At 59.7% G+C, this 57,671-nt stretch carries 52 protein-coding genes (2 of these 52 only partly in view); 31 read left to right on the top strand and 21 right to left on the bottom strand.

The window, feature by feature from the left end; all coding sequences use genetic code 11:
• Both AB4N74_RS29200 and yejK read right to left on the bottom strand, forming a co-directional pair.
• Positions 1-108, bottom strand: partial view of a glutaredoxin family protein gene (locus AB4N74_RS29200; protein WP_093436950.1) — the 5' end (the start) only. Its footprint begins 243 nt before the window's first position; only the first 108 of its 351 coding nucleotides appear in the window; its start codon is at positions 106-108; its stop codon lies beyond the left edge, outside the window.
• The gene (gene yejK, locus AB4N74_RS29205; protein ID WP_095050956.1) at positions 108-1,112 is read right to left on the bottom strand and encodes a nucleoid-associated protein YejK; all 1,005 of its coding nucleotides are present in this window, start codon (positions 1,110-1,112) and stop codon (positions 108-110) included. Before yejK ends, AB4N74_RS29200 begins: the two co-directional genes overlap by 1 nt.
• Positions 1,113-1,507: 395 nt before the next feature.
• Between yejK and AB4N74_RS29210 the strand changes: the two genes are divergently transcribed.
• On the top strand, positions 1,508-1,789 hold the full coding sequence (locus AB4N74_RS29210; protein ID WP_003221909.1) for an HU family DNA-binding protein: 282 nt from the start codon (positions 1,508-1,510) through the stop codon (positions 1,787-1,789).
• Positions 1,790-1,988: 199 nt separating this feature from the next.
• On the opposite strand, the gene rlmF is transcribed toward AB4N74_RS29210, so the two are convergent.
• The 5 genes from rlmF to AB4N74_RS29235 all read right to left on the bottom strand — a co-directional run bounded on the left by rlmF (position 1,989) and on the right by AB4N74_RS29235 (position 8,707).
• The gene (gene rlmF / locus AB4N74_RS29215) at positions 1,989-3,008 is read right to left on the bottom strand and encodes a 23S rRNA (adenine(1618)-N(6))-methyltransferase RlmF (protein WP_095119373.1); all 1,020 of its coding nucleotides are present in this window, start codon (positions 3,006-3,008) and stop codon (positions 1,989-1,991) included.
• A 268-nt stretch (positions 3,009-3,276) separates the two neighbouring features.
• Positions 3,277-6,123 carry a valine--tRNA ligase gene (locus AB4N74_RS29220; protein ID WP_460097942.1) on the bottom strand — a complete coding sequence of 949 codons (2,847 nt, stop codon included), beginning with the start codon at positions 6,121-6,123 and terminating at the stop codon, positions 3,277-3,279.
• Between the two features lie 198 nt (positions 6,124-6,321).
• Positions 6,322-6,723, bottom strand: a complete 402-nt coding sequence (locus AB4N74_RS29225) for a DNA polymerase III subunit chi (protein WP_099758071.1) — start codon at positions 6,721-6,723, stop codon at positions 6,322-6,324.
• Positions 6,724-6,731: 8 nt separating this feature from the next.
• Positions 6,732-7,160: a DNA polymerase III subunit chi gene (locus AB4N74_RS29230; protein ID WP_007909049.1), complete on the bottom strand. Its 429-nt coding sequence runs from the start codon at positions 7,158-7,160 to the stop codon at positions 6,732-6,734.
• Between the two features lie 56 nt (positions 7,161-7,216).
• A complete protein-coding gene (locus AB4N74_RS29235; RefSeq protein ID WP_257357055.1) occupies positions 7,217-8,707 on the bottom strand; it encodes a leucyl aminopeptidase in 1,491 nt (496 codons plus the stop codon).
• 576 nt (positions 8,708-9,283) lie between these two features.
• Between AB4N74_RS29235 and lptF the strand changes: the two genes are divergently transcribed.
• The 8 genes from lptF (at position 9,284) to pdxJ (ending at position 17,854) form a co-directional block, all read left to right on the top strand.
• Complete coding sequence (gene lptF, locus AB4N74_RS29240; protein WP_093436918.1) at positions 9,284-10,405, top strand: LPS export ABC transporter permease LptF; 1,122 nt, start codon at positions 9,284-9,286, stop codon at positions 10,403-10,405.
• Positions 10,398-11,459, top strand: a complete 1,062-nt coding sequence (lptG, locus tag AB4N74_RS29245; protein ID WP_093436914.1) for an LPS export ABC transporter permease LptG — start codon at positions 10,398-10,400, stop codon at positions 11,457-11,459. Before lptF ends, lptG begins: the two co-directional genes overlap by 8 nt.
• A 173-nt stretch (positions 11,460-11,632) precedes the next feature.
• A complete protein-coding gene (gene lepA / locus AB4N74_RS29250; RefSeq protein WP_008083639.1) occupies positions 11,633-13,432 on the top strand; it encodes a translation elongation factor 4 in 1,800 nt (599 codons plus the stop codon).
• 5 nt (positions 13,433-13,437) lie between these two features.
• On the top strand, positions 13,438-14,292 hold the full coding sequence (gene lepB, locus AB4N74_RS29255; protein ID WP_093436909.1) for a signal peptidase I: 855 nt from the start codon (positions 13,438-13,440) through the stop codon (positions 14,290-14,292).
• Positions 14,293-14,461: 169 nt separating this feature from the next.
• The gene (rnc, locus tag AB4N74_RS29260; RefSeq protein ID WP_093436904.1) at positions 14,462-15,151 is read left to right on the top strand and encodes a ribonuclease III; all 690 of its coding nucleotides are present in this window, start codon (positions 14,462-14,464) and stop codon (positions 15,149-15,151) included.
• Positions 15,144-16,046 carry a GTPase Era gene (gene era, locus AB4N74_RS29265; protein WP_008056597.1) on the top strand — a complete coding sequence of 301 codons (903 nt, stop codon included), beginning with the start codon at positions 15,144-15,146 and terminating at the stop codon, positions 16,044-16,046. Before rnc ends, era begins: the two co-directional genes overlap by 8 nt.
• 167 nt (positions 16,047-16,213) lie before the next feature.
• Positions 16,214-16,903: a DNA repair protein RecO gene (recO, locus tag AB4N74_RS29270; RefSeq protein WP_093436899.1), complete on the top strand. Its 690-nt coding sequence runs from the start codon at positions 16,214-16,216 to the stop codon at positions 16,901-16,903.
• A 207-nt stretch (positions 16,904-17,110) separates the two neighbouring features.
• The gene (pdxJ, locus tag AB4N74_RS29275; protein ID WP_093436895.1) at positions 17,111-17,854 is read left to right on the top strand and encodes a pyridoxine 5'-phosphate synthase; all 744 of its coding nucleotides are present in this window, start codon (positions 17,111-17,113) and stop codon (positions 17,852-17,854) included.
• A 124-nt stretch (positions 17,855-17,978) separates the two neighbouring features.
• On the opposite strand, the gene mltF is transcribed toward pdxJ, so the two are convergent.
• Positions 17,979-19,439, bottom strand: coding sequence for a membrane-bound lytic murein transglycosylase MltF (gene mltF / locus AB4N74_RS29280; protein ID WP_093436891.1), 1,461 nt, complete (start codon positions 19,437-19,439; stop codon positions 17,979-17,981).
• A gap of 285 nt (positions 19,440-19,724) precedes the next feature.
• Between mltF and purL the strand changes: the two genes are divergently transcribed.
• Both purL and AB4N74_RS29290 read left to right on the top strand, forming a co-directional pair.
• Entirely contained in the window at positions 19,725-23,621 is a 3,897-nt protein-coding gene (purL, locus tag AB4N74_RS29285) for a phosphoribosylformylglycinamidine synthase (protein ID WP_320335738.1), read from the top strand.
• Positions 23,622-23,626: 5 nt separating this feature from the next.
• Positions 23,627-23,938, top strand: coding sequence for a YqfO family protein (locus tag AB4N74_RS29290; RefSeq protein WP_042607740.1), 312 nt, complete (start codon positions 23,627-23,629; stop codon positions 23,936-23,938).
• Between the two features lie 546 nt (positions 23,939-24,484).
• Here the strand turns inward: AB4N74_RS29290 and AB4N74_RS29295 are convergent.
• On the bottom strand, positions 24,485-24,715 hold the full coding sequence (locus tag AB4N74_RS29295) for an EF-hand domain-containing protein (protein ID WP_099758074.1): 231 nt from the start codon (positions 24,713-24,715) through the stop codon (positions 24,485-24,487).
• Between the two features lie 705 nt (positions 24,716-25,420).
• Between AB4N74_RS29295 and AB4N74_RS29300 the strand changes: the two genes are divergently transcribed.
• Together AB4N74_RS29300 and AB4N74_RS29305 are read left to right on the top strand one after the other, a co-directional pair.
• On the top strand, positions 25,421-25,783 hold the full coding sequence (locus tag AB4N74_RS29300; RefSeq protein WP_460097944.1) for a DUF6124 family protein: 363 nt from the start codon (positions 25,421-25,423) through the stop codon (positions 25,781-25,783).
• A gap of 989 nt (positions 25,784-26,772) precedes the next feature.
• A complete protein-coding gene (locus AB4N74_RS29305) occupies positions 26,773-27,132 on the top strand; it encodes a DUF6124 family protein (protein ID WP_460097945.1) in 360 nt (119 codons plus the stop codon).
• A 105-nt stretch (positions 27,133-27,237) separates the two neighbouring features.
• On the opposite strand, the gene nagE is transcribed toward AB4N74_RS29305, so the two are convergent.
• From nagE to AB4N74_RS29340, 7 genes are all read right to left on the bottom strand, one after another.
• The gene (nagE, locus tag AB4N74_RS29310; protein WP_460097946.1) at positions 27,238-28,953 is read right to left on the bottom strand and encodes an N-acetylglucosamine-specific PTS transporter subunit IIBC; all 1,716 of its coding nucleotides are present in this window, start codon (positions 28,951-28,953) and stop codon (positions 27,238-27,240) included.
• A 35-nt stretch (positions 28,954-28,988) separates the two neighbouring features.
• The gene (ptsP, locus tag AB4N74_RS29315) at positions 28,989-31,502 is read right to left on the bottom strand and encodes a phosphoenolpyruvate--protein phosphotransferase (protein ID WP_460097947.1); all 2,514 of its coding nucleotides are present in this window, start codon (positions 31,500-31,502) and stop codon (positions 28,989-28,991) included.
• 80 nt (positions 31,503-31,582) lie between these two features.
• A complete protein-coding gene (locus AB4N74_RS29320; RefSeq protein WP_093436869.1) occupies positions 31,583-32,605 on the bottom strand; it encodes an SIS domain-containing protein in 1,023 nt (340 codons plus the stop codon).
• Positions 32,586-33,692, bottom strand: coding sequence for an N-acetylglucosamine-6-phosphate deacetylase (gene nagA / locus AB4N74_RS29325; protein WP_460097948.1), 1,107 nt, complete (start codon positions 33,690-33,692; stop codon positions 32,586-32,588). The genes AB4N74_RS29320 and nagA overlap by 20 nt, the downstream gene beginning before the upstream one ends.
• 40 nt (positions 33,693-33,732) lie before the next feature.
• Positions 33,733-34,464, bottom strand: coding sequence for a GntR family transcriptional regulator (locus tag AB4N74_RS29330; RefSeq protein WP_116254598.1), 732 nt, complete (start codon positions 34,462-34,464; stop codon positions 33,733-33,735).
• A 283-nt stretch (positions 34,465-34,747) separates the two neighbouring features.
• Positions 34,748-35,263 (bottom strand): L,D-transpeptidase family protein, encoded by a 516-nt coding sequence (locus AB4N74_RS29335; RefSeq protein WP_007909004.1) that lies wholly within the window; start codon positions 35,261-35,263, stop codon positions 34,748-34,750.
• A gap of 113 nt (positions 35,264-35,376) precedes the next feature.
• Positions 35,377-35,928: an NUDIX hydrolase gene (locus AB4N74_RS29340; protein WP_007909002.1), complete on the bottom strand. Its 552-nt coding sequence runs from the start codon at positions 35,926-35,928 to the stop codon at positions 35,377-35,379.
• A gap of 147 nt (positions 35,929-36,075) precedes the next feature.
• On the opposite strand from AB4N74_RS29340, the gene AB4N74_RS29345 reads away from it, so the two are divergent.
• From AB4N74_RS29345 to purT, 5 genes are all read left to right on the top strand, one after another.
• On the top strand, positions 36,076-36,675 hold the full coding sequence (locus tag AB4N74_RS29345) for a CoA pyrophosphatase (protein ID WP_099758082.1): 600 nt from the start codon (positions 36,076-36,078) through the stop codon (positions 36,673-36,675).
• Positions 36,676-36,737: 62 nt separating this feature from the next.
• Positions 36,738-37,262 carry a gamma carbonic anhydrase family protein gene (locus AB4N74_RS29350; protein ID WP_460097949.1) on the top strand — a complete coding sequence of 175 codons (525 nt, stop codon included), beginning with the start codon at positions 36,738-36,740 and terminating at the stop codon, positions 37,260-37,262.
• Positions 37,259-37,468, top strand: coding sequence for a DUF1289 domain-containing protein (locus AB4N74_RS29355; protein WP_093436849.1), 210 nt, complete (start codon positions 37,259-37,261; stop codon positions 37,466-37,468). The genes AB4N74_RS29350 and AB4N74_RS29355 overlap by 4 nt, the downstream gene beginning before the upstream one ends.
• A 322-nt stretch (positions 37,469-37,790) precedes the next feature.
• Positions 37,791-38,258 (top strand): VUT family protein, encoded by a 468-nt coding sequence (locus AB4N74_RS29360; protein WP_016986366.1) that lies wholly within the window; start codon positions 37,791-37,793, stop codon positions 38,256-38,258.
• A 100-nt stretch (positions 38,259-38,358) separates the two neighbouring features.
• On the top strand, positions 38,359-39,540 hold the full coding sequence (gene purT, locus AB4N74_RS29365) for a formate-dependent phosphoribosylglycinamide formyltransferase (RefSeq protein ID WP_003221968.1): 1,182 nt from the start codon (positions 38,359-38,361) through the stop codon (positions 39,538-39,540).
• Positions 39,541-39,660: 120 nt separating this feature from the next.
• Here purT and AB4N74_RS29370 read toward each other — a convergent pair whose 3' ends face one another.
• The 3 genes from AB4N74_RS29370 to AB4N74_RS29380 form a co-directional block, all read right to left on the bottom strand.
• Positions 39,661-40,977 (bottom strand): MFS transporter, encoded by a 1,317-nt coding sequence (locus tag AB4N74_RS29370; protein WP_093436835.1) that lies wholly within the window; start codon positions 40,975-40,977, stop codon positions 39,661-39,663.
• Positions 40,978-41,233: 256 nt separating this feature from the next.
• Positions 41,234-42,475, bottom strand: a complete 1,242-nt coding sequence (locus tag AB4N74_RS29375) for a transporter associated domain-containing protein (protein WP_460097950.1) — start codon at positions 42,473-42,475, stop codon at positions 41,234-41,236.
• A 12-nt stretch (positions 42,476-42,487) separates the two neighbouring features.
• On the bottom strand, positions 42,488-43,300 hold the full coding sequence (locus AB4N74_RS29380) for a cytochrome C assembly family protein (RefSeq protein WP_034154823.1): 813 nt from the start codon (positions 43,298-43,300) through the stop codon (positions 42,488-42,490).
• Between the two features lie 210 nt (positions 43,301-43,510).
• Between AB4N74_RS29380 and ffh the strand changes: the two genes are divergently transcribed.
• From ffh to AB4N74_RS29410, 6 genes are all read left to right on the top strand, one after another.
• Complete coding sequence (gene ffh, locus AB4N74_RS29385) at positions 43,511-44,887, top strand: signal recognition particle protein (protein WP_093436823.1); 1,377 nt, start codon at positions 43,511-43,513, stop codon at positions 44,885-44,887.
• 311 nt (positions 44,888-45,198) lie between these two features.
• Positions 45,199-45,450: a 30S ribosomal protein S16 gene (gene rpsP / locus AB4N74_RS29390; RefSeq protein ID WP_016986371.1), complete on the top strand. Its 252-nt coding sequence runs from the start codon at positions 45,199-45,201 to the stop codon at positions 45,448-45,450.
• Between the two features lie 5 nt (positions 45,451-45,455).
• On the top strand, positions 45,456-45,992 hold the full coding sequence (rimM, locus tag AB4N74_RS29395; protein ID WP_460097951.1) for a ribosome maturation factor RimM: 537 nt from the start codon (positions 45,456-45,458) through the stop codon (positions 45,990-45,992).
• A gap of 44 nt (positions 45,993-46,036) precedes the next feature.
• On the top strand, positions 46,037-46,747 hold the full coding sequence (gene trmD, locus AB4N74_RS29400) for a tRNA (guanosine(37)-N1)-methyltransferase TrmD (protein WP_230669539.1): 711 nt from the start codon (positions 46,037-46,039) through the stop codon (positions 46,745-46,747).
• Between the two features lie 45 nt (positions 46,748-46,792).
• The gene (rplS, locus tag AB4N74_RS29405; protein ID WP_003175895.1) at positions 46,793-47,143 is read left to right on the top strand and encodes a 50S ribosomal protein L19; all 351 of its coding nucleotides are present in this window, start codon (positions 46,793-46,795) and stop codon (positions 47,141-47,143) included.
• 91 nt (positions 47,144-47,234) lie between these two features.
• Positions 47,235-47,648, top strand: coding sequence for an acyl-CoA thioesterase (locus AB4N74_RS29410; RefSeq protein ID WP_093436815.1), 414 nt, complete (start codon positions 47,235-47,237; stop codon positions 47,646-47,648).
• 118 nt (positions 47,649-47,766) lie between these two features.
• Here the strand turns inward: AB4N74_RS29410 and AB4N74_RS29415 are convergent, their stop codons facing one another.
• Complete coding sequence (locus AB4N74_RS29415) at positions 47,767-49,575, bottom strand: cation:proton antiporter (protein WP_099758085.1); 1,809 nt, start codon at positions 49,573-49,575, stop codon at positions 47,767-47,769.
• A 107-nt stretch (positions 49,576-49,682) separates the two neighbouring features.
• Between AB4N74_RS29415 and xerD the strand changes: the two genes are divergently transcribed.
• The 7 genes from xerD (at position 49,683) to AB4N74_RS29450 (ending at position 56,942) form a co-directional block, all read left to right on the top strand.
• Positions 49,683-50,579, top strand: coding sequence for a site-specific tyrosine recombinase XerD (gene xerD, locus AB4N74_RS29420; protein ID WP_116254596.1), 897 nt, complete (start codon positions 49,683-49,685; stop codon positions 50,577-50,579).
• Positions 50,580-50,834: 255 nt separating this feature from the next.
• The gene (dsbC, locus tag AB4N74_RS29425; protein WP_007908974.1) at positions 50,835-51,566 is read left to right on the top strand and encodes a bifunctional protein-disulfide isomerase/oxidoreductase DsbC; all 732 of its coding nucleotides are present in this window, start codon (positions 50,835-50,837) and stop codon (positions 51,564-51,566) included.
• A gap of 130 nt (positions 51,567-51,696) precedes the next feature.
• The gene (locus AB4N74_RS29430; RefSeq protein ID WP_093436800.1) at positions 51,697-53,001 is read left to right on the top strand and encodes a homoserine dehydrogenase; all 1,305 of its coding nucleotides are present in this window, start codon (positions 51,697-51,699) and stop codon (positions 52,999-53,001) included.
• A 66-nt stretch (positions 53,002-53,067) separates the two neighbouring features.
• Positions 53,068-54,477, top strand: coding sequence for a threonine synthase (gene thrC / locus AB4N74_RS29435; protein WP_093436796.1), 1,410 nt, complete (start codon positions 53,068-53,070; stop codon positions 54,475-54,477).
• 120 nt (positions 54,478-54,597) lie between these two features.
• Positions 54,598-55,971: a transporter substrate-binding domain-containing protein gene (locus tag AB4N74_RS29440; RefSeq protein ID WP_093436791.1), complete on the top strand. Its 1,374-nt coding sequence runs from the start codon at positions 54,598-54,600 to the stop codon at positions 55,969-55,971.
• A gap of 117 nt (positions 55,972-56,088) precedes the next feature.
• Positions 56,089-56,496: a response regulator gene (locus tag AB4N74_RS29445; RefSeq protein WP_093436788.1), complete on the top strand. Its 408-nt coding sequence runs from the start codon at positions 56,089-56,091 to the stop codon at positions 56,494-56,496.
• A 164-nt stretch (positions 56,497-56,660) separates the two neighbouring features.
• Positions 56,661-56,942, top strand: coding sequence for a DUF3509 domain-containing protein (locus tag AB4N74_RS29450; RefSeq protein WP_093436783.1), 282 nt, complete (start codon positions 56,661-56,663; stop codon positions 56,940-56,942).
• Between the two features lie 176 nt (positions 56,943-57,118).
• Here AB4N74_RS29450 and AB4N74_RS29455 read toward each other — a convergent pair whose 3' ends face one another.
• Positions 57,119-57,671, bottom strand: partial view of a TIGR02285 family protein gene (locus tag AB4N74_RS29455; RefSeq protein WP_460097952.1) — the 3' portion only. The gene runs 428 nt beyond the window's last position; 553 of the gene's 981 nt are visible here — the last part of the coding sequence; its start codon lies off the right edge, out of view — the gene reads right to left on this strand; the stop codon is at positions 57,119-57,121.

Raw genomic sequence — 57,671 nt, forward strand, 5'->3', positions numbered from 1 at the left:
CGAGACCATCTGCGACGGGTTGAACAGCCGCTCGATCTTGCCCCAGTTCTGATAGACGACCACCACCAGCAGAACCAGTGCAACCTTCTTCAGCACATTGCCGAGCATCAGTTGCGGCGCTTCAACTGATCGGTGAGCGAGGTTGGCAGGCCCTTGATCACCAGGGTGCCAGCCTCTTCGTCGTATTCGATCTTCGAACCCAGCAGGTGTGCTTCAAAGCTGATCGACAGGCCTTCGGCGCGGCCGGTGAAGCGGCGGAATTGGTTCAGGGTGCGTTTGTCCGCCGGGATCTCCGGCGACAGGCCGTAGTCCTTGTTGCGAATGTGATCATAGAAGGCTTTCGGACGCTCTTCGTCGATCAGCTCCGAGAGTTCTTCCAGGCCCATCGGTTCGCCGAGTTTGGCTTGGCTGCTGGCGTAATCGACCAGGGTCTTGGTCTTCTCGCGGGCGGAGTCTTCCGGCAGGTCTTCGCTTTCGACGAAGTCGCTGAACGCCTTGAGCAGCGTGCGGGTCTCGCCCGGGCCGTCGACGCCTTCCTGGCAACCGATGAAGTCGCGGAAGTACTCGGAGACCTTTTTGCCGTTCTTGCCTTTGATGAACGAGATGTATTGCTTGGACTGCTTGTTGTTCTGCCACTCGGAAACGTTGATCCGCGCCGCCAGGTGTAACTGGCCGAGGTCGAGGTGGCGCGAAGGGGTCACGTCCAGCTCATCGGTCACCGCCACGCCTTCGCTGTGGTGGAGCAGGGCGATGGCCAGGTAATCGGTCATGCCTTGCTGATAGTGGGCGAACAACACGTGACCGCCGACCGACAGGTTCGACTCTTCCATCAGCTTCTGCAGGTGCTCGACCGCGACTTTGCTGAACGCGGTGAAGTCCTTGCTGCCTTCCATGTATTCCTTCAGCCAGCCGCTGAACGGGAACGCGCCGGACTCCGGATGGAACAGGCCCCAGGCTTTGCCCTGTTTGGCGTTATAGCTCTCGTTGAGGTCGGCGAGCATGTTCTCGATGGCTGCAGACTCGGCCAGTTCCGTGTCACGGGCGTGCAGAACTGCGGGCGTGCCGTCGGGTTTTTTGTCGATCAGGTGGACGATGCAATGACGGATCGGCATGGGCTTCTCGGCTGTAGGAAGGGAGGAGGGCAGGCTCCCCCGAAAAAGCGCCCAGTGTACCGCAACCACTGGTTTTGGCGCGGGTTGTAGGGCAAAACCGGGGCGCGCACTGACGCATATGCAGTTTTTTACCGATTTAGCGCAATAAAGCTGACCAAATGGGTAGCTAGAGGCGGATATTTCCCCGTCTCTGTGCTAGTTTTGCCCGGTCTTACGCGAAGTCACTGCGTTAAGCGTGCAATCAGCATTTGTCAGGTCGAACCAAACCCTGATTTCGGTATCTATAACCCGACTCGTCGTGGTTATCGCCGAGGGTGCCAGATCCAGAAGATCGGGCTCGATGGCTGACACTGCACTCTGCAATCCATATGAATTTGATAGGGAAGGAACACTACATGGCTCTTACTAAAGACCAACTGATCGCCGACATCGCTGAAGCTATCGACGCGCCGAAAACCACCGCGCGTAACGCTCTGGACCAACTGGGCCAAATCGTTGCCGATCAGCTGGAAAACGGCGGCGAAATCACCTTGCCAGGTATCGGCAAGCTGAAAGTGACCGAGCGTCCTGCCCGCACTGGCCGTAACCCTTCGACTGGCGCTGCCATCGAAATCCCTGCTAAGAAAGTGATCAAGCTGGTTGTGGCCAAAGGCCTGACCGACGCTGTGAACAAGTAAGACGCAGCAATAAAAAACCGTGCACCGGAGTGATCCGGGCACGGTTTTTTTGTGCCTGCGATTTGGCAAGCACTTAGATCCCATGTGGGAGCGAGCTTGCTCGCGAAGGCAGTGTGTCAGTCAGAGTTGAATTGACTGATGCTCCCCATTCGCGAGCAAGCTCGCTCCCACAATTGATTTGTGTCCGGTGATGCGGTGTTTAGCGAACCCAGCGCTCGCGGCGCCAGATCTGCTGCTCGGACTTGGTCTGGAAGGTCCAGGCCACAAAGCGGCTCTGCTTCTGGCCCTGAGACATCTCGACGACCTGGCTTTCCAGCACGCCGGCTTTTTTCAGTGCGGTTTCGATGGCCGGCAAGTTAGAAGCTTTCGACACCAGCGTGCTGAACCACAACACTTTATGCTGGAAGTTGGCGCTCTCGGCGATCAGTTGCGTCACGAAACGCGCCTCGCCACCTTCACACCACAACTCCGCCGACTGACCGCCGAAGTTCAGCACCGGCAGTTTGCGTTTCGGGTCAGCCTTGCCCAATGCGCGCCATTTGCGCTCGCTGCCCTTGGTCGCTTCGTCCATTGAGGCGTGGAACGGCGGGTTGCACATGGTCAGGTCAAAGCGCTCGCCCGGCTCCAGCAAGCCAATCAGGATGTGCTTGCGGTTTTCCTGCTGGCGCAACTGGATGACTTTGTTCAGGTCGTTGGACTGAACGATGGCTCTGGCGGCAGCCACTGCGGTCGGATCAATCTCCGAGCCAAGGAAGTGCCAGCGGTATTCGCTGTTGCCGATCAGCGGATACACGCAGTTGGCGCCCATGCCGATGTCCAGCACGTTGACGATCGCGCCGCGCGGGACCTTGCCGTCGTTCATGCTCGCCAGCAAATCGGCGAGGAAGTGCACGTAATCGGCACGGCCCGGAACTGGCGGGCAGAGGTAGTCTGCCGGGATGTCCCAATGCTGGATGCCATAGAACGACTTGAGCAGCGCCCGGTTGAACACGCGCACCGCATCGGGGCTGGCGAAGTCGATGCTTTCCTTGCCGTACGGGTTGGTGATCACAAACTTCGCCAGTTCCGGCGTGGTCTTGATCAGCGCCGGGAAGTCGTAACGACCCTGATGGCGATTGCGCGGGTGCAGGCTGGCCTTTTCACGCGGCTCGACGGTCTTGGCCGGGGTCGCGGAATCAGGCTTCTTGCGCGCAGGTTTGGGTGTGCGGGGGGCGTTCATGGGCGTGGTCGATTCGGGTATGGCTGAAAGTGGCGGGTATTGTCCCACATCCAGCCGCTGCGAACTCAATATCAGCAACACCACCGATCTCTGTGGGAGCGAGCTTGCTCGCGAAAGCGTCCTCTCAGTCAACATCACTTTCGCCTGACACGGCCTCTTCGCGAGCAAGCTCGCTCCCACAGGGATTGGCAGTGGATGAAGGAAAGTAGGCAATAAAAAAGGCGCGTCACCCGATCGGGTGGCGCGCCTTTTTAATGCGATTTACCAGTTACAGACTGGCAATCCGCGCGTGCTGCTCGGCCAGTTTGCCCAAGGCTTGTTCAGCCTCGGCCAGTTTGGCGCGTTCCTTCTCGATGACTTCGGCCGGGGCCTTGTCGACGAAACCGGCGTTGGACAGTTTGCCGCCAACGCGCTGGACTTCGCCCTGCAAGCGCAGGATTTCCTTGTCCAGACGCGCCAGTTCAGCGCCCTTGTCGATCAGGCCGGCCATCGGCACCAGCACTTCCATCTCGCCAACCAGAGCGGTGGCGGACAGCGGTGCTTCTTCGCCGGCCTGCAGAACAGTGATCGACTCCAGCCGCGCCAGTTTCTTCAGCAGCGCTTCGTTCTCGGTCAGACGGCGCTGGTCTTCAGCGCTGACGTTCTTCAGGTAGATCGGCAGTGGCTTGCCCGGGCCGATGTTCATTTCGCCACGGATGTTACGCGTGCCGAGCATCAGTTCCTTGAGCCATTCGATGTCGTCTTCGGCAGCCGGATCGATGCGCTCTTCGTTGGCCACTGGCCACGCTTGCAGCATGATCGTTTTGCCCTGAATGCCGGCCAGCGGCGCGATGCGCTGCCAGATTTCTTCAGTGATGAACGGCATGAACGGATGCGCCAGACGCAACGCCACTTCCAGTACGCGAACCAGCGTACGGCGAGTGCCGCGCTGACGTTCAACCGGTGCGTTCTCGTCCCACAGCACAGGCTTGGACAGCTCCAGGTACCAGTCGCAGTACTGGTTCCAGATGAACTCGTACAGCGCTTGTGCTGCCAGGTCGAAACGGAATTGATCCAGCTGACGGGTCACTTCGGCTTCAGTGCGTTGCAGTTGCGAGATGATCCAGCGATCTGCCAGCGACAGCTCGTAGGCTTCGCCGTTCTGGCCGCAGTCTTCGCCCTTGTCCAGAACATAACGCGCGGCGTTCCAGATCTTGTTGCAGAAGTTGCGATAGCCTTCGACGCGGCCCATGTCGAACTTGATGTCGCGACCGGTCGAGGCCAGCGAGCAGAAGGTGAAGCGCAGGGCGTCGGTGCCGTAGCTGGCGATGCCATCGGCGAATTCGTCGCGGGTCTGCTTCTCGATCTTCTTCGCCAGTTTCGGCTGCATCAGGCCGGAGGTGCGCTTCTGCACCAGTTCTTCCAGCTCGATACCGTCGATGATGTCCAGCGGGTCCAGAACGTTGCCCTTGGACTTGGACATCTTCTGGCCCTGGCCATCGCGCACCAGACCGTGCACATAAACGGTCTTGAACGGCACCTGCGGAGTGCCGTCCTCGTTCTTGATCAGGTGCATGGTCAGCATGATCATCCGGGCAACCCAGAAGAAAATGATGTCGAAGCCCGTCACCAGCACGTCGGTGGAGTGGAATTTCTTCAGGAATTCGGTCTGCTCAGGCCAGCCCAGGGTGGAGAAGGTCCACAGGCCAGAACTGAACCAGGTGTCGAGGACGTCGTTGTCCTGTTGCAGCGCCACGTCCGGGCCGAGGTTGTGCTTGGCACGCACTTCGGCTTCGTCGCGACCAACGTAGACCTTGCCCGACTCGTCGTACCAGGCCGGAATCCGGTGGCCCCACCACAGCTGACGGCTGATGCACCAGTCCTGGATGTCGCGCATCCACGAGAAGTACATGTTTTCGTACTGCTTCGGCACGAACTGGATGCGGCCATCTTCAACGGCAGCAATCGCAGGCTCTGCCAGCGGTTTGGTCGACACGTACCACTGGTCGGTCAGCCACGGCTCGATGATGGTGCCGGAGCGGTCGCCTTTCGGCACTTTCAGGCCGTGGTCGTTGACGCTGACCAGCAGGCCGGCGGCATCGAACGCAGCTACGATTTGCTTGCGCGCTTCGAAACGCTCAAGGCCGGCGTATTCAGCCGGAATCGCGCCATCGATGCTGTCGTTCAGCGTACCGTCGAGGTTGAACACCTGGGCGGCTGGCAGCACGTTGGCGTTCTTGTCGAAGATGTTCAGCAGCGGCAGGTTGTGGCGCTTGCCGACTTCGTAGTCGTTGAAATCGTGGGCCGGGGTGATTTTCACGCAGCCTGTGCCGAATTCAGGATCGCAGTAATCGTCGGCGATGATCGGGATGCGGCGGCCAACCAGTGGCAGCTCGACAAACTTGCCGATCAGGGCCTGGTAGCGCTCATCGTTCGGATTCACCGCGACGGCGGAGTCGCCGAGCATGGTTTCCGGACGGGTGGTCGCGACGATCAGGAAGTCGTTGCCTTCAGCGGTTTTCGCGCCGTCGGCCAGCGGGTACTTCAGGTTCCACAGGAAACCTTTCTCGTCGTGGTTTTCCACTTCGAGGTCGGAAATTGCTGTGTGCAGTTTGGTGTCCCAGTTGACCAGACGCTTGCCGCGGTAGATCAGGCCGTCTTCGTGCAGACGCACGAACGCTTCTTTGACCGCTTCCGAGAGGCCGTCGTCCATGGTGAAGCGCTCGCGGCTCCAGTCGACGGACGAGCCGAGACGGCGGATCTGACGGCTGATGTTGCCGCCGGACTGATCCTTCCATTCCCAGACCTTCTCGAGGAATTTCTCGCGGCCCAGATCGTGACGATTCTGGCCGGTGGCTTCCAGTTGACGCTCCACCAGCATTTGCGTAGCGATGCCAGCGTGGTCGGTGCCCGGCTGCCACAGGGTATTGCGACCCTGCATGCGGCGGAAACGGATCAGGGCGTCCATGATCGCGTTGTTGAAACCGTGACCCATGTGCAGGCTGCCGGTGACGTTCGGCGGTGGGATCATGATGGTGTAGGAGTCGCCCGCGCCTTGCGGGGCGAAGTAGTTCTCGGACTCCCAGGTGTTGTACCAGGAAGTTTCAATGGCGTGCGGCTGGTAGGTCTTATCCATGCGCGGCGGGACCCTATTGGCATTAATTCAGGAAAAGCCGACGAGTATAGCGGGGCATGGGGCCGAGGGCGAGCGGGGCGGGCCCTGAGGGGATCTAAATGTAGGAGTGAGCCTGCTCGCGATGCAGGCGCTGCGGTTTTTCAGGAAAACCGAGGTGCTGCTATCGCCAGCAGGCTGGCTCCCACAGGGGTTGGGGGGTTATTCGTATTGGCTGAGCAGTCGTTCCATGCGTGCGTCGAGGCGGCGCTTGATTTCGGTTTCGATGTGCGGCGCGAAGTCGTCGATCACGTCTTGCATGATCAATTGCGCGGCGGCGCGCAGTTCGCTGTCCAGGTGGAGCAGGGCGTCCGGGCCTTTATTCGCGTGGGGCGCAGGTTGCGCGGCCGGCGCCGGAGTTGGAGCGGGTTGCGGTTCGACTGCGACTGCGGCCGGTTCGGCGCCGACAGAGTCAAACAACATCGGAATCTGTTCCTGTTCGCCATCGTCGACCGTGTCGGTCAGCAGCGGTGGTTGCAGGTTGTCATCGCCGAGCAACTGGCGGATCGATTCAAGATCATCCAACAGGTGCGCGGACTTTTGTTGCGGTTTCGGAGTGTCCATTGGAATGCTCAGAGTCGCTGTAAACGGTGGTCTTGCAGAGGATAGCCCTGTTCGCGGTAGAAACGGAAACTCTCCCGCGCGGCCGCCCGAATTGTCGGATCTTCCACCACCACTTCCGCCACACGGGCGAATTTGCTGGCGAAGGCCGGGACTTTCAGGTCGAGGTTGACCAGCAAATCCTGGTGCTGACCGCAGTCATCACCCAATCCCAACACAATCAAACCGTCCGGTTCGCTGTCAGCCGGGCCATGCGGCACGAAGGTTTCGCCCTTGAATGCCCACAAGCGCGCATCGAGATCGTCGCGCTGAGCGGCATCGCTGCAATGCAGGTAGATGCGATGGCCCATGCGCCAGGCTTTCTCGGTGAGCTTGCAGGCAAAGTCCAGGCGCGCCGAAGGGTCGGCGCTGGGCAGGATATAGAAGTCGACTTTGGTCATTGCGGTTCCAGAGCAGCAAGCGGCGTCACCCGAAGGTAACGCCGCCCGTCGCGGGTTCAGGCTTTGGCGCGATCCAGCAGGTACTGGGTCAACAGAGGCACCGGACGACCGGTTGCGCCTTTGTCCTTGCCGCCGCTGGTCCATGCGGTGCCGGCGATGTCCAGGTGCGCCCAGTTGAGGTTCTTGGTGAAGCGCGACAGGAAGCACGCAGCAGTGATGGTGCCGGCTTTCGGCCCGCCAATGTTGGCGATGTCGGCGAACGGGCTGTCCAGTTGCTCCTGGTATTCGTCGAACAGCGGCAATTGCCAGGCGCGGTCGTCGGCAGTCTGGCCAGCGCTCAACAGTTGGCTGATCAGTTCGTCGTTGTTGCCCAGCAGGCCCGAGGTGTGTGCGCCCAGTGCCACGACGCAAGCGCCGGTCAGGGTGGCGATGTCGATCACCGCTTGCGGCTTGAAACGCTCGGAGTAGGTCAGCGCATCGCACAGCACCAGACGGCCTTCGGCGTCGGTGTTGAGGATTTCTACGGTCTGGCCGCTCATGGTGGTGACGATGTCGCCCGGACGCGAGGCATTGCCGCTCGGCATGTTTTCCGCGCAGGCGAGGATGCACACCAGGTTGATTGGCAGTTTCAGCTCAAGCACGGCACGCAGGGTACCGAACACGGAGGCTGCGCCGCCCATGTCGTACTTCATTTCGTCCATGCCGGCACCCGGTTTCAGGCTGATGCCGCCGGTGTCGAAGGTGATGCCTTTACCGACCAGTGCGTACGGCTTCTCGGATTTCTTGCCGCCGTTGTATTGCATGACGATCAGGCGCGGCGGCTGGGCGCTGCCCTGGCCGACGGCGTAGAACGAGCCCATGCCCAGGGCTTTGATCTTCTTCTCGTCGAGGACTTCGACTTTCAGATCCTTGAACTCTTTGCCGAGGTTCTTCGCTTGTTCACCAAGGAAGGTCGGGTGGCAGATGTTCGGCGGCAGGTTGCCCAGGTCGCGGGTGAAGGCCATGCCGTTGGCGATCGCAGTAGCGTGATTCACCGCGCGCTGCACTTCGGCCTGAGCAGCCTTGATGGTCAGCAGGGTGATTTTTTTCAGGGCGCGCGGTTCGGCTTTCTGGCTCTTGAACTGGTCGAAGGTGTATTCGCCGTCCACCAGGGTTTCCGCCAGCAGACGGGTTTTGCCGTAGCTGTCGCGGTTTTTGACAATGATTTCATCCAGTGCCAACACGGCGTCGCTGCCGCCCAGACCTTTCAGGGTGTTGAGGATGCCGGCAACGATTTTACGGAATGGACGGTCGCCCAGTTCCTCATCCTTGCCCACGCCGACCAGCAACACGCGCTCGGCTTTCAGGTTCGGCAGGCTGTGCAGCAGCAGGCTTTGACCGACTTTACCAGCCAGATCGCCACGCTTGAGGACGGCGCTGATCGCGCCACCGCTCAGTTCGTCGACCTGTTTGGCGGCGACACCGAGTTTGCGGCCTTCGCCGACGGCAACCACCAGGGTGGCGGTTTTCAACGTTTCTGGGCTAACGCTTTTTACAACCAGTTCCATGTCCGGATCCCTGAATGAATGGTCAACACGCAGGCGTTCGACGGTGTCCGCAGTCGCCTGCTTATAGAGAGAAGAGGCGCAGGCCAAAGCCTGCGACAAGGGCCGCAGTTTGAACCCCGCTCCCCGCGCCTGACAACCCTAGGGGGCGTTCTCAATTAGTTTTCACACCGCGTTGTCGCCTTAAAGCCAGCCAGGCAAGGCGCAGGCCGCTGGGAATGGTTGTTCCCTTTCCAAGGCCTGCAACGCAGACTGGCCGGCTTTAAGGCACAACCCGAAGGGCCGGGCCTGCTGTTGTGCAGGGCTGCGTTGCTCGAAGCTTATTTGGAATGACCAAACCACGCTTCTCGCGCCTTGCCCAGCACAACAGCAGACCCGGCGCGGTGTGAAAACTAATTGAGAAAGCCCCCTAGGTTGTACGATCTGCAAAGGATTACAGGCATGGATGAGTGTGCGCAGTGACAGGCGCCCTCAATCACAGGATAATGCCGCATCTTTTTTCGACGGCTCTGCGTTGCGGGCCGGTCGATGTGTTTGCTTGTTTGGCCGCCTTAGCCTGACAACCCTGGAGTGTCTGGTTTGATCGTCTTCCGTTATCTGTCCCGCGAAGTCCTGTTGACCCTCAGCGCCGTGAGTGCCGTGCTGCTGGTCATCATCATGAGCGGTCGTTTCATCAAATACCTCGCTCAGGCCGCTGCCGGCCAGCTCGATCCGGGCTCGCTGTTCCTGATCATGGGCTTTCGTCTGCCGGGGTTCCTGCAACTGATTCTGCCGCTGGGCCTGTTCCTCGGGATCCTGCTGGCGTACGGTCGCCTGTACCTGGAAAGCGAGATGACGGTGCTTTCGGCCACCGGCATGAGCCAGCAGAAGCTGTTTCGCATGACCCTGTTCCCGGCGACGCTGGTGGCACTGGTGGTGGCATGGCTGAGCCTGGGCCTGGCCCCGCAAGGCGCCAATCAATTCCAGTTGCTGCTGAACAAGCAAGACGCCCTGACCGAATTCGACACCCTCGAGCCGGGTCGCTTTCAGGCCCTGCGTGATGGCACTCGGGTCACCTATACCGAGACCCTGAGCGACGATCGCGTCAATCTGGGCAGCGTATTCATTTCGCAGAAAAACCTCGGTGCCGATCAAAAGGATCGCGGGATTTCCGTGCTGGTGGCCGAAAGCGGTCGCCAGGAAGTGCGCCCCGACGGCAACCGCTATCTGATCCTCGATAACGGCTACCGCTACGACGGCAGCCCGGGTCAGGCCGATTACCGCGCCATTCACTACGAAACCTACGGTGTGCTGCTGCCCAAGCCAGACGTCAGCGAAGAAGTCACCGACCGTGACGCCATGCCGACCTCGTCTCTGCTGGGCAGCGATGACATCCGCTCCAAAACCGAACTGCAATGGCGTGTGTCCCTGCCGCTACTGGTGTTTATCGTGACCCTGATGGCGGTGCCGCTGTCGCGAGTCAATCCGCGCCAAGGGCGTTTCCTCAAGCTGCTGCCGGCGATTCTTCTTTATATGGCTTACCTGACCATTCTGATTGCCGCCCGCGGCGCCCTTGAAAAAGGCAAGATTCCGCCAGCCCTGGGCCTGTGGTGGGTGCATGCGATCTTCCTGTTCATCGGTCTCGGTTTGCTCTATTGGGAGCCGCTGCGTCTGAAGATGGCCAGCCGTCGCGCTGCAGCGCTGGAGGTGGCCCGTGGTTAAACTCGACCGCTACATCGGCAGCAGCGTGTTCATGGCGATCATTGCCGTGCTGGCAATCATTCTCGGTCTGGCAACCTTGTTCGCCTTCATCGATGAGATGGGCGACGTCAGCGACACCTACACCCTCGTCGATGTTCTGAGCTTTGTGTTGCTGACCGCGCCACGCCGTCTCTACGAAATGCTGCCGATGGCGGCGTTGATCGGTTGCCTGATCGGTCTCGGCAGTCTGGCCAGTAGCAGTGAGCTGACCGTCATGCGCGCCGCTGGCGTGTCCATCGGCCGTATCGTGTGGGCTGTAATGAAGCCCATGCTGGTGCTGATGCTGGCTGGCGTGCTGATCGGCGAATACGTCGCGCCGGCGACCGAGAGCATGGCCCAGGCCAATCGCTCGCTGGCGCAGGGCAGCGGCGACGCGCAAAGTGCCAAGCACGGTATGTGGCACCGTCAGGGTGAAGAATTCATCCACATCAACGCCGTGCAACCCAACGGCCTGCTGTATGGCGTGACCCGTTATCACTTCGACAAAGAGCGTCACCTGCTGAGTTCGAGTTTCGCCAAGAAGGCCGAGTTCGACGGCAACAAGTGGCAGCTCACCGACGTTGCCACCACGCTGTTCCATGAGCGCAGCACCGAAGTCGTCAATACCCCGAGCGAGCAATGGGACGTGGCGTTGAGCCCGCAATTGCTCAGCACCGTGGTCATGGCGCCGGAATCGCTGTCGATCAGTGGTTTGTGGGGCTACATCCACTATCTGTCCGAGCAGGGCCTGAGCAACGGCCGCTACTGGCTGGCATTTTGGGTCAAGGTGTTGCAGCCGCTGGTGACCGCAGCACTGGTGCTGATGGCGATCTCCTTCATTTTCGGTCCGCTGCGCTCGGTAACCCTCGGTCAGCGGGTGTTTACCGGCGTGCTGGTGGGCTTCACCTTCCGTATCGTCCAGGATTTGCTCGGCCCGTCGAGCCTGGTGTTCGGTTTCTCGCCGCTGTTTGCGGTGCTGGTGCCGGCCGGGGTCTGTGCGCTGGCGGGTGTCTGGCTGCTGCGAAGAGCCGGTTGATGACAGGCGATTGACCTGTGTTTTAAACCTCGAAAACGCCTCGGTCGACAGATCGGGGCGTTTTTGCATGCAATCCGGGTGACAGGCGAACGTGACGCTTGCGCCGTGTATCAGGTACAATTCCCGGCTATTTTTCGGCGGGCCATGCCTGCAGCCTTTTTGAGTGTTGATCCGTGAGTGATTTGAGTCATATCCGCAATTTCTCCATCATCGCCCACATTGACCATGGCAAGTCGACGCTGGCCGATCGCTTCATCCAGATGTGCGGCGGCCTGGCCGAGCGTGAAATGGAAGCCCAGGTGCTGGACTCCATGGACTTGGAACGTGAACGCGGGATCACCATCAAGGCCCACAGCGTCACCCTGTATTACACCGCCAAAGACGGCATCAAGTACCAGCTGAACTTCATCGACACCCCGGGCCACGTCGACTTCACCTACGAAGTCAGCCGTTCCCTGGCAGCGTGTGAAGGTGCACTGTTGGTGGTCGATGCCGGTCAAGGCGTTGAAGCCCAGTCCGTGGCCAACTGCTACACCGCGATCGAGCAGGGCCTTGAAGTCATGCCGGTGCTGAACAAGATCGACCTGCCGCAGGCTGATCCTGATCGCGTAAAAGACGAAATCGAGAAAATCATCGGCATTGATGCCACCGACGCCGTCACCTGCAGCGCCAAAACCGGTCTGGGTGTCGACGAAGTACTCGAGCGCCTGGTGCATACCATTCCTGCGCCGACCGGCAACATTGAAGATCCGCTGCAAGCGTTGATCATCGACTCGTGGTTCGACAACTACCTGGGCGTTGTTTCTCTGGTACGTGTACGTCATGGCCGCGTGAAGAAGGGCGACAAGATCCTCGTCAAGTCCACCGGCAAGATCCATCTGGTCGACAGCGTGGGCGTGTTCAACCCGAAACACACCGCCACCACTGATTTGAAAGCCGGCGAAGTGGGCTTCATCATCGCCAGCATCAAGGACATTCACGGTGCACCGGTCGGTGACACCCTGACCCTGGCCTCGACCCCGGACGTTGAAGTGCTGCCCGGCTTCAAACGCATCCAGCCACAGGTTTACGCCGGTCTGTTCCCGGTCAGTTCCGACGACTTCGAGGACTTCCGCGAAGCGCTGCAGAAGCTGACCCTCAACGACTCGTCGTTGCAGTACACCCCGGAAAGCTCCGACGCACTGGGCTTCGGCTTCCGTTGCGGCTTCCTTGGCATGTTGCACATGGAGATCATCCAGGAGCGCCTCGAGCGCGAGTACGACCTGGACCTGATCACCACTGCGCCAACGGTAATTTTCGAGCTGGTGCTGAAAACCGGTGAAACGATTTACGTCGACAACCCATCCAAGCTACCGGATGTGTCGTCGATCGAAGACATGCGCGAGCCGATCGTGCGGGCCAACATTCTGGTGCCGCAAGAACACTTGGGCAACGTCATCACCCTGTGCATCGAGAAGCGTGGCGTTCAAGTCGACATGCTGTTCCTCGGCAATCAGGTGCAGGTCACCTACGACCTGCCGATGAACGAAGTGGTCCTGGACTTCTTCGACCGTCTCAAATCCACCAGCCGCGGCTATGCTTCGCTGGATTACCATTTCGATCGTTACCAATCGGCTAATCTGGTGAAACTGGACGTGCTGATCAACGGCGACAAGGTCGATGCCCTGGCGTTGATCGTGCACCGTGACAACTCGCACTACAAAGGTCGCCAGTTGACCGAGAAGATGAAAGAACTGATTCCTCGTCAGATGTTCGACGTAGCCATTCAGGCCGCCATTGGTGGTCAGATCGTTGCCCGGACAACCGTCAAGGCGCTCAGAAAGAACGTATTGGCCAAATGCTACGGCGGTGACGTCAGCCGTAAGAAGAAACTGCTCGAGAAGCAAAAGGCCGGTAAGAAACGCATGAAGCAGGTCGGCAACGTGGAAATTCCACAAGAAGCCTTCCTCGCAGTGCTCAGGTTGGATAGTTAGGTCCTATGTCACTAAATTTCCCGCTGTTGCTGGTCATCGCCGTGTTCGTCTGCGGCCTGTTGGCGTTGCTTGATCTGTTGATCCTGGCGCCGCGTCGGCGTGCTGCCATTGCCTCCTATCAAGGCAGTGTCAGCCAGCCTGATGTAGTGGTCGTTGAAAAACTGAACAAAGAGCCGCTGCTGGTCGAATACGGCAAGTCGTTTTTTCCGGTGTTGTTCATCGTGCTGGTGCTGCGCTCGTTCCTCGTGGAACCGTTTCAGATCCCTTCGGGCTCCATGAAACCCACCCTGGACGTCGGCGACTTCATTCTGGTGAACAAGTTTTCTTACGGGATCCGTCTGCCGGTGATCGACAAGAAAATCATCGAAGTGGGTGATCCGCAGCGCGGTGATGTGATGGTGTTCCGCTATCCAAGTGATCCGAACGTCAATTACATCAAGCGTGTAGTCGGCTTGCCGGGCGATACGGTGCGTTACACCGCTGACAAGCGTCTGTTCATCAACGGCGAGTCGGTGGCCGAACAGTTGGTCGGCCCGGAGCCAGGCATGCTCGGCAGCGCCGAGTTCTACAAAGAAAAGCTCGGCGCTGCCGAACACCTGATCCGCAAGGAAATGAGCCGTTACCGCGCCACGCCGGACCATACCTGGACCGTGCCGGCCGGGCACTACTTCATGATGGGCGACAACCGCGACAACTCGAACGATAGTCGCTACTGGGATGATCCGAACATTCCCAAAGATCTGCTGGGCATGGTTCCAGACCAGAATATCGTCGGCAAGGCCTTCGCGGTCTGGATGAGCTGGCCGGAATCAAAACTCAGTCACCTGCCGAATTTTTCGCGGGTTGGCCTGATCAAGTAATTACACACGGCGCTGTTGACCACAGCGCCGAATGCATTTCTGGAGCCGGCACAATCGGCTTCGCAATCGCCAGGATTTAATTTTTGAACACAGCGTTAATTGTCCCAGGCCTGCGCCGCATCCCGGCGATGGCAGTGGAATTCAGCCACGAACTCAGCGTGGGTAAACCGTGAGCGTTTCTCTAAGCCGTCTCGAGCGCCAGCTCGGTTACACCTTCAAGGATCAGGAGCTGATGCTGCTGGCCCTGACGCACCGAAGTTTTGCCGGGCGCAACAACGAGCGTCTGGAATTCCTCGGCGATGCCATCCTCAATTTTGTCGCCGGCGAGGCACTGTTCGATCGCTTCCCGCTGGCCCGCGAAGGCCAGTTGTCGCGTTTGCGCGCACGCCTGGTAAAAGGTGAGACGCTGGCCGTACTGGCTCGCGGTTTCGACCTTGGCGATTACCTGCGACTGGGTTCCGGTGAGTTGAAAAGCGGCGGTTTCCGTCGCGAATCGATTCTGGCCGATGCCCTCGAAGCCTTGATCGGCGCGATCTACCTTGACGCCGGCATGGACATGGCGCGCGAGCGCGTGCTGGCCTGGCTGGCCGGCGAGTTCGAAGGCCTGACGCTGGTCGATACCAACAAGGATCCGAAGACCCGCCTGCAGGAACACCTGCAATCGCGAGGTTGTGAACTGCCACGCTACGAAGTGGTGGATATCCAGGGCGAGCCGCACTGCCGAACCTTCTTCGTCGAGTGCGAAGTTGTCTTACTGAATGAAAAAAGCCGAGGTCAGGGTGTAAGCCGTCGTATTGCCGAACAGGTAGCGGCCGCCGCAGCACTGATTGCCCTGGGCGTGGAGAATGGCAATGACTGATACAAACGCAACTCGCTGTGGCTATGTTGCCATCGTCGGCCGTCCCAACGTCGGTAAGTCGACGCTGCTGAACCACATCCTTGGCCAGAAGCTCGCGATCACCTCGCGCAAGCCGCAGACCACTCGCCACAACATGCTCGGGATCAAAACCGAAGGTGACGTGCAGGCGATCTACGTCGATACCCCTGGTATGCACAAGGGGGGCGAAAAGGCCCTGAACCGTTACATGAACAAAACCGCTTCGGCAGCGTTGAAAGACGTCGACGTGGTGATCTTCGTCGTTGACCGCACCAAGTGGACCGATGAAGACCAGATGGTGCTGGAACGCGTGCAGTACGTGACCGGCCCGCTGATCGTCGCGCTGAACAAGACCGACCGCATCGAAGACAAAGCCGAGCTGATGCCGCACCTGAGCTGGTTGCAGGAGCAGTTGCCGAACGCGCAGATCATTCCGATTTCCGCGCAGCACGGGCACAACCTCGATGCGCTGGAAAGGGTTATCGCTGATCATCTGCCGGAGAACGATCACTTCTTCCCGGAAGACCAGATCACCGACCGCAGTAGCCGTTTCCTCGCCGCAGAACTGGTGCGCGAGAAAATCATGCGCCAGATGGGCGCCGAGCTGCCGTACCAGATCACCGTCGAAATCGAAGAGTTCAAGCAGCAGGGCAAGACCCTGCACATTCATGCTTTGATCCTCGTTGAGCGTGACGGCCAGAAGAAGATCATCATTGGCGACAAGGGCGAGCGTATCAAACGCATCGGCACCGAAGCGCGCAAGGACATGGAGCTGCTGTTCGACTCCAAGATCATGCTCAACCTGTGGGTCAAGGTGAAGGGCGGCTGGTCCGATGACGAGCGTGCGCTGCGTTCGCTGGGTTACGGCGACCTGTAAGTACACGGTTGTCGCAACACCGAAAAAACCTGTGGGAGCGAGCTTGCTCGCGAAGGCGTAGTGCCAGACGACATATTTGTTGACTGACACCCTGCATTCGCGAGCAAGCTCGCTCCCACATTGGTTTGGGGTGAATAAAAAACCGCGTTTTTATCAATGAGAGCTCCATGTCGCAAAACCCGCCTCCCGCCCAACCCGCCTACGTCCTGCATTCTCGCGCCTACCGCGAAACCAGTGCGTTGGTGGACTTCCTCACGCCGCAAGGTCGGCTGCGGGCGGTGTTGCGCAGTGCGCGGGGCAAGGCCGGGACATTGGCGCGGCCGTTCGTGGCGCTGGAAGTCGAGTTTCGTGGCAAGGGCGAGCTGAAGAACGTCGGGCGCATGGAGAGCTCTGGCACCTCGGCGTGGCTCAACGGTGAAGCGCTGTTCAGCGGTCTCTATCTCAATGAGTTGCTGATCCGCTTGCTGCCTGCCGAAGACCCGCACCCGGGCGTCTTCGATCACTACGCCGCGACCTTGCTGGCATTGGCCGAAGGTCGTCCACTGGAGCCGTTGCTGCGCTCCTTCGAATGGCGGCTGCTGGACGATCTCGGTTACGGCTTTTCGTTGAATACCGACGTCCATGGCGAACCTGTTGCGCCGGATGGTCTTTATCGTCTGCAAGTGGATGCCGGGCTTGAGCGGGTCTTTCTGCTGCAACCCGGCCTGTTCAACGGCGTCGAATTACTGGCCATGGCCGAAGCCGACTGGACCGCCCCCGGCGCGCTCTCCGCCGCCAAGCGCTTGATGCGTCAGGCACTGGCTGTTCACCTGGGCGGTCGCCCTCTCGTCAGTCGCGAGCTGTTTCGCAAGCCCTAAGGGTCTGTTTACGTCTGGACGCGGCGCAACGGGCGCTGGCTGCGCGCAGGGCCGCGTTGCTCGGAACTCATTTGGCGCAACCAAACTTCGTTCCTCGCGCCTTGCCCTGCACTCAGCCAGCATCCCGTTGCCGCCGCGCCCAGACGTAAACAGACCCTTCACCGTGTATGCTGTGCGCCGAATCTTTTTCTTCAGGAGCGCGCATCCGTGACCACCAGCAATCGCATTCTTCTTGGCGTGAACATCGACCACGTCGCCACCCTGCGTCAGGCTCGTGGCACGCGCTACCCGGATCCGGTCAAGGCGGCGCTGGACGCGGAAGAGGCGGGGGCCGATGGCATCACCGTGCACCTGCGTGAAGACCGTCGGCATATCCAGGAGCGCGATGTCTTGCTGCTCAAGGATGTGCTGCAAACCCGCATGAACTTCGAAATGGGCGTCACCGAAGAAATGATGGCGTTTGCCGAACGCATTCGTCCGGCGCACATTTGCCTCGTCCCGGAAACCCGTCAGGAGCTGACCACTGAAGGTGGCCTGGATGTGGCGGGACAGGAAGAGCGCATCAAGGCAGCGGTTGAACGTCTGTCGAAGATCGGCAGCGAAGTGTCGCTGTTCATCGATGCCGACGAGCGCCAGATCGCAGCGTCGAAGCGTGTCGGTGCGCCGGCCATCGAACTGCACACCGGCCGTTACGCCGATGCCGAAACCCCGACCGAAGTGGCAGAAGAGCTCAAGCGTGTCGCCGATGGCGTGGCGTTTGGTCTGGCCCAAGGCCTGATCGTTAACGCGGGTCACGGCTTGCACTACCACAACGTTGAAGCCGTAGCGGCGATCAAAGGCATCAACGAACTGAACATCGGCCATGCGCTGGTGGCGCATGCGTTGTTCGTGGGCTTCAAGTCTGCGGTAGCGGAAATGAAGGCGCTGATCCTGGCTGCTGCCAAGCCTTAAGCTTCAACTCAAAACCCTTGTAGGAGTGAGCCTGCTCGCGATATCGGTGTGTCAGACAAAATTAATTGACTGACCCACCGCTATCGCGAGCAGGCTCACTCCTACATTTGATTTGGGGTGTTGATTAGAGCGGGGCAGGTTCTTGAGCGGGTTTTGACTTGTCGATACCGGGCACATGCAGATTGCCCTCAGCCACTTGATCACCCTCAAGTTGCGGCTGCGTCACCCAGGTCAAAATGTCGTAGTAGCGACGAATGTTCGCCACAAAGTGCACCGGCTCGCCGCCTCGGGCGTAGCCATAACGCGTCTTGCTGTACCACTGTTTCTGCGACAGGCGCGGCAGGATCTTCTTCACATCCAGCCATTTGTCCGGGTTCAGCCCTTCCTTGGCCGTCAGCTTGCGCGCGTCATCCAGGTGGCCACTGCCGACGTTGTAGGCCGCGAGGGCGAACCAGGTGCGGTCCGGCTCCTTGATCGAATCGTCGAGCTGATCCTTCATATAAGCCAGGTACTTGGCGCCGCCCATGATGCTCTGCTTCGGGTCGAGGCGGTTGGACACGCCCATGGCCTGTGCGGTGTTCTGCGTGAGCATCATCAGCCCGCGCACGCCGGTTTTCGAGGTGACAGTCGGTTGCCACAGCGATTCCTGATAGCCGATGGCCGCGAGCAGGCGCCAGTCGACTTTCTCTTTCTTCGCGTAATTCTTGAAGTGCTGTTCGTATTTCGGCAGGCGCTGCTGCAAGTGCTGGGCGAAGGTCGTGGCGCCCATGTAGCCGAGGACATCGACGTGACCGTAATAGCGATCCTTCAAGCGTTGCAGGGTGCCGTTCTTCTGCACCTTGTCCAGATACGCGTTGATCTCGTTGAGCAGACTGTTGTCTTCGCCCGGGCCAACCGCCCAGCTCTGGCTGCGCGCATCACCGAGGTCGAAGGCCACACGAATATTGGTGAAGTACACCTGATTCATCGCCACTTCGTTGGAATCGACCAGGGTCAGGTCGATCTGGCCTTCATCGACCATGCGCAGCAGGTCGACCACTTCAACCGCGTCGGACTCTTCATACTCGATGCCGGGGAATTTCTTTTTCAGCTCCGCCAGTTGCTCGGCGTGGGTGCTGCCCTTGAGCACCATGATCTTCTTGCCGACCAGATCGCCGGGATCGGTCGGCCGCGACTGGCCGTTGCGATAGATGATCTGCGGGGTGACTTCAAGGTAGGAGTGCGAGAACCGCACCTGCTGCTTGCGCTGTTCGCTGCTGACCAGACCGGCGGCGGCCAGCACCGGGCCGTTCGGCTTGCCGATCTGATCGAACAAGTCATCGAGGTTGTCGGCGGTCTCGATCTTCAGCTCTACGCCCAAATCGTCGGCGAAACGCTTCACCAGCTCGTATTCGAAGCCGGTTTCACCGCTGCGATCCTGAAAGTAGGTGGCGGGGCTGTTACGGGTAATCACCCGCAGCACACCATCCTCCTTTACGCGCTCGAGTGTGTTGGGTTTATCAACACAGCCACCGAGCATCAGGAAGAGTCCGGTTGCGATCAGCCATTTGGCGTACCGCGGACGCAAAGCCGTTGGGAAAAACATCTGCGCAGTATACGCAAACGGCTGCGGGCGCCATATCTCGACAGTGCAGGGCGAGTCTGCTAGCGATCACAAAACTGCACGAAACCCCGCAGAAACGGGGCTTGACGGCATTTTGTTACAGTAAAAATAAGCGGCCTCTGAATCGCTGATTTACCTGACTCTGAAGTCGGAAACACAGATTGATACCCGAGTGCAACCGTGCGTAGCGTTTCGGGTGATGTTGAGGGCGGTTTAGGCTAGAATGCACGGCCTCAAAGCACACCCCTTCCCGAGGCTGTCCCGAAGATGTTGATCCTGCGCGGCGCTCCTGCCCTTTCTGCCTTTCGCCACAGCAAACTCCTTGAGCAACTGAGCCAGAAGGTTCCAGCTGTCAGTGGCCTGTATGCTGAATTCGCTCACTTCGCCGAAGTCACCGGCGTCCTGACCGGCGACGAACAGCAGGTGCTTGCGCGCCTTCTGAAGTACGGTCCAAGTGTTCCGGTACAAGAGCCGACCGGCCGTCTGTTTCTGGTGTTGCCGCGTTTCGGCACCATCTCGCCATGGTCGAGCAAGGCCAGCGACATCGCCCGCAACTGCGGCCTGAGCAAGATCCAGCGTCTGGAGCGCGGTATCGCCTTCTACGTCGCCGGTCAGTTCAGCGAAGCTGAAGCGCAGCAGATTGCCGACGTGCTGCATGACCGCATGACCCAGATCGTCCTGGCCAACCTCGAGCAGGCCGCCGGTCTGTTCAGCCACGCCGAGCCGAAGCCGCTGACTGCAATCGACATCCTCGGTGGTGGTCGCGCTGCGCTGGAAAAAGCCAATACCGAGCTGGGCCTGGCTCTGGCCGAAGACGAGATCGACTATCTGGTCGACGCCTTCAATGGCTTGAAGCGCAACCCGCACGACATCGAACTGATGATGTTCGCCCAGGCCAACTCCGAGCACTGCCGCCACAAAATCTTCAACGCCAGTTGGGATATTGATGGTGAGAACCAGGAAAAAAGCCTGTTCGGCATGATCAAGAACACCTACGTGATGCACAGCGAAGGCGTTCTGTCGGCTTATAAGGACAACGCCTCGGTGATCGTCGGCAACGTTGCCGGCCGTTTCTTCCCGAATCCTGAAACCCGCCAGTACGGCGCGGTGCAGGAGCCGGTGCACATCCTGATGAAGGTTGAAACCCACAACCACCCGACCGCAATTGCTCCGTTCCCGGGCGCATCGACCGGTTCCGGTGGCGAGATCCGCGACGAAGGTGCAACCGGCCGTGGCGCCAAGCCAAAGGCTGGCCTGACCGGTTTCACCGTGTCGAACCTGCAGATCCCGGGCTTCGAACAGCCGTGGGAAGTTCCGTACGGCAAGCCTGAGCGCATTGTTACCGCGCTGGACATCATGATCGAAGGCCCGCTCGGCGGCGCTGCGTTCAACAACGAATTCGGCCGTCCGGCCCTGACCGGTTACTTCCGTACCTTCGAACAATCGATCACCACCCCGCACGGTGACGAAGTTCGTGGTTACCACAAGCCGATCATGCTCGCTGGCGGCATGGGCAACATCCGCGAAGAACACGTCAAGAAAGGCGAGATCGTGGTTGGCTCCAAGCTGATCGTCCTCGGCGGCCCGGCGATGCTCATCGGTCTGGGTGGCGGCGCTGCGTCCTCGATGGCCACCGGCACCAGTTCGGCGGATCTCGACTTCGCTTCCGTGCAGCGTGAAAACCCTGAAATGGAGCGTCGCTGCCAGGAAGTCATCGACCGTTGCTGGCAACTGGGCGACAAAAACCCGATCAGCTTCATCCACGACGTGGGCGCGGGCGGTCTGTCCAACGCCTTCCCGGAACTGGTCAACGACGGCGACCGCGGTGGCCGTTTCGAACTGCGCAACATTCCCAACGACGAGCCGGGCATGGCCCCGCACGAAATCTGGTCCAACGAATCCCAGGAACGTTACGTTCTGGCGGTAGGTCCGGAAGACTTCGAGCGCTTCCAGGCGATCTGCGAACGTGAGCGTTGCCCGTTTGCCGTAGTCGGCGAGGCGACTGCCGAGCCGCAACTGACCGTGACCGACAGCCACTTCGGCAACAACCCGGTGGACATGCCACTGGAAGTGTTGCTGGGCAAAGCCCCGCGCATGCACCGTTCGGTGGTTCGCGAAGCTGAGTTGGGCGATGACTTCGATCCGTCGAACCTCGACATCAGCGAGTCCATCGAACGCGTTCTGCATCACCCGGCCGTGGCGAGCAAAAGCTTCCTGATCACCATCGGCGACCGCACCATCACCGGCCTCGTGGCCCGTGACCAAATGGTTGGCCCATGGCAGGTTCCGGTGGCCGACGTTGCCGTTACCGCCACCAGCTTCGACGTCTACACCGGTGAAGCGATGGCGATGGGCGAGCGGACTCCGCTGGCACTGCTGGACGCTCCGGCGTCGGGCCGCATGGCCATCGGCGAAACCCTGACCAACATCGCTGCTTCGCGTATCAACAAGCTCTCCGACATCAAACTGTCGGCGAACTGGATGTCGGCGGCCGGCCACCCGGGCGAAGACGCGCGTCTGTACGACACCGTGAAAGCGGTCGGTATGGAACTGTGCCCTGAGCTGGGCATCACCATTCCGGTGGGCAAGGACTCGATGTCCATGGCCACCCGCTGGAACGATAACGGCGAAGAAAAAACCGTGACCTCGCCGATGTCGCTGATCGTGACCGGTTTCGCGCCAGTGGCTGACATCCGTCAGACCCTGACCCCGGAACTGCGCATGGACAAGGGCACCACCGACCTGATCCTGATCGACCTCGGTCGCGGTCAGAACCGTATGGGTGCTTCGATCCTTGCTCAGGTTCACGGCAAGCTCGGCAAACACGCGCCTGACGTCGATGACGCCGAAGACCTGAAAGCCTTCTTCGCCGTGATCCAGGGCCTCAACGCCGACGGTCACCTGCTGGCTTACCACGACCGTTCCGACGGTGGTCTGCTGACCTCCGTGGTGGAAATGGCCTTCGCCGGTCACTGCGGTCTGAGCCTGAACCTCGACAGCGTTGCCGAGTCTTCGGCGGAAATCGCCGCGATCCTGTTCAACGAAGAGCTGGGCGCCGTGATCCAGGTTCGTCAGGACGCCACGCCAGATATCCTCGCGCAATTCAGCGCGGCCGGTCTGGGCGACTGCGTATCGGTGATCGGTCAGCCGATCAACAATGGCCAGATCAACATCACCTTCAACGGTGACACCGTGTTCGAAGGTCAGCGTCGTCTGCTGCAACGTCAGTGGGCCGAGACCAGCTACCAGATCCAGCGTCTGCGTGACAACGCCGACTGCGCCGAGCAAGAGTTCGACGTGCTGCTGGAAGAAGACAACCCGGGCCTGAGCGTCAAGCTCAGCTACGACGTCAACCAGGACATCGCCGCGCCTTACATCAAGAAAGGCATCCGCCCTCAGGTTGCCGTGCTGCGTGAGCAGGGCGTCAACGGTCAGGTGGAAATGGCCGCCGCGTTCGACCGCGCCGGTTTCAACGCGATCGACGTGCACATGAGCGATATTCTGGCCGGCCGTGTCGACCTGAACGAGTTCAAAGGTCTGGTGGCCTGCGGTGGTTTCTCCTACGGCGACGTTCTCGGCGCCGGTGAAGGCTGGGCCAAGTCGGCACTGTTCAACAGCCGCGCCCGCGATGCGTTCCAGGGCTTCTTCGAACGTAACGACAGCTTCACCCTCGGCGTGTGCAACGGTTGCCAGATGATGTCCAACCTGCACGAGCTGATTCCGGGCAGCGAATTCTGGCCGCACTTCGTGCGTAACCGTTCCGAGCAGTTCGAAGCGCGCGTGGCGATGGTTCAGGTTCAGGAGTCGAACTCGATCTTCCTGCAAGGCATGGCCGGTTCGCGTATGCCGATCGCCATCGCTCACGGTGAAGGTCACGCCGAGTTCTCCAGCGAAGAAGCCCTGCTGGAAGCCGATCTGTCCGGTTGCGTGGCGATGCGTTTCGTCGACAACCATGGCAAGGTCACTGAGCGTTATCCGGCCAACCCGAACGGTTCGCCGCGCGGGATTACCGGTCTCACCAGCCGTGATGGCCGTGTGACGATCATGATGCCGCACCCGGAGCGTGTGTTCCGCGCGGTGCAGAACTCGTGGCGTTCGGAAGACTGGAACGAGGATGCACCCTGGATGCGTATGTTCCGTAATGCTCGTGTCTGGGTTAACTGATCCTCGTGTACAAGCTGGCGTTTTTTGTTCCTGACAGTCATGTCGAGGTGGTCAAAGGGGCTGTGTTCGCTGCCGGTGGTGGGCGGATCGGTGACTATGACCACTGTGCGTGGCAGGTGCTTGGTCTGGGCCAGTTTCGACCTTTGGACGGCAGTCAGCCGTTTATTGGTGAGGCAGGGCAGGTTGAGCGGGTTGAGGAATGGAAGGTTGAGCTTGTAGTGGCGGATGAGTTGATCGTGGCTGTTGTGGCGGCGCTCAAGTTGAGCCATCCCTACGAGACGCCGGCTTATGAGGTGTGGCGGCTGGAAGATTTCTGATTTTTCTTGCTGCTGAAACAAGAAACCCGCAGATGAGTGATTGTCTGCGGGTTTTTTGTTGCCTGCGATTTGCTGTTCTGGAGGAGTGAGCCCCCTGCTCGCGATGGCGCCCTGACAGGCGACCATGTTCTGGCTGACTGAGTGAATATCCGTTTCTTCGGGTGCTGCGGCTGGCGGTTTCGCCCTTACGGCGACTCACTTTTTTTACAAACGCCTAAAAAAAGTAAGCAAAAAAACGCTTGCCCCAACGTTCGGCCCACTCGCTAAAGCTCGGGGTTCCTTCGCTCCGGGATCCATCCGGGCGCATCGCCTACGGTTTGCTTCGCTGCACCTCCTCTCGATGTGTTCGACTTCGTCGAACGGTCGCTGCGCTCCCACCCCCGGATAAATCCCTCCACTCAGCCTGCCGACGGGGCCGGTGGATCAAGATCACAAGCAGCAGCCGAGCTAACGCTCATCCTGTTGAGTGGTGAGGAGCGGGGTGGTGGTGTTGCTTTGCTCTGTGGGAGCTGGCTTGCCAGCGATGGCGGCCTGGAGGTGACGAAACTATTCGGCGGGCTTCTTTTTTTTTGGGGCCAGGTACTCTTCCAGGGTTAGTTCGCTGTTCCGATCCTTGTTGTATTCATCCCATACCCAAGTTCTCATGGTTTTTTCAGCGCCTTTGGCACCGTTGGCGAACTCTTCGAAAGTAAGAGTTCCGTCTGAATTTTCATCAAGATATCTGAAGGTTTTTTTCAGATGCTCCAGTTGTTCTGCGTCCGTCATTTTCTTTGCCATGTCGCAGCCATCCTTAATGAATTGAGCTTCGGGTTATCGAGGCTACGACATAAAAACTGCCTGATTCAGCCAACGTAATAAGGTCGATCGAGGCGGTCAACTGTCAGACCTGACAGTTGACAGTGCCAGCAATGTGGGGGGGCAGCCGAGCTGGCGCTCATCCTGTTTGAGTGGTGTGTGATCGACTGGGGTTTTGTGCTGGATTCGTCCCTCATCGGAACGCCGCCCGCCCAGCCCTTTCCCGAGGGAGAGGAGTCGATTTTTGGACTTTTCAGAATCTGAATTTGACTCGGTATTTCACGTCGGCGTACATCCACCAAACACCTCGGTCAATCCCCTCTCCCTCTGGGAGAGGGCTAGGGTGAGGGTTTGCTTTTGACTGTTTAAAGCAGTGTCGAAGTAGCAGAACCTTCCCACAAGGTTTTCAGGTTGTCCGTCGGACGCCTGCTCTCTAGGCTTTGTCTGTCGCTGCCAATTCAGCGACCGGGCGTGAGATCCCCGGAATGCTTGCAACTAGCGCCAACACCACGATAATTGGCGCCAGCTCAATCTGCTGCCTGTTTTATGGCGGCTGTGTGCGGGCAGACTTCGGTCTGGCCGGTTGCCTGCTCCGGTGGATCTCACCCTGCACATAGCTGCCACCTCTTCGCCGCGTGAGATCCGGCGAACGATGGCATCCCCACTTGCAGTAGCAGGAGTTGAACTTTGGACAAACTGATCCCCGACCCACCCCACGAAACCACCACCCCACTCGAAGAAGCCCTCCGCGCCGAAGACCAGGCCCGAAACCGCGAAGCCATCAAACGCGCCCTCGACTTCTATCTGTGCCCCGACCCCGCAAAGCCCTGCCGACCGAGCACCATGTTCATGGTCTGCCCTCAAGTCGACACCGAAAGCCTGCTAGCCCACGCTTGCGAGTCATTAGCCTCGGCAAGTACCGCCGCCAGCAACTTCGCCAATGAGCTAAACGGTTCTCAGCGCAGCACCGTATTAGGCATCCAGCAAATCGTCATGCTCGCCGAACTGGCGGTAAACCGAGCGCTGGATCGAGTCGACCCACAAACCTGACGTCCGCGTCATCGTTCATCGCCAGCAGGCTGGCTCCCACAATTGAAATGCATTCCCTTGTGGGGACTGGCTTGCCAGCGATGGCGCCCTTATAGGCGACCATGCTCTGGCTGGCTGTGTGGATAGCCGTTTCTTCGGGCACTGCGGCTGGCGGTTTCGCCCTTACGGCGACTCACTTTTTTACAAACGCCTAAAAAAGTAAGCAAAAAACGCTTGCCCCAACGTTCGGCCCGCTCGCTGAGGCTCGGGGTTCCTTCGCTCCGGGATTGATCCGGGCGCATCGCCTCCGGTTTGCTTCGCTGCACCTCCTCTCGATGTGTTTGGCTTCGCCAAACGGTCGCTGCGCTCCCACCCCCCGGATCAATCCCGGAACGAAGCCTGCCGACGGGGCCGGTGGATCAAGATCAAAAGCTGCAGCCGAGCTAACGCTCATCCTGTTGAGTGGTGAAGAGCACGGGGTGTTCGGTTTTTGATTTGTGTTGGAGCTGCCCCTCATCGGAACGCCGCCCACCCAGCCCTCTCCCGAGGGAGATGGGGCCGATTTTTGGGCTTTTCAGAATCTGAATTCGACTCGGTATTTCACGTCGGCGTACATCCACCAAACACCTCGGTCAGTCCCCTCTCCCTCTGGGAGAGGGCTAGGGTGAGGGTTTGCTTTTGGCTGTTTAATGATGTGTCGAATAGCCAGAACCTTCCCACAAGGTTTTCAGGTTGTCCGTCGGACGTCGGGTCTCTAGTCTTTGGCTGTCACCGCAAATCGGTGATCGGGCGTGAGAACCCGGTAAGAGGTTTTAATCAAACGTCAGTAGCACCATAATCGCCGCCAGCTCATTTGCTGCTGGTGATGTTCTATGGCGGCTGTGTGCGGGCGGACTTCGGTTCGGCCGGGTTGATCTCTTACCGGTTTCTCACTCCGCACATAGCTGCCACCTCTTCGTCGCGTGAGAAACGACCAGTGATGGCTCAATCATTGATTAGAGATCATTGCAATGACTAAGCCCGTACCCGATCCACCCGAAACCATCACCCCACTCGAAGAAGCCCTCCGCGCCGAAGACCAGGCCCGAAACCGCGAAGCCATCAAGCGCGCCCTCGACTTTTACCTGTGCCCCGAACCTGCAAAGCCCTGCCGACCGAGCACCATGTTCATGGTCCGCCCAGAGGTCGACACCGAAAGCCTGCTCGCCCACGCCTGCGAATCGTTAGCCTCGGCAAGCACCGCCGCCAGCAACTTCGCCAATGAGCTAAGCGGTTCGCAGCGCAGCACGGTATTAGGTATCCAGCAAATCGTCATGCTCGCCGAACTGGCGGTAAATCGAGCGCTGGATCGAGTCGACCCACAAACCTGACGTCCGCGTCATCGTTCATCGCCAGCAGGCTGGCTCCCACAGTGAAATGCATTCTCTTGTGGGAGCTAGCCTGCTAGCGATGAGGCCGATCCAGACACCAGACCTCTAAACCTTCGCACTGACCTCACTGCGATTGATCAGCGCTTCAAGTGCTCCACTCAAACTCGCAGCTTTGTCACCCACCAACAAGTGCCAAACCCCACCCTCCAACTGGCTGACACCCTGACAACCCAGCTCTTTCAGCTGCGCCTCGGACAACGCCTTGCCATCCGCCAACAGCAAGCGAATCCGGCTCATGGCAATGCAATCCAGTTGCAGCACGTTGTCGTCACCACCCAGCGCATTCAGCCATTGCTGAGCTTCGGTGCCTGCGACCACAACCGCTTTCGGCTTTTCGACAACCGCAACAGGTTCAGCAAGAACCGCACGCCCCAAGGCCGGCATCGCCAGGCGAATCTCATCAGCAATGCTGTCGGCCAGCGGACCGACCACCACCTGCAAACTGCCACCCTTGCCCGGACGCACAACGGCCATCGCACCCAATGCTTTCAGGTCTGCATCGGACGCTTTGTTGCGATCCACCATTTCCAGTCGCAACCGCGTAGTGCAGGCACCGACAGTCAAAAGGTTATCTGCACCACCGAGTGCCTTGATGTAAGCCCCGGCGCGTTCGTTTTCCGCGAAAACCGCTTTTTCAGCCGTCGCCACATCCTCACGCCCCGGCGTCTTCAAATTGAAGCGACGAATGCAGAAATCAAACACCGCGTAATACACCACGGCGTAAGCCAGCCCGACCGGAATCACCAACCAGCCATTGGTCGAGCGCCCCCAACCCAGCACCATGTCGATGAAGCCGCCAGAGAAGGTAAAACCCAAATGGATGTTCAGCGCATTGGTGATCGCCATCGACAACCCGGTCAGCAGCGCATGCAGCAGATACAGCAGCGGTGCCAAAAACATGAAGGCGAATTCAATCGGTTCGGTCACCCCGGTCAGGAATGATGTCAGCGCCATCGACAGGAAGATCCCGCCCATGACCTTGCGCCGCTCCGGCAGGGCATTGCGGTACATCGCCAGACACGCAGCGGGTAGGCCGAAGATCATCATCGGGAACATGCCGGTCATGAACTGGCCGCCCTTCGGGTCGCCGGCGAAGTAGCGCGACAGGTCACCCGTCACCAGAGCACCGGTCGTTGGATCGGTGAAGTTGCCGAACACGAACCACGCCATGTTGTTGAGGATGTGGTGCAGGCCGGTGACGATCAGCAGGCGGTTGAACACGCCAAACACGAACGCGCCGATACTGCCGCTTTCCATCATCAGCGCACCAAACGCGTTGATGCCGTGCTGGATCGGCGGCCAGATATAGCCGAACACGACACCGAGGCCGACCGCCGCGAACCCGGTGACAATCGGTACAAACCGTCGGCCACCGAAGAACGCCAGGTATTCCGGCAGCTTGATGTCCTTGAAGCGATTGTACAGCGCGCCCGCCATCAGGCCGCTGACGATCCCGGCGAGCATGCCCATGTTGATGCTCGCATCGAGCACCTTCAGCGTGGAGATCATCACCAGATAACCGATCACTCCGGCAAGACCGGCGGTGCCGTTATTGTCCTTGGCGAAACCGACGGCGATGCCGATGGCGAAGATCATCGCCAGGTTGGCGAAGATCACTTGGCCGGCATCGTGGATGATCGCGATGTTCAGCAGGTCGGTGTCACCCAGGCGCAGTAGCAGGCCGGCAATCGGCAGGATCGCGATCGGCAGCATCAGCGCGCGGCCGAGGCGTTGCAGGCCTTCGATGAAGAGTTGGTACATGGTGGTTCTCCCGGCTCTTTATAGAGAGCTTGTTGTTAGGACAGCGGCCAATGCTGGTGGCAGGCGTGACGCACGGCGGCGGCGCTGCTCAGCTTGAGCAGGTCGCGACTCAGGCGCTGACATTCGGCTTCGTGCAGTTGACGCACGCGGTCCTTGATTTCACCGATCTGCACCGGGCTGACCGACAGTTCACTCACGCCGAGGCCGATCAAAACGGGTGTGGCCAGCGGGTCGGAGGCGAGGGCGCCGCAGACGCCGACCCAACGCTTGTGCACTGCCGCGCCTTCACAGGTCATGGCGATCAGGCGCAGCAGCGCCGGGTGCAGGGCGTCGACCCTAGCGGCCAAGCCGGCGTGGTCGCGGTCCATGGCCAAGGTGTATTGGGAGAGATCGTTGGTGCCGATGGAAAGGAAGTCCGCATGTTCGGCCAGTTGTTCGGCCTGCAATGCGGCGGCAGGGACTTCGATCATCACGCCGATTTCCGGGCGTTGGGTGATGCCTATCTCCAGGCACAGCGCATCGACGCGTTGGCGGATGTGCAGCAACTCATCCACTTCGGTGACCATCGGCAACAGGATCCGGCAACGGCGCAGCGGGCTGACTTGCAGCAGCGCGCGCAGTTGCTGGTCGAGGATTTCCGGGCGCGCCTGAGCCAGACGAATGCCGCGCAGACCGAGTACCGGATTGGCTTCGACCGGCAGCGGCAGGTAGTCGAGTTGCTTGTCGCCGCCGACGTCGATGGTGCGGATGATCACTGAGTGATCGCCCATCGCATCCAGTACGCCTTGATAGGCCGCACGCTGTTCTTCGACATCCGGCGCGGTCTGACGATCGACGAACAAAAACTCAGTGCGCAACAGACCAACGCCATCAGCGCCGTTGGCGAAGGCATCTGCCGCTTCACCGCTGGAGGCAACGTTGGCGACGACTTCGATGGTCACGCCGTTGCGGGTTTCTGCCGGCAAGTGAGCCTTGGCTTGCTGTGCGTCACGGCGTTGCTGACGATCAATTTGCGCCTGCTGAACTTCAGCCAGGCGTTCGGCATCTGGCGTCAGTTCGAGGCGTCCTCCGTCGGCATCGAGCACCACCGCTTGGCCTTGTCGCTGATCAAGCAACGCAGAACCCAACGCCACCATGCACGGCAGACCTTTGCCGCGAGCGAGAATCGCCACATGCGACGTCGCGCCACCCTCGGCCATGCATAACCCGGCAACGCCTTGCGCACTGAGTTGCAGCAGATCCGAAGGCGTCAGTTCATGCGCCGCGACGATGGCACCGGCCGGTACGTCGTAATGCCACGCTTCACCAAGCAATGCCCGCAACACCCGTTGCTTGAGGTCACGCAGATCGTTGGCGCGCTCGGCCAGCAGCGCGCTGCCGGTGTGCTGCAGCATTTCGCACTGCACGTCGATTGACTGGCTCCAGGCGTGAGTGGCTGCAGTGCCTTGTTCGATGGAGTGTTGCGAAGCATCAAGCAGCGCCGGATCTTCCAGCAGAGCCAGATGCGCGGCGAAGATCGCTTCTTCGTCGGCATTCCTGTGTTTTTTCGCTTGCGCGAGGGTGGCGTCGATTTCGTTGCGGACCTGAGTCAGCGCCGTGTCGAGCACCTGCTGTTGCCGTAGCGGATCATGATTGCCCGCATCCGCTGGCAAACTGATCGCGTTCAAACGAAACAGCGGCCCGCCAACCAGTCCTGGCGCAGCGCAGACACCGTGCAACACGCCAGCCTCGGCCGGGCGCTTAAGAGTGGCAGCATTGACCGGCGCCGCAGCGTGATGATCATCCGGCAGCGCGGTGGCCAACGCCGTAAGCAACGCTTGCAACGCCGCTTCAGCGTCCGGCCCCTGGCAACTGACCTGCACCTCATCCTGCTCGCCAACGGCCAGGCCCATCAAACCGATCAGGCTGTTGCACGGCGCCGATTTGCCGGCGAAGTGCAGTTGCGACTGGCTCTTGAACCCTTGCGCAGTTTGCCGAATCAGCGCAGCCGGGCGGGCATGCAAACCACCGCGATGGGCTACCAGAACATGGCCATGAACCTCAGGCCCGTCGATGACTGCTGCGCTCGCGGCCAGACCGTTGCGCGCAATAATGTGCAGCAACGGCTCGCCGACTTTCACTGTTTTGAGCGTAATCGGCCGCACCTGAAAATCCTGGCTGTTGGTCAGGATCAACAGGCTGACCAGGCTTTTGCATTGCTGGCCGACCTTGTCCAGGTCATAGCGCAACAACGGCTGGCCCTTGCTGACGCGGGTGCCATCCTTGACCAGCATCGAGAAGCCTTCGCCGTTCAACTCAACGGTATCGAGGCCCAGATGCAGAAGGATCTCCGCGCCGTTGTCGGCACGCACGGTGAGCGCGTGGCCGGTGCGGGCAACGTGAATGATCATTCCGGCGCACGGCGAATACAGCGTGTCGTTGATCGGGTCGATAGCAATGCCGTCGCCCATGGCGCCGCTGGCGAACACCGCGTCCGGGACTTTGGCGAGCGTGAGCACCGGGCCGCTGAGCGGGGCGCTGAGGGTCAGCTCTTTATTGTTGTTGTGCATGGCTCGGTCTCATCGGTTATATCTCGGTTCGATGTCCCCTATAGGAGCAGCCTTCGGCAGCTCCTACAGGCTTGCTTCAATTAATGCGTGCGGGTCACTTTGCTCAGGTGGCGCGGCTGATCCGGGTCCATGCCACGGGCCACCGCCAGACCGGCGGCCATCACGTAGAAACTCTGGATCGCCAGAATCGGATCAAGGGCCGGGTGTTCGGCGCGGGTCAGGGTCAGGTCGCGCTCGGTCACGTCATCCGGTGCGGCCAGCAACACGCGGGCGCCGCGTTGGCGCATTTCCGCCGCGAGGCTCAACAGGCCAGCCTGCTCGGCACCGCGTGGGGCGAAAACCAGCAACGGATAGTGTTCGTCGATCAGTGCCATCGGGCCGTGACGCACTTCGGCGCTGCTGAAGGCTTCGGCCTGAATCGCCGAGGTTTCCTTGAATTTCAGCGCCGCCTCTTGGGCGATGGCAAAACCGGCACCGCGACCGATGACCATCAAACGCTGGCAATCGCGCAGTGCTTCGATGGCCACGCTCCAGTCCTGTTTCGCCGCTTCGCGCAGGCCTTCAGGCAGGGCGTTGCCGGCTTCGAGCAATTCGCTGTCCTCTTTCCAGTGCGCGATCAAACGGGCGCTGGCGCTGAGGGTGGCGATAAAACTTTTGGTCGCGGCGACGCTGCTTTCAGTCCCGGCGAGCAGTGGCACGCTGAATTCACACGCGGCTTCCAGTGGCGAATCGGCGGCGTTGACCATCGACACACTGAGCGCGCCACGCTTGCGCAACAGGCGCAGGCTGTTGACCAGGTCCGGGCTCTGCCCCGACTGGGAAAAGGCGAACGCGACCTGACCGCTGACTTTCAACGGCGCCTGCTGCATGGTCACCACCGACATTGGCAACGACGCCACCGGTACGCCGAGTTGCTGCATGGTCAGGTAGGCGAAGTAGCTCGCCGCGTGATCGGAGCTGCCGCGCGCCACAGTCATCGCCACTTGCGGTGGCTGACGGCGCAGGCGCCCGGCAATTTCGATCATTTGCGGGTCGAGCTGTTGCAGTTGGGCTTGCACGGCCTCGAACGAGGACAGCGCCTCCTCAAGCATTTTTGAAGTCAATGTCTTCTCCTTCGACCATGACGGCGGTCAGTGTGAGTGAGCGATCCAGCCGCACGCAGTCGGCCCAGGCCCCCGGTTGCAGGTGCCCGCGTTCAGTAATGCCGAGATAGTCGGCGGGGAATTGCGACAGACGTTGCGAGGCCTCGGCTATCGGCAAACCGATCTTCACCAGATTGCGCAGGGCCTGATCCATGGTCAGCGTGCTGCCGGCCAACGTGCCGTCGGGCAGGCGTACGCCGCCCAGGCATTTGGTCACGGTGTGGCTGCCGAGCTTGTATTCACCGTCGGGCATGCCAGCGGCGGCGGTCGAATCGGTGACGCAATACAGGCACGGGATCGAACGCAAGGCCACGCGGATCGCACCGGGATGCACGTGCAGCAAATCCGGAATCAGCTCGGCGAATTTGGCGTGGGCCAGCGCGGCGCCGACGATGCCCGGCTCGCGGTGATGCAGCGGGCTCATGGCGTTATAGAGGTGGGTGAAACTGGTCGCGCCGGCATCGAGGGCGGCGACGCCTTCCTCGTAACTGCCGAGGGTGTGGCCGATCTGCATGCGGATGCCACGGCTGCTCAGCTCACGGATCAAACCGTCGTGGCCGGCGATTTCCGGGGCGATGGTGATCACCCGGATCGGCGCCAGTGCCAGATATTCTTCGACTTCGGCCATTAACGCGGTGTGGGCGAAGTTCGGTTGCGCGCCGAGTTTTCCCGGATTGATGTACGGGCCTTCGAGATGTACGCCGAGGACTCGCGCGGCACCTTGCGGACGCTGTTCGCAGAACTCTCCGACTTCTTTCAAGACACTGGAGATCTCGGCGCTCGGCGCGGTCATGGTGGTGGCCAGCAGCGAGGTGGTGCCGAAACGCACGTGGGTTCTGGTGATGGTCTCGAAGGCGCTGGCGCCTTCCATGATGTCTTTGCCACCGCCGCCGTGGACGTGCAGATCGATGAAACCCGGCAGCAGATACGGCAGGTCATTGTCGGCCGGATCGCAGGGCACGCCTTCGATCGACACGACTTTGCCGTGTTCGTGGACCAGCCGGCCGCGAATCCAGCCGCTGGCGGTAAGGATGTTGTCTTCGGACATTTTGGTTCTCGCTTGTGACTGCGCTTATCGACGCAGCTCTTTATCTACGAAGCTCTGCAACAAAGTCGTAGTAGTCGTTGCGGCAATAGGTGTCGGTGACTTCGATCGGGGTGTTGTCTTCGAGGTAGCCGACCCGGGTCATCAGTAACATCGCGGTGCCGGGGGCAATGCCGACCAGCGCGGCGAACTCGTCAGAGGCGTTGATCGCCTGGATGTGCTGCAGGGCGCGGACGATTGGCTTGCCGATGCCGTCGAGGTATTCGTAGAGCGAATCGCCGACCAGTTGCGGCTTGGGCATGATCGAGGCGGGCAGGGTGCTCATTTCGATGGCCATGACCGTGTCATCGGCTTTGCGCAGACGCTTCATGCGCGCGACCTTGTCGTTCGGCGACAGGCTGAGGCGGATCAGTTCTTCGTGGGTCGGTAGGGTGACTTCGCGTTCCAGCCATTGCGAACTGGGTACGAAACCCTTGAGGCGCAGCATCTCGCTGAAACCCGAAAGGCGCGACAGCGGTTGTTCGAGGCGAGGGGTGATGAAGGTGCCGGAACCTTGCAGGCGACGAATTAGGCCTTGATCAAGCAGAACTTCCAGCGCCTTGCGTGCCGTCACCCGGGATATGCCCAGTTGCTCGCTGAGGTTGCGCTCCGAAGGCATCGCCTGTTCGGACTTCCACTGCCCGGCATGAATCGCTGCTTCCAGATTGCGCGCTAGCTGCAGGTACAGCGGCGTCGGCTGGGAGTCGTCCGGGCGTAGGGTATGGAGGTCGTTCATGTAGGGCATTTCCGTCGCGAGTATAGGATTGTTGTGGCTCGCTTGTGGGGCGGAAATTAATACCACTTGAATACCATGTCAACGCGCGAAAATAGGCTTTGGCCCAATGGAATGGCGGGTTTTAGGGGGTGTGGTTTCAAGTGGTATTAGTGTTGGCCTATAAAAAGCAAAAGATCGCAGCCTGCGACAGCGCCTACAGTTGAGAGTGGTATCACCTCTGTAGGCGCTGTCGCAGGCTGCGATCTTTTGATTTATTTTTTTGCAGGTGACCAGTGGTCAGGGTTTAAGGGCGAATTTCGACCATCGTGCCGTCCGGTACCAGGTTCCATACTTCGCGCATATCAACGTTGCGCATGGCGACGCAGCCGTCAGTCCAGTCGAGGGTGTGGAACAGGTCTTCCGGGGTCTCTTCCGAATCCGGCGTGCCGTGGATCATGATCATCCCGCCGGGCTCGACGCCTTCACGCCGGGCGCGGGCTGAATCGCTGATGTTCGGGTAGGAAATGTGCATCGACAGATTGAATTTGTCGCTGGTCTTGCGCCAGTCGATCCAATAGAAACCTTCTGGCGTGCGCTTGTCGCCCTCTATCAGCTTCGGGCCTTTCTTCGCGCCTTTGCCCAAGGAAATGCGATAGGTCTTCAACGGCTTGCCGTCGGCGATCAACTGCAGTTGATGGGCCGCTTTGAGCACCAGGACTTTCTCGATGAGCGGGGTATTCGACGGCGTCACGGTGGTCACGAAGGACGCTTGGGAGACGGTAACGAACGACAGGCAAAACAGGGCAAGCAACCAGCGCATTGAAACGATTCCCCAAGGAGTGACGCGGATAACCAACATTTTATATGTATGTGTACAGGTAGGAGCTGCCGAAGGCTGCGATCTTTTTGTCGGCCATCACGCCAATGTCTTGATTAAATAATGACCGGCTGCGCCAACGGAGGAATCGATTCCGAGCGAACCGGATACGCCTCGATACGCCGATCAGCGAAGAAGCATTCTAAGGTACGTCCCACCGTGCGGAAAGCCAGCTCGTCCCAGGGAATGTCGGCTTCGTCGAATAGTTGTACTTCGAGGCTCTCGGGGCCGGCGGCAAAGTCCAGGTCGACCAGTTCGGCGCGGAAGAACACATGCACCTGACTGATGTGCGGTACGTCGATCAGCGTGTAGATACTCAGGTTGCGCACCCGGGCGCAGGCTTCTTCGGCGGTTTCGCGTACGGCGGCCTGCTCGATGGTCTCGCCGTTCTCCATGAAGCCGGCGGGCAAGGTCCAGTAGCCGAGACGCGGCTCGATGGCGCGGCGGCAGAGCAACACTTTCGTGCCCCAGGTCGGCACGCAACCGGCGACGATATTGGGGTTTTGATAGTGAATGGTCTGACAGCTGTCACAGACAAATCGCAGCCGCGAATCGCCTTCGGGAATGCGCTGGGTGACCGGGTTACCGCAGTGGCTGCAAAATTTCATGCTGGGCTTCCTGAATGCTGCGCCTATCTTGGCGTGCAGCGGTGCCGGTCGGCAAGTTGTCGTTTCGCGACACGGCGGGTTTCGGGGGCTTGGGCGCTTGCAACGATTGGTGCATGATGCAGAGTAAGGCACAGATCGAGAACACTCATGCTGGACGAGCTACTGCATAGGGTTAGCAACCACACACCGCGCACGCTGGAGACCGACACCCGTTTCCCCGAGGCCGCCGTTCTGGTGCCGATCACCCGCAGTGACGAGCCGGAACTGGTACTGACCCTGCGCGCCAGCGGGCTCTCGACCCACGGCGGCGAAGTCGCGTTCCCCGGTGGCCGTCGCGACCCGGAAGACCCCGACCTGATCTTCACCGCGCTACGCGAAGCCGAAGAAGAGATCGGCCTGCCACCCGGCCTGGTTGAAATCATCGGCCCGCTCAGTCCGCTGATCTCCCTGCACGGCATCAAGGTCACGCCTTATGTCGGCGTCATCCCTGATTTTGTCGAGTATCTGGCCAACGATGCCGAGATTGCTGCGGTGTTCACTGTGCCGCTGGAATTCTTCCGCAAAGACCCCCGTGAACACACGCACCGCATCGACTATCAGGGTCGCAGTTGGTACGTGCCGAGCTACCGCTTTGGCGAGTACAAGATCTGGGGGCTGACGGCGATCATGATCGTCGAGTTGATCAATCTGCTCTATGACGCCAAGATCAGCCTGCACCAACCGCCGAAAAGCTTTCTTGATATTTGAACGCATCAATACCTGAGCCATCGGCAGAATGGCCATTCACCGTGAGCCCTGAGGAAAACAAGATGAAATACCGCTTGGGCGACGCCCGTGTCGAGACCCATCCACACAGCTGGGTTGCCCCCAATGCCGTACTGGTGGGCAAGGTCAAACTCGAAGAGGGCGCCAACGTCTGGTTCAACGCCGTGCTGCGCGGCGACAACGAACTGATCCTGATCGGCAAGAACAGCAACGTCCAGGACGGCACGGTGATGCACACCGACATGGGCTTTCCGCTGACCATCGGTACCGGCGTGACCATCGGCCACAACGCCATGCTCCACGGCTGCACGGTTGGCGATTACAGCCTGATCGGCATCAACGCGGTGATTCTCAACGGCGCGAAGATCGGCAAAAACTGCATCATTGGCGCCAACTCGCTGATTGGTGAAGGCAAAGAAATTCCGGATGGTTCGCTGGTGATGGGCTCGCCGGGCAAAGTCGTGCGCGAGCTGACCGAGCCGCAGAAGAAGATGCTCGAAGCCAGCGCCGCCCACTATGTGCATAACTCGCAGCGCTATGCCCGCGATCTGGTTGAGCAGGAAGAATGAACACAGCCGAAAGACCGGTCGCCTCGCCGTGCGTGAATATTTGTGCGCTGGATGAGGATGACATTTGTACTGGCTGCCAGCGTACGGTCGCGGAGATCACCCGCTGGGGCCGTATGACCAACGACGAGCGCCGCGTGGTGCTGGGGTTGTGTCATGAGCGGGCGAAGGCGAGTGGGTTGGTGTGGATGATCCCTTCGAAATCGTGATCGGCTTGAGGGTGCCCTCACCCTAACCCTCTCCCAGGGGGAGAGGGGACTGACCGAGTTGATAGTTCGAACTACATCGACCTGAACGATTGAGTCGAGCTCAAGTTTGAAAAGCCCCCGATCTGCTCCCTTTCCCCTCGCCTGAAGGAACGGGATTGTTCGAGCTGCACCGAACTGCGTTATCGAGTCGAACTCGGGAGTCGATTCAACGAAGATCTGCTCCCTTTCCCCCTCGCCCCCTCGGGGGAGAGGGCTGGTGTGAGGGGGTAGCTCTTGATCTGCCGGTCCAGTAATCTGTGCGCCAATCTGACAGGTCACCTCCATGATTTTCCTCATCGCCTACATCAGCAGCGTTGTGCTGATCAACTTCGCCTTCTCCACCGCGCCACACCTGGACATCATCTGGTCGGCCTGGGGCGGCTTGGTCTTCGTGCTGCGCGATATGGTGCAAACCCGCTTCGGCCACGGCGCGATCGTGGCGATGCTGGCGGCGCTGGTGCTGTCTTATGTCACCTCCGATCCGTCGATCGCATTGGCCAGTGCCACGGCGTTCGCGGTCTCCGAGTGCATCGACTGGCTGGTGTTCAGCATCACCAAACGGCCGCTGCGCGACCGCTTGTGGATCAGTTCGGCGCTGAGTATTCCGCTCGATACCTTCATCTTCTTCGGCATGATCGACCTGTTGACGCCGCCGGTGATCATCACCGCTCTGGCTTCGAAATTCGCCGGCGTCACTGCCGTCTGGCTGATCATGGCCTGGCGCGAGCGTAAACAGGCCGTCGCCGGCTGAAGCCAAAGCCTCAGGTTCATGTAAAATGCCGCGCTTTCTCCCCATGGAAAGCGCGTCTGGCGTTGCTTTCCTCGATGATCCGCTTCTTTGAGGACCTGAGATGACCCGTATCGGAACTCCATTGTCGCCAACCGCGACCCGCGTATTGCTGTGTGGCTGTGGTGAGTTGGGCAAGGAAGTGGTGATCGAGCTGCAACGCCTGGGCGTTGAAGTGATTGCCGTCGATCGCTACGCCAATGCGCCAGCCATGCAGGTTGCCCATCGCAGTCACGTGATCAATATGCTCGACGGCGCTGCCCTGCGTGCCGTGATCGAAGCCGAGAAACCGCACTTCATCGTGCCGGAAATCGAAGCGATCGCCACCGCCACGCTGGTCGAACTGGAAGCCGAAGGCTTCACCGTGATCCCGACCGCACGCGCTGCGCAACTGACCATGAACCGCGAAGGCATCCGTCGTCTGGCTGCTGAAGAGCTGGATCTGCCGACCTCGCCGTACCATTTTGCCGACACCTTCGAGGACTACAGCAAAGCCGTTCAGGACCTGGGCTTCCCATGCGTCGTCAAACCAGTCATGAGTTCGTCGGGCAAAGGCCAGAGCCTGCTGCGTAGCGCTGATGACGTGCAGAAGGCATGGGATTACGCGCAAGAGGGTGGTCGCGCCGGCAAAGGCCGGGTGATCATCGAAGGTTTCATCGATTTCGATTACGAGATCACCCTGCTGACCGTGCGCCACATCGGCGGCACCACGTTCTGCGCGCCGGTCGGTCACCGTCAGGAGAAGGGCGACTATCAGGAATCCTGGCAGCCGCAAGCCATGAGTCCGATTGCCCTGGCTGAGTCCGAGCGCGTTGCCAAAGCGGTAACTGAAGCGCTGGGTGGCCGTGGTCTGTTTGGCGTTGAGCTGTTCATCAAAGGTGATCAGGTGTGGTTTAGCGAAGTCTCGCCGCGTCCGCATGACACCGGCCTGGTGACCTTGATTTCGCAGGATTTGTCGCAGTTCGCGCTGCACGCTCGGGCAATTCTAGGCCTGCCGGTGCCGCTGATCCGTCAGTTCGGGCCGTCGGCTTCGGCGGTGATTCTGGTGGAAGGGCAGTCGACGCAGACCGCATTCGCCAACCTCGGCGCTGCTCTGAGCGAGCCGGATACGGCGTTGCGTCTGTTTGGTAAGCCGGAAGTGAATGGCCAGCGCCGCATGGGCGTGGCGCTGGCGCGGGATGAGTCGATCGAGGCTGCTCGTGCCAAGGCGACCCGCGCTGCTCAGGCGGTCGTGGTAGAGCTTTAAACCGCGTCGCGACATTCGCGAGCAGGCTCGCTCCCACATGGGATTGGGTGAACACAGAATCTGTGACCAACCCCAAAAACTTGTGGGAGCGAGCCTGCTCGCGAAGCTTTTGATCTTCTGTCAGGCAACCTGATTCAGATCGTTGCCACGCGTTTCCTTCAGGCACAGCACCGCAATCAAACTCAGCACCGCCGCCCCCGACACATACCCGCCGACATAACCCAATCCCCCCATCGCCACCAGCTTCTGTGCAAAGAACGGCGCGGCCGAGGCCCCGACAATACCGCCCAGGTTATACGCCGCCGAAGCGCCGGTATAACGCACGTGGGTCGGGAACAGTTCAGGCAACAGCGCGCCCATCGGTGCGAATGTCACCCCCATCAAAAACAGCTCGATGCACAGAAACAGCGCTACGCCCCAGGTCGAACCCTGAGTCAGCAACGGCTCCATCAGGAACCCGGAAAGAATCGCCAGCACGCCACCGATGATCAGCACCGGTTTGCGCCCGTAACGGTCGCTGGCCCAGGCTGACAAAGGTGTCGCGGCAGCCATGAACAGCACGGCAAAACACAGCAGCCCGAGGAAGGTTTCGCGGCTATAGCCAAGTGTGGAAACCCCGTAACTCAGGGAGAACACCGTCGAGATATAGAACAGCGCATAACAGACCACCATCGCCGCCGCGCCCAGCAATGTCGGCGCCCAGTACTGACTGAACAGCTCGACCAGCGGTATTTTCACCCGCTCCTGGCGAGCGATGGCGTTGGCGAACACCGGTGTTTCATGCAGTTTCAATCGCACATACAGACCGACCATCACCAGCGCTGCGCTGAGCAGAAACGGAATCCGCCAGCCCCAGCTGCGGAACTGCTCGTCCGTGAGCGTCATCGCCAGGGTCAGGAACAAACCGTTCGCGGCGAGAAAGCCGATTGAAGGTCCGAGCTGCGGAAACATGCCGAACCACGCACGTTTGCCTTTCGGCGCGTTTTCCGTGGCCAGCAATGCCGCGCCACCCCATTCACCGCCCAATCCCAGGCCCTGTCCGAAGCGCAGCACGCACAGCAGAATCGGCGCCCAGGCGCCAATCGTGGCGTAACCTGGCAGCACGCCGATCAGCGTCGTACACACGCCCATCAACAGCAGCGAGGCCACCAGCGTCGACTTGCGCCCGATACGGTCACCGAAGTGGCCGAACAACGCCGAACCCAGCGGTCGGGCGAGGAAGGCGATGCCGAAGGTCAGGAACGCCGACAGCATCTGCGCGGTGCCAGAGGTCTGTGGAAAGAACACCGGCCCGATCACCAAAGCGGCAGCGGTGGCGTAAACATAGAAGTCGTAGAACTCGATCGCGGTGCCGATAAAACTCGCCGTCGCCACGCGGGTGGCGGAATTCGTCGGTTGGGCAGGCGCGGTGGCGCTGTAAGCGGTACTGGTCGTCATGCGGTGATCCCTGACAGTCATGAGCTCCATTGGAGCGAATTATTATGGTCGAGCACCCAGGGATGTGGGATGAGGCGCGGTCGCTGTTTCAGGTAGGAACAGTTGCCGGAGTACAACAGAAATGGCCGAAACCTGTTGGGTGCGGGGTAAGCACAAGGTTTGGCGGGGGCTTGGATAAGCGTTTCGATTATAGGAAGGAGGCTAACAATCAAACAAGAGCAAAAGATCGTCCGAACGCGGCCCGATCTTTTGATTTTTATCGGGCAGGCACCAAAGCAGGCACAGAAGAGGTATGCCAAATCAGCACTTTGCTAACCCGGTTCTCTTCAGTCTCAAGAATCTCCAGCCGATAACGCCCGATCTTCAAGCAAACGGCACTTTCCGGAATTGTCTCCAATGCTTCAGTCACCAGCCCATTCAGCGTTTTCGGCCCATCGCTCGGCAAATGCCAACCCAGGCACTTGTTCAACTCGCGGATCGACGCGGCACCGTCAATGACCATGCGGCCATCGCCCTGTGGATGAATATGCGGATTATCCAGACTGTGCTCGCTTTCAAACTCGCCGACGATTTCTTCGAGAATGTCTTCCAGCGTGACGATGCCGAGCACTTCGCCGTACTCATCCACGACCATGCCGAGGCGCCGCTGCTGCTTGTGGAAGTTCAGCAGTTGCAGTTGCAGCGGCGTGCTTTCCGGCACGAAGTACGGTTCGTAACTGGCGGCCAGCAGCGCTTCGCGCGTCAGATCACCGTTGTTCAGCAGGTGCCGGATCTGCCGGGTGTTGAGCACCGCTTCAACCTGATTGATGTCGCTATGGAACACCGGCAGGCGTGTGCGCTTGTTATGCCGCAGTTGTTCGATGATTTCTTCGATCGAGTCATCGAGGTTGATGCCGTCGACGTCACTGCGCGGCACCAGAATGTCGTTGACCGTAATATTGTCCAGCGCATGAATGCCTGAGACCGGGTGCGCGCGCACTGGATGCTCTGGATCGTCGTAGCGATCGACGGGAGAGTCATCTTCGCTTTGCTGCACGACCTGAACCTTGCGCGCAAACGGACTCATCAGCAAACCGCTGATACGGCTGAACAGCCAGGCAAACGGATAAACAATCTTCAGCGGCACCGCCAGCAAGGTATTGCCGAACGCCAGCACCGCATCGGGGTAACGTTGAGCGACGGTACGCGGGAAGTAATCGGCGAACACCAGCAGGATTGCCCCGGCACCGAGGCACGCAGCCCATGGGCCGTTTTCTTCGCAGAGGAAAATCGCCAGCAGTGTCGCGATGACGACCGCGAGAGCGCGGCACAGGGTGTTGCAGAGAATAAGGCTGTCGAGCGGGAAGCTCAGCTTCGCCAGCGGCTTATCGCTGGCGCGCGAGGCGTTGCGTTGCGCGAGCAGGTGCTGCTGCGCGATTTCGACGGCGGTAAACAGCCCCGACCATAAAATCAGCAGGACAAATACCGCGAGCATCGGCCCTAGGGGCAAACCGTCCATTTATGCCGCCCGTCAGATGTGCAGGATGTATTCACGAACCAGTTTGCTGCCGAAATACGCCAACATCAGCAGGCAGAAACCGGCGAGGGTCCAGCGAATCGCCTTGTGACCGCGCCAGCCGAGACGATTGCGGCCCCACAACAACACGCTGAAGACGATCCAGGCCAGGCAGGCCAGCAGGGTCTTGTGCACCAGATGCTGGGCGAACAGGTTCTCGACGAACAGCCAGCCGGAAATCAGCGACAGCGACAGCAGTGTCCAGCCGGCCCAGAGGAAGCCGAACAGCAGGCTTTCCATGGTTTGCAGCGGCGGGAAATTCTTGATCAACCCGGACGGGTGCTTGTGCTTGAGTTGGTGGTCTTGCACCAGCAGCAGCAAGGCCTGGAACACCGCGATGGTAAACATGCCGTAGGCGAGGATCGACAACAGAATGTGCGCGAGGATGCCCGGCTCTTCGTCGATGATCTGCACCGTGCCGGTCGGCGCGAACTGCGCTAGCAGCACCGTGATCGCGCCCAGCGGAAATAGCAGCACCAGCAGGTTTTCCACCGGGATTCGCGAGCAGGCAATCAGTGTCAGCGCGATCACTGCCGCGGCAATCAGGCTCGAGGCGCTGAAGAAGTCCAGGCCCAGACCGATCGGGGTCAGTAGATGCGTGAGCAGGCTGGCAGCGTGGGCCACCACGGCGAGAGCGCCGAGGCTAACCAGCAGGCGTTTGTTCGCCTTGGCACCAGTGGCCAGACGAGTGCTCTGATAAAGGGTCGCAGCGGCATATAGAAGGGCGGCGGCGAGAGTGGTCAATAAACTGGGTGACAAGGGGAGCATAAATCCTGTTAGGCAGGCCCGAAAGGGGCTGAGTTTGGCATAGAACCGCCATGGCACGAAAGACTCAGGAAGCTGACAGCGAGGTGTCCGCCAGCCGCAGTCTTCGCTATAATCCGCGACCTGCCCACGCCGCAGGCTCGCCGAGCACATGTTGATTCCGGTCTGGGCCGCCATTATCCCGGTCTACACAGGGCCTGAAAGGATCGCGCAATGTTTGAAAACTTAACCGACCGTCTCTCGCAGACGCTGCGCCATGTCACCGGCAAAGCGAAGCTGACCGAGGACAACATCAAAGACACCCTGCGTGAAGTGCGCATGGCGTTGCTCGAAGCCGACGTCGCCCTGCCGGTGGTCAAGGACTTCGTCAATTCGGTCAAGGAGCGCGCTGTCGGCACCGAGGTGTCGCGCAGCCTGACGCCGGGCCAGGCGTTCGTGAAGATCGTCCAGGCCGAACTCGAAAGCCTGATGGGTGCGGCCAACGAAGATTTGAATCTGAGCGCTGTGCCGCCCGCTGTGATTCTGATGGCCGGTTTGCAAGGTGCGGGTAAAACCACCACCGCTGGCAAACTGGCGCGCTTCCTTAAAGAGCGCAAGAAGAAGTCGGTCATGGTCGTGTCGGCGGACGTCTACCGTCCTGCGGCGATCAAGCAGCTGGAAACCCTGGCCAGCGACATCGGTGTGACGTTCTTCCCGTCCGACCTGAGCCAGAAGCCGGTCGACATCGCCACCGCAGCTATTAAAGAAGCAAAACTGAAATTCATCGACGTGGTCATCGTCGATACCGCCGGTCGTCTGCACATCGACGAAGAGATGATGGGTGAGATCAAGGCGTTGCACGCCGCGATCAACCCGGTCGAAACCCTGTTCGTGGTTGACGCCATGACCGGTCAGGATGCGGCCAACACGGCCAAGGCCTTCGGTGATGCACTGCCGCTGACCGGTGTGATCCTGACCAAGGTCGACGGCGACGCCCGTGGCGGTGCCGCCCTGTCGGTACGCGCCATCACCGGCAAGCCGATCAAGTTCATCGGTATGGGCGAGAAGAGCGAAGCGCTCGATCCGTTCCACCCTGAGCGTATCGCCTCGCGGATTCTCGGCATGGGCGACGTGCTCAGCCTGATCGAACAGGCTGAAGCGACGCTCGACAAGGACAAGGCCGACAAACTGGCCAAGAAGCTGAAGAAGGGCAAGGGCTTCGACCTAGAAGACTTCCGCGATCAGCTGCAACAAATGAAGAACATGGGCGGCCTCGGCGGGCTCATGGACAAACTGCCGAGCATCGGCGGCGTCAACCTGTCGCAAATGGGCAATGCCCAGAACGCCGCAGAGAAGCAGTTCAAGCAGATGGAAGCCATCATCAACTCCATGACCCCGGCCGAGCGCCGCGACCCTGAGCTGATCAGCGGTTCGCGCAAGCGTCGGATCGCCATGGGTTCCGGCACCCAGGTGCAGGACATCGGTCGCTTGATCAAGCAACACAAGCAGATGCAGAAGATGATGAAGAAATTCTCCGCCAAGGGCGGTATGGCGAAAATGATGCGTGGCATGGGCGGAATGTTGCCCGGCGGCGGCATGCCAAAAATGTAAGGTGTCCCGTCTCATCCATTTCACTCGCCAAAAGTGAGTGAAATGGGTGAGACGGGATACTGGAATCTCGCCGGTCGTCGCACCGGCGCAGGCCCCGCAAGGATGCGGGATCAACAGCAAACCCGCACTCGGCGGGAGCTGACTGGCCGTTTTCATCGACGGCTCTATATGCAGATCTGCACGGTATGCCATAGGCGCCGGAAAAAGTCATTTGCAAAAGTCCGGATATTCCTTAGAATATGCGGCCTTTCGGGCACCCATGCCCGCTGTGCATTTAGATTTGCAGCACCGACTACAGGAACGATGTTCACATGCTAACAATCCGTCTTGCCCTTGGCGGCTCCAAAAAGCGCCCGTTTTACCACCTGACCGTAACCGACTCGCGTAACCCGCGTGACGGCTCCCACAAAGAACAGGTTGGTTTCTTCAACCCTGTTGCACGTGGTCAGGAAACCCGTCTGTCCGTGAACCAAGAGCGCGTAGCCTACTGGCTGAGCGTTGGTGCACAACCTTCTGAGCGCGTTGCTCAGTTGTTGAAGGAATCTGCCAAGGCTGCGGCCTGAGCAATATGAACGCGACGCCTGCTGTTGCCGATGATTTGATCGTTATTGGCAAAATTTATTCTGTTCATGGCGTTCGCGGCGAAGTGAAGGTTTATTCCTTTACTGATCCGACTGAAAACCTGTTGCAGTACAAAACCTGGACGCTCAAGCGCGAAGGCAATGTGAAACAGGTCGAGCTGGTCAGTGGACGCGGGAACGACAAGTTTCTGGTCGCAAAGCTCAAGGGTCTTGATGATCGTGAAGAAGCTCGTCTTCTGGCCGGTTATGAGATCTGCGTGCCGCGCAATCTGTTCGCTGAATTGACCGAAGGCGAGTACTACTGGTACCAGCTGGAAGGTCTGAAGGTCATCGACACCCTTGGGCAATTGCTCGGGAAACTCGATCATCTTCTGGAAACCGGCGCCAATGATGTAATGGTCGTCAAGCCTTGCGCTGGCAGCCTGGATGATCGCGAACGCCTGTTGCCCTATACGGAGCAATGCGTGTTGGCTGTCGACCTGGCCGCGGGCGAGATGAAGGTGGATTGGGACGCGGACTTCTAAACGTGGCTAATTTGCGCGTAGAAGTGATCAGTTTGTTTCCCGAGATGTTTTCCGCCATCGGCGACTACGGCATCACCAGTCGTGCGGTCAAACAGGGGCTCTTGCAGCTGACCTGTTGGAATCCGCGAGATTACACGACGGATCGGCATCACACTGTGGACGATCGCCCGTTTGGCGGTGGTCCGGGCATGGTGATGAAGATCAAGCCCCTGGAAGATGCTCTGGTTCAGGCCAAGGCAGCAGCCGGGGAGGCGGCGAAGGTGATTTACCTGTCCCCCCAAGGCCGTCAACTGACTCAGTCGGCGGTACGCGAGCTGGCACAATCGGATGCATTGATCCTGATTGCCGGCCGCTATGAAGGCATTGACGAGCGCTTTATTGAGGCTCATGTCGATGAAGAGTGGTCGATTGGCGACTATGTACTGTCTGGCGGCGAGCTGCCGGCCATGGTCCTGATCGATGCGGTTACACGACTGCTGCCTGGAGCTTTAGGGCATGCGGATTCCGCTGAGGAAGATTCCTTTACGGATGGTCTGCTGGATTGCCCGCACTACACCCGACCTGAGGTGTATGCGGATCAGCGTGTTCCCGACGTGTTGCTGAGTGGCAATCACGCGCATATCCGGCGTTGGCGTTTACAGCAGTCCCTTGGTAGGACCTTTGAACGACGCGCCGATCTTCTGGAAAGCCGCTCGCTTTCTGGAGAAGAGAAGAAGCTGCTCGAGGAATACATCCGCGAGCGGGACGATAGTTAACAACGTATCGATGGTAGATCGAACGATTTACCTTAGGAGCACAGCATGACCAACAAAATCATCCTTGCACTCGAAGCAGAGCAGATGACCAAAGAAATCCCTACCTTCGCCCCAGGCGACACTATTGTCGTTCAGGTGAAAGTGAAGGAAGGCGATCGTTCCCGTCTGCAAGCGTTCGAAGGCGTTGTAATCGCCAAGCGTAACCGCGGCGTGAACAGTGCGTTCACCGTTCGTAAAATCTCCAACGGTGTTGGTGTAGAACGTACTTTCCAGACCTACTCCCCGCAGATCGACAGCATGGCTGTTAAACGTCGCGGTGACGTACGTAAAGCCAAGCTGTACTACCTGCGCGACCTGTCGGGTAAAGCAGCTCGCATCAAGGAAAAACTGGCTTAAGCCCAGCTTCCGATGCAGAAAAAAGCAGCCTACGGGCTGCTTTTTTGTTGCCTGCAATTTATTCAACGTATTTTCGTTTCAGGCCAGAACCATGACTCCCCGCGACCAGGAAATCCAGCGCCGTACCGAACTCTCGGTAACTCGCGTAACCAAAGCCGTCTTCCCGCCGACCACCAACCACCACAACACCCTGTTCGGCGGCACAGCGCTGGCATGGATGGACGAAGTGTCGTTCATCACCGCCACGCGTTTCTGCCGCTTGCCGCTGGTGACCGTGTCGACTGACCGTATCGACTTCAACCACGCGATCCCGGCCGGTTCAATCGTCGAGTTGGTCGGGAAGGTGATCAAGGTCGGCAATACCAGCCTCAAGGTCGAGGTGGAAGTGTTTGTCGAGAGCATGAGCTGTGATGGCCGCGAGAAGGCGATTCATGGGCAGTTCAGTTTTGTTGCTATTGATGATGACAAGCGGCCGGTGCCGGTGCTGCCCGGGTTTGCTGCCTGATCCAGATTAGAGTCGAGCCTTTCGCGAGCAAGCTCGCTCCCACAGGAAGTGTGTCGTTCACAGTTTTTATGTTCGACACGAACCCTGTGGGAGCGAGTTTGCTCGCGAAGGCGTCAGCTCAGGCGCCGCTGGCCTCAGGCTGAATCAACGCCAGCAGCGTCCACCCGGATCCTGGTTTCAAAGCAGTCTCCGGCGTCACCACATGCACCCACCCGCTGTCATCGCGCATAAACAGCAAGGTCGCACGATTACCATGCAGCGCGCGGTAATCCTCCCAGCCAAAACCATCCGTCAGCGTCGTGCTGTATAACTCCGCACCCTGGCCCATCTGGCTGGCGAGTTTCGCGTAAGTAAACGCCTCGCTGCCCAACTGATTGCCACGATGTTCAAGGCTGGCGCGGTGCTTGTCACTGCGGCGGCTTTCATGGCCGCTGGCCAGACCGAACAGGCGCTGATGGCCGAAATCATGCCGAAAGCGCATCGCCGCCAGGGTATTGAGTTCACCCGACGGCGACAGCGCCAGCAAATGCCCCAGTCCGACCAGATCCAGATGCGCATCGGCATGCTGCGAGGCCGGATTGCCGAAGTAAGTCGGTAATCCTTCCATGCGCGCCGCACGAATATTTTCCCAGCTCGAATCGGTCAGCAGCACGCGACTGCCCAGTTGCTGCAACGACTTGGCCAAATCGCGCGCGGGGCTGTTGGCGCCGACGATCAGAAATCCGCTCGGCGCCGGCTCCGCGACCTTGAGCAGTCGGGCCAGTGGCCGCGCAGTCGCACTTTGCAGGACCACAGTGCCGATGATCACCGCAAACGTCAGCGGCACCAGCAGCAATGCTCCCTCGTGCCCGGCCTCATGCAGGCGAATCGCGAAAATCGCCGACACCGCCGCTGCAACGATCCCGCGCGGCGCAATCCAGCACAGCAACGCGCGCTCACGCCAACTCAGGCTGGAACCGGCCGTGCTGAGCAGCACGTTCAGCGGTCGAGCGATCAGTTGAATCACCAACAGCAGAATCAGCACCAGCGGCCCCAGTCCGATCAGCGCGTACAAATCCAGGCGCGCCGCCAACAGGATGAACAGCCCGGAAATCAGCAGCACACTGAGGTTTTCCTTGAAGTGCAGGATGTGCCGTACATCCACACCTTTCATGTTCGCGAGCCACATGCCCATCAGCGTTACCGCCAGCAGGCCGGATTCATGCATCACTTCGTTGGCGGCAATGAAAATCCCCAGCACCGCCGCCAGCGAGGCGAGGTTATGCAGATACTCCGGCAGCCATTGCCGGCGGATCACGGTGCCGAGCAGCCAGCCACCGACAATGCCGAACACCGCGCCGCAGAGAATCACCCCGCCAAAGGTGAACAGACTCTGCTTGAGGCCGTGCCCTTCGGCGCTGGCAATGATGAAGCTGTAAACCACCACGGCGAGGAGGGCGCCGATCGGGTCGATAACGATGCCCTCCCAGCGCAAAATGTTGGCGATCGAGGCTTTCGGCCGCACCACGCGCAGCATCGGCACGATGACGGTCGGGCCGGTGACCAGTGTCAGGCTGCCGAACAGGATGGCCAGCATCCAGTCGAAGCCGAGCAGAAAATGCGTGGCGACCGCGATGACGATCCAGGTCGAGATCGCGCCAATGGTCACCAGACGATGAACGACGCTGCCGATCTCCTTCCACTCCGACAGGTGCAGGGTCAAGCTGCCCTCAAACAGAATCAGCGCGACCGCCAGCGACACCAGCGGCATCAGCAGCGGCCCGAACATCTCCTGTGGATCAAGCCAGCCCAGCACCGGGCCGACCAGAATCCCCGTCAGCAACAGAAACAGAATCGCCGGCAACTTCAGGCGCCAGGCCAGCCATTGGCAACCCAGCGCGGCCGCGCCGATCCCGCCAAATGCCAAGAGAATTTGCTGCTCGTTCATTGATGCTCCCTGTTCCTTGAATTAGCGGGCTATGAAAGACTAGCGCCCATTCCTACAGTTCACTCTACATTTGCGCACAGTCTTGAGGCTGTGTGACTTGAGCGCCCATGCCTGCCATCGACCATCCACTGATTGATCAATTCCTCGACGCTTTATGGCTGGAGAAAGGCCTGTCCGATAACACCCGCGGCGCCTATCGCAGTGATCTGGCGCTGTTCAATGGCTGGTTGCAGGAGAAAAACCTGGAACTGATCAATGCCGGCCGTGAGCTGATCCTTGATCACTTGGCCTGGCGTCTGGAGCAGAACTACAAACCGCGCTCCACTGCCAGATTTCTTTCCGGGGTGCGTGGCTTTTATCGCTATTTGCTGCGGGAAAAGATGATCAACGTCGACCCGACATTGCGCGTCGACATGCCGCAACTCGGTAGGCCTCTGCCCAAATCGCTGTCGGAAGCCGACGTCGAGGCGTTGCTCAAAGCGCCGGACCTGAGCGAAGCCATCGGTCAGCGAGACCGCGCCATGCTCGAAGTGTTATATGCCTGTGGTTTGCGCGTGACAGAACTGGTCAGCCTGACGCTGGAACAGGTCAACCTGCGTCAAGGTGTGTTGCGGGTGATGGGCAAGGGCAGCAAGGAACGGCTGGTGCCCATGGGCGAAGAGGCGATCGTCTGGGTCGAGCGCTATATGCGTGACGGTCGTAGCGAATTGCTCGGTGGCCGCCCCAGCGATGTGCTGTTTCCCAGTCAGCGTGGCGAGCAGATGACCCGCCAGACCTTCTGGCACCGGATCAAGCACCAGGCCAAGGTTGCCGGGATCGGCAAGTCGCTGTCGCCGCACACCTTGCGCCATGCGTTTGCCACACACTTGCTCAACCATGGCGCGGATTTGCGCGTGGTGCAGATGTTGCTCGGCCACAGCGACCTCTCTACTACACAGATCTACACCCACGTCGCCCGCGCTCGATTGCAGGATCTGCACGCCAAACACCACCCGCGCGGCTGAACAAAAAATCCTGTGGGAGCGAGCCTGCTCGGGAAGAGGGAGTGTCAGTCAGCGTTCATTTAGCTGACACACCGCTTTCGCGAGCAGGCTCGCTCCCACAAGGATCTGTGCAGTCCTGAAAGAGTGGCGACAGGCGCATTCGGCCACCGTGACCTTATGTGTTAGGCTTTGCCGGTTTGCACGATGGACGGTTATGACCCGGTGTTCCGGCACGGGCGTTCTGATCGATCCATTTGTCCGCCTTCAGGAGTTCTCATGCGTCTGACCCAGATTTTCGCCGCCGCAGCCATTGCGTTGGTCAGCACCTTTGCCGTCGCCGATGACGCGGCCGACAAAGCCATTCGTCAAAGCCTGGAAAAACTCGAACTCGAGGTTCCGGTAGAAAGCATCAGCGCCAGCCCGTTGCCGGGCATGTACGAAGTCAAGCTCAAGGGCAGCCGCGTGCTCTACGCCAGCGCCGATGGCCAGTACATCGTGCAGGGTTACCTGTTCCAGCTCAAGGACGGCAAACCGGTCAACCTGACCGAGAAGACCGAACGCCTGGGCATCTCCAAACTGATCAATGCCATCCCGGTGGCCGAAACCGTGGTCTACCCGGCCGTGGGCGAAACCAAGTCGCACATCACCGTGTTCACCGACACCACCTGCCCGTACTGCCACAAGCTGCACGCCGAAGTGCCGGAGCTGAACAAGCGCGGCATCGAAGTGCGTTACGTTGCGTTCCCGCGCCAAGGTCTGAACTCGCCGGGTGACGAGCAACTGCAAGCCGTGTGGTGCTCGAAAGACAAGAAAGCCGCCATGGACAAAATGGTTGATGGCAAGGAGATCAAGGCCGCCAAGTGCGATAACCCGGTTTCCAAGCAGTTCGCCCTAGGTCAGTCGATCGGCGTGAACGGCACACCGGCCATCGTTTTGGCTGACGGACAAGTGATTCCGGGCTACCAGCCTGCGCCACAAGTCGCCAAACTGGCGCTGGGCGCGAAGTGATTCGCGTCGTCACGGTCAGCCGTGACGATCATGGTCCGGCAGCTGCATCGCCGGGCCATCAATAGAGAGCCGCGAGCACGCGGTTGTTTTCCGGCCGACCCCGCGTCGGCCGTTTTATGGGGAGTTCACAGTGAATCCGGTCAAAGTAGGCATCTGTGGGTTAGGGACCGTCGGTGGCGGTACCTTCAACGTACTTCAGCGCAACGCCGAGGAAATTGCTCGTCGTGCCGGGCGTGGAATCGAAGTGGCACAAATTGCCATGCGCACGCCAAAGCCTCAGTTCCAGACGACCGGTATTGCGATTACCAACGATGTCTTCGAAGTGGCCACGAACCCTGAGATCGACATCGTCATAGAGCTGATGGGCGGCTACACCGTTGCCCGCGAGCTGGTACTCAAGGCCATCGAGAATGGCAAGCATGTGGTCACCGCGAACAAGGCTCTGATTGCCGTTCACGGTAATGAAATTTTCGCCAAGGCTCGCGAGAAAGGCGTAATCGTCGCATTCGAAGCGGCCGTGGCCGGTGGCATTCCGGTGATCAAGGCGATCCGTGAAGGCTTGTCCGCCAACCGCATCAACTGGGTGGCCGGGATCATCAACGGCACCGGTAACTTCATCCTCACCGAAATGCGCGAGAAGGGCCGTACCTTCGAAGACGTGCTGGCCGAAGCCCAGGCACTGGGTTACGCCGAAGTCGATCCGACCTTCGACGTTGAAGGCATCGACGCCGCGCACAAACTGACGATTCTGGCCTCCATCGCGTTCGGCATTCCGCTGCAATTCGACAAGGCTTACACCGAAGGCATCACCAAACTGACCACCGCCGACGTCAACTACGCCGAAGCGCTGGGCTACCGCATCAAGCACCTCGGCGTGGCGCGCAGCACTGCCGCCGGCATCGAGTTGCGCGTGCACCCGACGCTGATCCCGGCCGATCGCCTGATCGCCAACGTCAACGGCGTGATGAACGCGGTGATGGTCAACGGTGATGCGGCTGGTTCGACGCTGTTCTACGGCGCTGGCGCCGGCATGGAGCCAACCGCCTCGTCGGTAATTGCCGACCTGATCGACGTGGTTCGCGCCATGACTTCCGACCCGGAAAACCGCGTACCGCACCTGGCATTCCAGCCGGATTCGCTGTCGGCCCATCCGATCCTGCCGATCGAAGCCTGCGAAAGCGCCTACTACCTGCGCATCCAGGCCAAGGACCATCCGGGTGTACTGGCTCAGGTGGCGAGCATCCTCTCGGAGCGCGGCATCAACATCGAGTCGATCATGCAGAAGGAAGTTGAAGAGCAAGACGGTCTGGTGCCGATGATCCTGCTGACCCACCGCGTGGTCGAGCAACGTATCAACGATGCGATCGCCGCCCTCGAAGCCCTGGCCGGCGTGAATGGTCCGGTTGTCCGGATCCGCGTCGAGCACCTGAACTAAGTCGTTGTCCTGCACCCGTCCCGTGCACGGGGCGGGTGTCGTGAACACTCTCCATTGGAGTCAGTCATGCGTTACATCAGTACCCGCGGCCAGGCACCGGCCCTGAATTTCGAAGACGTCCTGCTGGCCGGTCTCGCCACCGACGGCGGTCTGTACGTTCCGGAAAACCTGCCACGTTTCACTCAGGAAGAAATCGCTTCGTGGGCCGGCCTGCCGTATCACGAGCTGGCCTTCCGGGTGATGCGTCCGTTCGTTACCGGCAGCATTCCGGATGCCGATTTCAAAAAGATCCTTGAAGAAACCTACGGTGTGTTCTCGCACAGCGCCGTGGCGCCGCTGCGTCAGTTGAATGGCAACGAATGGGTGCTGGAGTTGTTCCACGGCCCGACTTTGGCGTTCAAGGACTTCGCTCTGCAACTGCTCGGTCGTCTGCTCGACTACGTGCTGGAAAAACGCGGTGAGCGCGTGGTCATCGTCGGCGCCACCTCGGGTGACACCGGCTCGGCGGCCATCGAAGGCTGCAAGCACTGCGAAAACGTCGACATCTTCATTCTGCACCCGCACAACCGTGTGTCCGAAGTGCAGCGTCGCCAGATGACCACGATTTTCGGCGAGAACATCCACAACATCGCCATCGAAGGCAACTTCGATGACTGCCAGGAAATGGTCAAGGCGAGCTTCGCCGACCAGAGCTTCCTCAAAGGCACGCGTCTGGTGGCAGTGAACTCGATCAACTGGGCGCGGATCATGGCCCAGATCGTCTACTACTTCCACGCGGCCCTGCAGTTGGGCGGTCCGGCGCGTTCGGTGTCGTTCTCGGTGCCGACCGGCAACTTTGGCGACATCTTCGCCGGTTACCTGGCGCGCAACATGGGCCTGCCGATCAACCAGTTGATCGTCGCCACCAACCGCAACGACATCCTGCACCGCTTCATGAGCGGCAATCAGTACGTCAAGGAAACCCTGCACGCCACGCTGTCGCCGTCGATGGACATCATGGTCTCGTCGAACTTCGAACGCCTGCTGTTCGACCTGCACGGTCGCAACGGCGCGGCCATCGCCGGTCTGATGGACACGTTCAAGCAGGGTGGTGGTTTCAGCGTCGAGCAAGAACGCTGGACCGAAGCCCGCAAGCTGTTCGACTCGCTGGCCGTGGACGACGCGCAAACCTGCGAAACCATCGCCGAAGTTTACGAGCAGACCGGTGAAGTGCTGGATCCGCATACCGCGATCGGCGTCAAGGCCGCGCGCGAATGCCGTCGTAGCCTCGATATCCCGATGGTGATTCTCGGCACCGCACATCCGGTGAAATTCCCGGATGCGGTAGAGAAAGCCGGTGTAGGAAAAGCGCTCGAGCTACCTGCACATCTTTCTGATTTGTTTGAGCGAAACGAGCGTTGCACCGTTTTGCCAAACGAGCTGAAAGCCGTGCAAGCCTTTGTCAGCCAGCATGGCAACCGCGGCAAGCCGCTTTAAGCCGGTAAAAGCTGTCACATTTTGAAGCCCGTCTCCTGACGGGCTTTTTTGTTTCTGCTGCCACACTGTGCGGGTTTTCACCCACGAAGGACGGGTGAGTCGATCACGAAGGAAGTGGCAATGCTGTTTTATAGAGGTTTGAAACCGGCACTGAGTGGGCTGTTCTTGTTCGGATTACTGGCTTTGATGCGCAGCAGCGAGGCGGCGCAACTGGCGCTGCATGACGATGCCGCGACTTCCAGGGTCCAGCCCATCGAACTGGCTGCGCACGAGCGTCAGTGGATTCGAGACAACCCCGAGGTGAAGGTGACGTCGTTGCAGTACCCGTTGTATCTGTTCCAGGATGAGCACGGGCAGTGGAGCGGCTTGAATAATGATGTACTCAAGCGCGTGACGGCGATGACCGGGTTGCGTTTTGTGCATCAGGAGTCGTTTTCCACCGATCACATGCTCGAACGTCTGGAAAGCGGATCGGCGGATATCAGTACGACCCTGGCCATGAGCGAGGAGCGCAAGGCGTTTCTGGATTACAGCCATGCATTTGGTGGTGCGGGCTGGGTGTTTGTCGGCCGCGCTGACGCGCCCCGGCTGGAGGCTTTTGAGCAATTGAGTCAACGGGTGTTGGTGCTGCCGGCCCGGCATGCGCTGGAAGACATGATCCGGCGTGACTTCCCGTCGATCGAGATTCGCTCGGTCAAGACCTACGCTGAGGCGCGGGCACTGGTCGAGAGCGGTGAAGCTTACGCCACCATCGAGAACGAAATCGGCGCGCAGCTTTATCCTTTGGGGTTGCTCAAGGTAGGCGGTCTGGTCGAAGGCAAATGGGAAGCGGATAACCTGGCCGTGCGCAAAGGCATGCCAGTGCTCTTGAGTATTCTCAACAAGGCCCTTGAGGCTTTTCCTGCGGCGGAGTTACGGGCGATCCGTCTGAAATGGCTTGAGGGTGTTGCACCGGTGCCCGTGCCGTCGGTCTGGCAGCAGATGCTCGAATGGGGTTGCTGGGGCATGGGCGGACTCGGCGTGTTTGGCCTGCTTTTCCTGATATGGAATCGGCGACTGACGGCCGTGATCAAACTGCGTCGCGCGGCGGAAAAGGATCTGGGCGATCAACTGGCGTTTCAGCACGCGCTGATCGACTCCATGCCCGACCCGGTGTTCGTCCGTGATCTGCAAGGGCGGCTGATCATGTGCAATCGCAGCTATGAGGAGGCCTTGTCGATTCGACTGGATCAGGTGCTGGGGAAGTTGCTGATCGAAGTTGACGCGCTGCCGCAGGCTACGGCGCTGATGCTGCACGACGAGTTCCTGGTGCAGTTGCGTACCCGCAAGTCGCGCTTCAGCAAGCGCCGATTGCAATTCAAGAGTGGTCCCCGCGAGGTCTATCAGTGGACAGTGCCGTTCTACAGCGCCGACGGCAAACTGCGTGGACTTTTGGGGGGCTGGACGGACATCACCCTGCGTCGTACAGAGAGCGGGTGTCGATGTCTGCAATGAAGATGGGAAATGTCCTATAAGACGCGACTACTTTTCCGATGGGAGGCTTAGGACGGCTGCCCTAGAGTGACAACAACTGCGGTGAGAGTCCGCGATTGTCGCCTCCAGAGGTCGCTTATGCGCTCGCTTAAAGTCCTGATACTTGAACCCAATCCGTTCCAGCTGATGGCATTGCATCAAATGCTCAATGCCATTGGCATCTATGACGTGCTGACGGCGCCGTCGCTGGCCTCTGCGCTGTCTTCGCTGGGGCATCGCGGCGCGGTCGACATCGCCATTTGCGATCCGCAACTCAAGGGGGGCGATGGCCTGGCGCTGATTCATCATCTGGCGACACGGCATGAGGCGCGTGCGTTGATCCTGCTGGGGACGGTCGCACCAAGCCTGCTGAACGATCTAGAGCCTTTGCTGTGTGAACACCGCCTGCGGCTGCTGGGGCGCCTGCAAACCCCGGTGTCGGCGGTGCTGATGCGCGGTTTGCTCGACAGTTACCTGAGCGCCGCTTCGCCAACTCTCCAGGTTTGACGGGGACGGTTATTTTTCTGTCATCTTCGCCGTGCATGCTCTGACAGACCGGTGACTCCAGGAGCGGAGCGATCGGTATGCAGAACTTTCTTCTCGGGCCGGTGGTCATTTATTGTGAACACGCCCCAGGCACACAGTTTTCGGACTATTGAGTGGAGATCGAGATGGAAAGTATCAGTCTATTGCTCGGTGAGGCTCTGAGCCCGTATCAGGTTTCGTTGTCTCCAAACGGTTCCCATGGCGAATGCCTGGTGACCTTGAAGAACAGTCACGGCGCCATTGTGGTGGAACGCGAATTCAATCAGGCACAACTGACCGACAAGCGCCAGTTGACCGATGTCGTTGACGGCTTGCACCGCGACGTTCTGATTGCGGAGGGAAGGCTGGAACCCTGTGTGATCGCGGCATTGCGCAACGCCGCGCTGGATAAACGTGCGGCGCTGTAAAGATGAAATATTTTTTGTGGGAACCTTCCTGCATCCCTGTCAGTCAGACCCGGTAACAGCAGGATCAAGCATTGTGCTCCGGTGCTTGTCGCTTGCTGCTACGGGTCTTTATGTAGGCCACGTTTAACCCCGAGTCGTCTCCCCACTTCTCGGGGTTTCTTTTGTCTGCGATTTGCTCATGGCGCCGCTTGTTGCTCGAAGAACGATCGGGCCTGTTCGAGGTAGTCACTTCGCATCGCGGGGTCCAGCCAGTCGGCGTACAACTGGTTCAGTTGATCGTGGGGAAGGGTGCGCAGCAGTTGGTTTATTTCGCTGATTGCCTGACGGCCCTGGTGTGTGTCGGAGCAGCCGATGTAGCCCGACAGGTATTTACCGGTGCCGCGGATCGGATAAAACAGCAACTCGTCTTCGGCGATTTGCGCCAGATGAGCCTGATAACGAATTTCTGGCCAATAGCCCAGCACCACCTGTAATCGTCCCAGGCGCTGCATCAGCAGCAGATTGTTCAGGGCCTCGTTGCCGTAATGAGGCGTCAGGGCGTCCGTGGGGGCCTGGCGCAGCAAGTCATCGACTATTGCACCGTAACTGCGTTCCGCCACGACACCGATTTTCACTTGGCCATTGGCTAGAAGCGATGCCAGATCGATTTCACCTTCCACGAGAAACGGTGCCAACACTTCGCGATCTTTCTGACGCACCACCAGCCCATTACTGACGGCGCGGAAGGCC

It is taken from the genome of Pseudomonas sp. H3_C08, assembly GCF_054669455.1.

Coding starts and splice junctions, on each gene's coding strand:
- yejK (WP_095050956.1), bottom strand. CDS start 1,112: ATGCCGATCCGTCATTGCATCGTCCACCTGATCGACAAAAAACCCGAC.
- AB4N74_RS29210 (WP_003221909.1), top strand. CDS start 1,508: ATGGCTCTTACTAAAGACCAACTGATCGCCGACATCGCTGAAGCTATC.
- rlmF (WP_095119373.1), bottom strand. CDS start 3,008: ATGAACGCCCCCCGCACACCCAAACCTGCGCGCAAGAAGCCTGATTCC.
- AB4N74_RS29220 (WP_460097942.1), bottom strand. CDS start 6,123: ATGGATAAGACCTACCAGCCGCACGCCATTGAAACTTCCTGGTACAAC.
- AB4N74_RS29225 (WP_099758071.1), bottom strand. CDS start 6,723: ATGGACACTCCGAAACCGCAACAAAAGTCCGCGCACCTGTTGGATGAT.
- AB4N74_RS29230 (WP_007909049.1), bottom strand. CDS start 7,160: ATGACCAAAGTCGACTTCTATATCCTGCCCAGCGCCGACCCTTCGGCG.
- AB4N74_RS29235 (WP_257357055.1), bottom strand. CDS start 8,707: ATGGAACTGGTTGTAAAAAGCGTTAGCCCAGAAACGTTGAAAACCGCC.
- lepB (WP_093436909.1), top strand. CDS start 13,438: ATGTCACTAAATTTCCCGCTGTTGCTGGTCATCGCCGTGTTCGTCTGC.
- era (WP_008056597.1), top strand. CDS start 15,144: ATGACTGATACAAACGCAACTCGCTGTGGCTATGTTGCCATCGTCGGC.
- recO (WP_093436899.1), top strand. CDS start 16,214: ATGTCGCAAAACCCGCCTCCCGCCCAACCCGCCTACGTCCTGCATTCT.
- mltF (WP_093436891.1), bottom strand. CDS start 19,439: ATGTTTTTCCCAACGGCTTTGCGTCCGCGGTACGCCAAATGGCTGATC.
- purL (WP_320335738.1), top strand. CDS start 19,725: ATGTTGATCCTGCGCGGCGCTCCTGCCCTTTCTGCCTTTCGCCACAGC.
- AB4N74_RS29295 (WP_099758074.1), bottom strand. CDS start 24,715: ATGGCAAAGAAAATGACGGACGCAGAACAACTGGAGCATCTGAAAAAA.
- AB4N74_RS29305 (WP_460097945.1), top strand. CDS start 26,773: ATGACTAAGCCCGTACCCGATCCACCCGAAACCATCACCCCACTCGAA.
- nagE (WP_460097946.1), bottom strand. CDS start 28,953: ATGTACCAACTCTTCATCGAAGGCCTGCAACGCCTCGGCCGCGCGCTG.
- ptsP (WP_460097947.1), bottom strand. CDS start 31,502: ATGCACAACAACAATAAAGAGCTGACCCTCAGCGCCCCGCTCAGCGGC.
- nagA (WP_460097948.1), bottom strand. CDS start 33,692: ATGTCCGAAGACAACATCCTTACCGCCAGCGGCTGGATTCGCGGCCGG.
- AB4N74_RS29330 (WP_116254598.1), bottom strand. CDS start 34,464: ATGAACGACCTCCATACCCTACGCCCGGACGACTCCCAGCCGACGCCG.
- AB4N74_RS29335 (WP_007909004.1), bottom strand. CDS start 35,263: ATGCGCTGGTTGCTTGCCCTGTTTTGCCTGTCGTTCGTTACCGTCTCC.
- AB4N74_RS29340 (WP_007909002.1), bottom strand. CDS start 35,928: ATGAAATTTTGCAGCCACTGCGGTAACCCGGTCACCCAGCGCATTCCC.
- AB4N74_RS29345 (WP_099758082.1), top strand. CDS start 36,076: ATGCTGGACGAGCTACTGCATAGGGTTAGCAACCACACACCGCGCACG.
- AB4N74_RS29350 (WP_460097949.1), top strand. CDS start 36,738: ATGAAATACCGCTTGGGCGACGCCCGTGTCGAGACCCATCCACACAGC.
- AB4N74_RS29355 (WP_093436849.1), top strand. CDS start 37,259: ATGAACACAGCCGAAAGACCGGTCGCCTCGCCGTGCGTGAATATTTGT.
- AB4N74_RS29360 (WP_016986366.1), top strand. CDS start 37,791: ATGATTTTCCTCATCGCCTACATCAGCAGCGTTGTGCTGATCAACTTC.
- purT (WP_003221968.1), top strand. CDS start 38,359: ATGACCCGTATCGGAACTCCATTGTCGCCAACCGCGACCCGCGTATTG.
- AB4N74_RS29370 (WP_093436835.1), bottom strand. CDS start 40,977: ATGACGACCAGTACCGCTTACAGCGCCACCGCGCCTGCCCAACCGACG.
- AB4N74_RS29375 (WP_460097950.1), bottom strand. CDS start 42,475: ATGGACGGTTTGCCCCTAGGGCCGATGCTCGCGGTATTTGTCCTGCTG.
- AB4N74_RS29380 (WP_034154823.1), bottom strand. CDS start 43,300: ATGCTCCCCTTGTCACCCAGTTTATTGACCACTCTCGCCGCCGCCCTT.
- ffh (WP_093436823.1), top strand. CDS start 43,511: ATGTTTGAAAACTTAACCGACCGTCTCTCGCAGACGCTGCGCCATGTC.
- rpsP (WP_016986371.1), top strand. CDS start 45,199: ATGCTAACAATCCGTCTTGCCCTTGGCGGCTCCAAAAAGCGCCCGTTT.
- rimM (WP_460097951.1), top strand. CDS start 45,456: ATGAACGCGACGCCTGCTGTTGCCGATGATTTGATCGTTATTGGCAAA.
- trmD (WP_230669539.1), top strand. CDS start 46,037: ATGTTTTCCGCCATCGGCGACTACGGCATCACCAGTCGTGCGGTCAAA.
- rplS (WP_003175895.1), top strand. CDS start 46,793: ATGACCAACAAAATCATCCTTGCACTCGAAGCAGAGCAGATGACCAAA.
- AB4N74_RS29410 (WP_093436815.1), top strand. CDS start 47,235: ATGACTCCCCGCGACCAGGAAATCCAGCGCCGTACCGAACTCTCGGTA.
- AB4N74_RS29415 (WP_099758085.1), bottom strand. CDS start 49,575: ATGAACGAGCAGCAAATTCTCTTGGCATTTGGCGGGATCGGCGCGGCC.
- xerD (WP_116254596.1), top strand. CDS start 49,683: ATGCCTGCCATCGACCATCCACTGATTGATCAATTCCTCGACGCTTTA.
- dsbC (WP_007908974.1), top strand. CDS start 50,835: ATGCGTCTGACCCAGATTTTCGCCGCCGCAGCCATTGCGTTGGTCAGC.
- thrC (WP_093436796.1), top strand. CDS start 53,068: ATGCGTTACATCAGTACCCGCGGCCAGGCACCGGCCCTGAATTTCGAA.
- AB4N74_RS29440 (WP_093436791.1), top strand. CDS start 54,598: ATGCTGTTTTATAGAGGTTTGAAACCGGCACTGAGTGGGCTGTTCTTG.
- AB4N74_RS29445 (WP_093436788.1), top strand. CDS start 56,089: ATGCGCTCGCTTAAAGTCCTGATACTTGAACCCAATCCGTTCCAGCTG.
- AB4N74_RS29450 (WP_093436783.1), top strand. CDS start 56,661: ATGGAAAGTATCAGTCTATTGCTCGGTGAGGCTCTGAGCCCGTATCAG.